Here is a 57,300-nt window from a genome sequence, read left to right as displayed (position 1 = left end):
CACAGCGGGCCCTGCAGGCCTACGCCGACCCCTGGCTCGGCCACACGACGCTGAACGGCGTCGGCCAGCTCGTCGCCGAGGTCTCCCCCTACTCGGCCGACCTCGACTGGGGCGACGTCAACGAGCCGGAGGAACTCGCCTCGGTGATCGGCGACCTCGGCAGGGCCGTGGCCCGCATGCACTCCGTCGCCGACGACGAGTCCAGCCACGACCTGGTCGACTTCTCGACCGAGGACGCGATCGTGAACGTGATCGGTGCCGACGCCGCCGGGTTCACCCGTGTGCTCGTCGACTTCGCCCACGCCTACGGCGCGCGGGCCAGGGCCGACCACCAGCTGTTCGTCGACCTGTTCCGCAACGGCCGCCTGCCCGGCCTGTGAGCGTGTTCCGCCGTTCCCGCGGCCCGGGGGCGGCGGAACACGCTGGATCAGGCGTCCCCCGCCAGCACCTCGGCCGCGGCCTGGCCGCACACCTTGGAGGAGCCGTGGGTGGCGATGTGGACGGCGCCGAGGTCGGAGCGTCCCGGCAGGCCCATCTCGACCACGACGGCGTCGGAGCGCGCTGCCAGCAGGTGCTGCAGGGCGTCCATCTGCCAGGGGTGACGGTGGGCGTCGCGGACGACGGCGACCAGCGGCCGGTCGGTGGCGGCGGCCAGCACCCCCTCTACCGCGCTCCCGGTCGCCCCGGAGGCGTCCAGGCGCGTCACCGTGGTGCCGGGCAGCAGCTTGCCGAGCGGCTCACCGACACCCCAGGGCGTGTCCTTCTCGATGGCCAGGTTCATCTCGGGGGCCAGTTCGAGCACGTGGGGCGGGGCGGCCAGGGGAAGGGAGGCGCTCGCCGAGCGGCGGGTGATCCGCAGCGCCCGCCTGGCCGCCTCAAGGCCGATGGAGACGTCTCCCGGACGCGAGGGCGCGGGGTCCTGCCGCCTGGGGGCCGAGGCCGCCCACAGGGCCAGTTCGCACACCCGCCGTGCGGCGTCGGCCAGCCTCTCCTCGGGAAGCCTGCCCTCGATCACCGCGTCCACGATGGCGTCGCGGACGTCGATGGCGGTCTGCTCGTCGGAGTTCTGGCCGCCGATGCAGATCGCGTCCGCGCCTCCGGCGATGGCCAGCGCCGAGGCGCCGCCGATGCCGTACGGGCCCGAGACGGCGGTCATCTCGATGCCGTCGGTGATGATGACGCCCTCGAAGCCGAGTTCGACACGGAGCAGGTCGTGCAGCACCTTGCCGCTGAGCGTCGCGGGCACGCCCGGGTCGAGAGCGGAGACCAGCAGGTGGGCCGTCATGACCGTGCGCACGCCCTCGGCGATCGCCGCGCGGAAGGGCCGCAGCGCGACCTCGCGCAGTTCCTCGGCGGTCGCCGTGACCAGCGGGACGCTGTGGTGGGAGTCGACCGAGGTGTCCCCGTGCCCGGGGAAGTGCTTGGCGCAGGCGGCGACGCCCGCCGACTGCAGGCCCCGGATCCAGGCCGCGGTGTGCCGGGAGACCAGGTCGGGGTCCGCGCCGAAGGAGCGCAGGCCGATGACCGGGTTGTCGGGGTTGGAGTTGACGTCGGCCGAGGGTGCGAAGTTGAGGTTGACGCCGGTCAGCGCCAGATCGCGGCCGAGGTCGGCGGCGAGTTCCTCGGTGAGCGCGACGTCGTCGACGACTCCGAGGGCGAAGCTGCCGGGGCGCGTGCTCCCTGCCGCCGCCTCAAGCCGGGTCACCTCTCCCGACTCCTCGTCGATGCCCACGAGAACCTGCGGGTTCTCCGCGCGCAGCGCCGCGGTGAGGTCGGCGACCTGGGAGGGGGTGGCGATGTTCCTGGAGAAGAGCACCACCCCGGTCAGGCCCTCGCTCAGGCGTCTGCGGACCCAGTCGGGCGGTGACTTGCCCTCGAATCCCGGGAGAACAACCGTGTCCGCCAGACGAAGCAGCTCTTGGCCGCGCTTCATGCACCCTCCTCGCCTCATGGCCGGCCGGCATCTCATGCCGAGGACACGCGGACACCATGTTGTGTTCACAGGCGTGGGAGGAAGCGCTCCCATCGGCCTTGCGCGCAAATCTAATAGGAAACTTTCTTTATCGCTAGGGGGCTGACCATGGGCCTTCCGTCAAGATCCTGCGATCCGGAGTGACACCTGGTACCCGGGAACGCTCCAGGGGCGGCAGGGGGAACGGTCACCGGAAGCCACGGGACGTGCCGGGTGCGTCACCATGGGCGATCTTTGAGCGAAACCATCCGTGTGGCGCGCGCCAGCGAAGCCGGATCCGTCACGAGCCCCCTCCGGAGACCGGACGCGCTCCAAGAAAGAGGAGGCATGTCCAGAGAAGTGACGTTTATGAGTTTTGTCGGTAAGGGAAGGCTTTCCCCTCCCCTTACGGAAAACCGAAACCCACCCCGCGCCCACCCGGGCACGAGCCGTACGGCTCGGCGCCGGAGAGCGGCCCCGCCACACCGTTCCGGACAGGCGCCCGGCACGGGGCGAATGCCGCGATGAGCTGGTTCGTTCGCGCGAACAAGCGATTACGCAAAGACTCATAATGGAGGACGTGAACACGAGAAAGAACTCCGGCGCCACGACCACCTCCGTCAGACGCCAGGGTGCGACCAGGCGCGCGGCCTCATCCGGCTCCGCCTCGGAGCGCCGCGAACACCTCGTGAAACTCGCCGCCGACCTCTTCGCCCGCAAGGGATTCCAGGCGACAACCGTCCGCGAGATCGCGGAGGAGGCCGGCATCCTGTCCGGCAGCCTCTACCACCACTTCGACTCCAAGGAGACGATCGTCGACGAGGTGCTGACCACCTTCCTCGACGACCTCGTCGGCCGCTACCGCACAGTGCTCGACCGGCGGGAGGACCCCCGCACGACCCTGTCGGAGATGGTCCGCGTCGCCTTCGGCACGCTCGAACCGCACCGCGCGGCGATCACCGTCATGCAGAACGACTGGAACTACCTGCGCTCCCTGCCCGGCGACCGCTTCGACTACCTGGTCAGGACCGAGGAGGAGGTCGAGCGCATGTGGGTCGAGCAGATCAGGCGCGGCCAGGCCGCCGGGCAGCTCCGCGGGGACATCGACCCCAAGCTCACCTACCGCATGGTCCGCGACAGCATCTGGGTCACGGTCCGCTGGTTCAGGCCGGGGGGACGCCTGAACACCGCGGGACTCGCCGACCACTACATCACGGTCCTCCTCGACGGCCTGACGACCGGCGAGCGGGCCTGAGCCGGACGGCTACTTCTTGATCCGGTAGGAGTCGCCGTAGACCTTCCACGACAACGGCGTGTTCAGGTCGAGGTTGCCCTTCCTGAGGAAGACCCGCTGCGCGGTGTCCACCCTGCTGGTGTCCTCGTGGGCCGACTCGGCCTTCATGGCGACCTTGCGGGCGTCGAGGAAGGCGTTGAGGTAGGCGGTCTCGTCACCGCCCTGCGACGGCGGCTTGGCCTTCTTCAGCGCGTTCCTGCGGATCGCCCCGAAGCTGAGCGAGTCGTCGCCGCCGCCGTGCATGACGATGGCGTCGTAATAGACGAACTGGCCGAGGGCGCGCAGGCCGTCCTTCTTGGCCTGCCGTACGGCGGGGCGGAAGTAGAGCCGGTCGCGTTCGTGGTTCTGCGCCTTCCTGAAGGCCCTGTCCTTCGCCGCGCGGGCCCAGGCCTTGGTGAAGCCGGGGTCGAGGCCCTTGTGCGAGTCGGTGCCGTTGACCCGTCGCAGGGCGGGGAGGTACTTGGCCAGCGGGTTGTGCGGTTTGTACCGGGTGTAGAGCTTGACCAGGTCCAGCATGTCCCCGGTGCCCGAGCAGAAGCCGACGATGCCCGCCGTGTAGCCGCGGTCGTCGTCGATGTCCTCGATGTACTTGTACTGTGCCCGCCAGTTGAGGGAGGAGTTCTCCGCGCTGGAGACCAGCTTCATCGCGATCTCCTTCTTGGCCGGGTCGTCGAGCCCCGGTGCCGAAGCCGAGGCCGAGACTCCGGAGGTCACCGTGGAACGTGCCGGGGCGGCGTGCGCGGCCTGGCCCGGGGCGAGCGGGACGGCGGCCCCGGCAGCCACCACGGGCGCCAGGAACAGCCCGAGAAGACGTCGACGCCCGCCGAGGCGGGCGGAGGAGGTCACAGACAGGGTGTCGGTTGCCCGATATGTCGTCAGTGTCACTCCAACAGTTAACCCAATCTCCGCGAACGGCAAAATCCGATCTACTTGAACGCCCCCGCGGTCAGCCCCCTGCGGATCTGTCCCTGAAGGAGCGCGTGGACGACGATCATCGGGATGATCGCCATACCGAGCGCGGCGAACAGCGCGCCCCAGTCGGCGTCGTAGCCCGCCGTGGTCGAGATGTCGGCGATGCCCTGCGTGAGCAGCCAGCTGTCCCGGTCGGAGGGCAGCAGCACGAGGGGAAGCTGGTACTGGTTCCACTGGCCGAGCACGTTGAAGACCGTCACGCTGACGACACCGGGCCTGGCCATCGGAAGCATGATCTGGAAGAACACCCGCGTGTGCGAGGCGCCGTCCACGAAGGCGGCCTCCGCGACCGTCTCCGGCAGGGTCCCGAAGAAGGCGGTCAGGAAGAACACCGTGAACGGCAGGGAGAAGGCGATGTAGACGAGGATCAGCCCGCCGTGGGTGTTCAGGCCGATGAACGGGCCGACCAGCGGCAGCGCCCCGGTGTTCCTGACGACGAAGAACAGCGGGGTCAGCACCAGGTAAACCGGCAGGGCCAGTCCCGCGACGAACAGCGCGTGCACGATCCGGCTGCCGCGGAAGCGGTAGCGGGCCAGCACGTAGGCCGCCATCGCGCCGAACAGCATGGTGCCCGCCGTACCGCACGCCACGACGACGACGCTGTTGAGCATGTAGCGGCCCACGTGCGCCTGCTGCCAGGCGCGCGCCCAGTTGTCGAGGCGGATCGTGGCCGGCGGCGACCAGGCGTCGCCGAAGATCTCCCGCTCGCTCTTCACCGAGGCCAGAAAGGTCCACGCGATCGGCACCGTGACCAGGAGCGTCCACCAGAGCAGGACGGCGTGCGAGAGGAGCGCCGTGAGGCGGGCGCGGGCCGCGCTCACCGGAACTCGATCCGCTCGCGCCGGGTCAGCCGCAGGACCAGCACCGCGAACCCGGTGGTGAGCGCGAACAGCACCACACCCATCGCACAGGCGTAACCGAACCTGGAGTAGTGGAAGGCGTTGCGGTAGACCTCCGCCGCCATCACCGTCGTGGAGTGGTCGGGACCGCCCTGCTCGGCCGTCATCACCCACACGACGGCGAAGACGTCGAGCGCGGCGACGCCGAGATAGACCCAGCCCGCCTGGACCGTGTCCCGCAGCAGGGGAAGGGTGATCCGCAGGAACAGCCGTCCGCCCCTGGCGCCGTCGATGGCCGCGGCCTCGAACAGCTCGCGCGGGATGGAGACGATGGCCGCGGAGAAGAGCACGACGTAGAACCCGACCGCCTGCCAGACCAGCACGAACAGCACGGCCCACAGCGCCAGGCGGGTCTCCGCCAGCGGCCCGACCGGCTCGAACCCCAGGGCGGTCAGCGGGCCGTTGAGCATCCCACTCCTGTCCGGCCTGAGGATCTGCCGGAACAGGACGGCGACCAGGACGACGGCCAGCACCTGCGGGAAGAAGAAGACCACCCGGTAGAACCCCGCTCCCCTGACCGCTCCCCCGCCCGTGCGCCCGGCCGCCCCGTCACCGGTCAGCAGCCAGGCGAACAGCAGGGCGAGCCCGATCGTCAGCGGCGGCACCAGCGCCAGCAGCAGCAGGTTGTGGCCGGCGGCCCGCAGGAAGACCTCGTCGCCGAGGAGCCTGCGGAAGTTGTCCGCCCCCACGAAGCGCGGGACGGCGTTGACCCCGCGCCAGTCGGTGAGCGCGATGACGAGGGCCTGCGCGCAGGGGGAGAGCACGTAGACCGTGTACAGCGTGACCGGGACGGCGAGGAACCCGGCGACGAACCGTCTCCTGTGCTGGTTCATCGGCGGCTACCTCGTGAACTTCCGCACCGAGGGGTCGGCTCTGAGCACGTCGGCCTTGCGCTGGGCCCGCTCGGCCCACCGGTCGGCGCTGATCGCCCCGCTCATCAGCTGCCCCGAGGCCGCGGCGACCTCGTCGTGCAGTTCGGAGTACCACCTGCGGAACATGAAGGTGACGACGTTGCCGCCGGCGGCGGCGAGGGCGGCGCGGGCGCTCTCCAGGCCGGGTTTGAGCCTGAGACCGTCGGCCGCCCCCCTGACGACGGTGAGCGTCGAGACGGCCTCGGTGAACCTCCCCGCCGCCCGCCGGGAGAGCATGGCCCGCAGGTATTCGAGCCCGGCCCCGGGGTTGGCCGAGCGCGCGGGCACGATGTACTCCTCACCCGGCTGGGCGTGCAGCGTGCCGTACGGCATGGCGTCCGAGGGGCCGAAGTCGGGCAGCGGGAACATCGCGTAGCCGAAGCCGTCCGGGGCTGAGCCGCGTTGCTCGTTCTCCAGCCAGGAACCGCAGGGCAGCATGGCGACCAGCCCGCGGTTCTGCGCGATCTGGGTCTGGACGTGGTCGAGGCCCGCGGTGCCCTCAAGGAGGTGCCTGGCCCCGATCTCCGCGAACGCCGCGGCGGCCCGCCGTACGGGCTCGGCCTGCCAGGCGCCCTCGGCGAGGTTGTCGATGTCGGTCAGCACCCGCCTGCCGCCGATCTTCGCCGCGAGGGTGAGGATGGGCTCGTAGATGTACTGGGGGTGGGTGCCCGCGTAGGTGAACGGCGCCATCCCCGAACGCCTGATCTCCTCGCAGAGGTCGAGGAAACGCGCCCACGTCCTGGGCGGTCGCCACCCCCTGGCCTCGAAGAGCGGCCGCGAGTACCAGATGCCCCAGACGGTGTTGGTGTAGTTCATGACGTACGGCCTGCCGCCGTAGCCGCCCAGCTCGATCGCCATGGGATCGACGGTCTCGCGCACCGTGACGGAGGGGTCGTCCCAGCTGGGCGCGTCGTACAACGGTGTCAGGTCGGTGAGCTGGCCGTCCTGGACCAGGGCACCCAGGTCCATGGCCCCGGCCCCGGAGTCGTCCACGACCTCGGGCGGGTCCCCTCCGACGAAACGCGGCTGGAGGGTCCTGGAGATCTCCTTGGTCGCGTTGTGGCTGATCCTGAGGCGGGGGAAGCGGGCGGCGACCAGCGGTTCGTGAATGGTCCTGGCGTAGTCGTCGCCGAGCCCCCCGTCGAAGATCCAGATCTCCAGGGGACCGTCCTCGACGAGACGGGGCGCGCCCGCGGTGGACGTCGGAGGCGCGCCGCCGACGGGGAAGGCGCAGGAGGACAGGGCCAGCGGGCCGAGCCCGGCCAGGGCGCCGCGCAGCAGCTCGCGCCGGGACACGCCCCGCCACCCGGTTCGCCGCCCGGCTCGCCACCCGGAAGGGAGAGAGGGGGAGTTCACGATCACCCTTTCATGACGTACGGTGACCGTCACGCTACCCTCCGCCCCCGACGGGAACAACGACGCACCTATTGGGTAGTTGTACTATCCGGCTATGCGGATTTCCCAGCTCAGCGCCGAGACGGGCGTGCCCATCCCCACGATCAAGTACTACCTGCGGGAAGGTCTGCTCCCCTCCGGCGAGCAGACCTCGGCGACCAGGGCCGAGTACGGCGAGGCCCACGTGCGCAGGCTGCGGCTGATCCGCGCGCTGCTTGAGGTCGGGCGGCTGCCGATCGCCTCCATCGCCAAGGTGCTGGCCGCGGTCGACGACGAGGAACTGAGCATGCACCGTGTGCTGGGCACCGCCCACTACGCCATCGCCCCCGCGCCCGCGCCCCGGCCCGACGGTGAGGAGTGGCGCCGCGCCCGCGCCGAGGCCGACCGGCTGATCTCCGGCCTCGGCTGGCGGACGGAGCCCTGGGCCCCGGCGCTCGACGAGCTGGCCCAGGCCCTGTACGCCCTGGCCCGGCTCGGCATGCCGATGGACGAGGAGGCCCTGCGTCCCTACGCGCGGGCCGCGGAGACGCTGGTCGAGCACGAGTTCGGCGTCCTCCCCCTGGACGGGCCCCGTGAGACGGCGGTCGAGACCCTGGTCATCGGCACCGTCATGCACGGCCGGGTCCTCGACGTGCTGCGCCGCCTGGCCCACGAGTCCGCCTCGGCCCGTTTCTTCGGGATAGAGCCCGGCGACGACGGTGACAAGGCTCACACGACCCCGTGACGATCTCCGTTTCCGCAGCTCAGACCCTGTTTTCACGGGAATGTGAACACCGTGCCGGGCGAACCGGACCTGAGTAACATCCCGTTCACATAAGGGCAACAGATGCGAAATCGCGACTTGCGAGTCTTTGGGGCAGCAGACCCCTCCCCTAGCAAGGACTCCGGCGATGACCTTCAAGGCTGAGTACATCTGGATCGACGGCACCGAGCCGACCGCCAAGCTCCGTTCGAAGACAAGGATCCTCGCCGACGGCGCCGAGCTGCCGCTGTGGGGCTTCGACGGGTCCAGCACCAACCAGGCCGACGGCGGCGCCTCCGACCTCGTGCTCAAGCCGGTGTTCACCTGCCCCGACCCGATCCGCGGCGGCGACAACGTGCTGGTCCTGTGCGAGGTCCTCACCATCGACATGAACCCGCACGCCAGCAACACCCGCGCCGCCCTCGTCGAGGTGGCCGAGCGGTTCGCCGAGCAGGAGTCCTGGTTCGGCATCGAGCAGGAGTACACCTTCTTCAAGGAGGGCCGTCCGCTCGGCTTCCCGATCGGCGGCTTCCCCGCCCCGCAGGGCGGCTACTACTGCGGCGTCGGCGCCGACGAGGTCTTCGGCCGCGACGTCGTGGAGAAGCACCTCGACCTGTGCCTTGAGGCCGGTCTGGCGATCTCCGGCATCAACGCCGAGGTCATGCCCGGCCAGTGGGAGTTCCAGGTCGGCCCGGCGGGCCCGATCGAGGTCGCCGACCAGCTCTGGATCGCCCGGTGGCTGCTCTACCGCGTCGCCGAGGACTTCAACATCGCCGCCACGCTCGACGCCAAGCCGGTGAAGGGCGACTGGAACGGCGCGGGCGCGCACACCAACTTCTCGACCAAGGCGATGCGGGAGGGCTACGACCCGATCATCACCGCCTGCGACGCCCTCGCGGCGAACGCCCTGGAGCACGTCAAGCACTACGGCGCGGGCATCGAGGAGCGCCTCACCGGCCACCACGAGACCGCCCCCTGGAACGAGTTCAGCTACGGCGTCTCCGACCGCGGCGCCTCCGTGCGCATCCCGTGGCAGGTCGAGGTGGAGAAGAAGGGCTACATCGAGGACCGTCGCCCCAACGCCAACGTCGACCCGTATCTGGTGACCCGTCTCATCGTCAGCACCTGCTGCTCCGCCCTTGAGAAGGCCGGCCAGGTCTGACAGGCACGTCCGCGCGGGGCCGCGTCCACCCGGAAGGGGCGGGCGCGGCCCTTCCGCGTTCCCAGGACATGGCCCGCCGTGTTCCAGCGTGCGGAACGTTTTCTGAATCCCGATGAAGCTGGTCGCCGGTCCGGCCTTCACCGGCACGATTGGAAAAAGCGCTGGTCAGCGGCAACTTTTTCCGCACTCCATTGGAAAACACTCCAAAACGATTAATTTCGTACTAAATAATGTTCGTTACGACAACGCCCAACAGGCATGGCGAGCCGTACCATAACTCCGATGCGGGACGTCGTGGAGCAGTTGCAGCGCCTGGGCATGTCCGGTTACGAGGCCAAGGCCTATGTGACGTTGGTCGTCGCCGGGCAACCCCTCAACGGTTACGAGGTGGCCAAGCGCTCCGGCGTGCCACGAAGCACCGTCTACGAGACGCTGGGCAAGCTGGTGTCCAAGGGCGCGGCCTACGAGCTGCGCGGCCCCGAGGAGGCGGTCGGCTACCTGCCGCTGCCGCCCAGGTCCCTGCTCGAACGCATGCGCAGAGAGTTCGACGACTCGATCGAGTCGCTCCAGTCCTCACTGCCCACGATCGTCGCGCCTCCCGGGGCGCACATCATCCACAACCTCAAGGGCACCGAGGCCGTCCTCGCGCGGGCGGAGGACGTGGTCGCCGCCGCGCGCACCGACCTGTTCCTGTCGATCTGGCCGGAGGAGATGAAGCAGCTCTCCCCGCTGGTCGGACGGGCGGCCGAGCGCGGGGTCGAGGTGTCGGTCGTGCACTTCGGCCCGGCCGAGACCCAGGTCGGCTACCTGTACGAGCACCGCTTCCCGGTGCCCGACTCGGTGGCCGACAACCTGGGCTGCGGCCTGCTGGTGGTCGTCGGCGACGGCCGCGAGGTCCTGATCGGCGGGTTCGTGAACGGCTCGGCCTGGGGCGTCTACACCGAGGACCCGGCCGTCGTCCTGATGGCGGTCGAGTACATCAAGCACGACATCGCCCTGCAGATCATCGCCGACCGGATCGGGCACGGCACGCTGACCGACTTCTGGAGCAGCGATCCGGAGCTGATGCGGCTGCGTGCCGCCCACGGCCACCCCGCGGCCCTGCTGCGCGCCGTGGGCATGCCCGACCACTGAGACCGCGATGGCCGGGCACCACAGAGGGATATGACATTCTTCGGAGGAAGATGTCACGCTTCGGGGGAAGGCTGGTCATGGACAAACCGGTCATCGTAACTGTCGATGACGATCCGGGCGTCTCGCGGGCCGTCGCACGCGACCTCAGACGCCGGTACGGCCAGTCCTACCGGGTCGTCAGGGCCGACAGCGCCACACAGGGCATGGACAGCGTGCGCGAGATGCGGCTGCGCGGCGACGACGTCGCGGCCATCCTCGCCGACTACCGGATGCCCCAGATGAACGGCGTCGAGTTCCTCGAACAGGCCATGGACCTGTACCCGTACGCCCGCCGGGTGCTGCTCACCGCGTACGCCGACACCGACGCCGCGATCCAGGCGATCAACGTGGTCGACCTCGACCACTACCTGCTCAAGCCGTGGGACCCGCCCGAGGAGAAGTTCTACCCGGTGCTCGACTCGCTGCTCGACGCCTGGCAGCGCGCCGAGCGGCGCGACTCCGACGAGCTGCGGGTGGTCGGGGCCCGCTGGTCGGCCAGGTCCTACGAGGTCCGCGACTTCCTGGCCCGCAACCAGGTCCCCTACCGCTGGCTGCTGGCCGACTCCCCCGAGGGTGTCCAGCTCCTGACCGCGGCGGGCGAGCGGACCGGGGAGGAGGACGCGGCCCACGAGGTCAGCCCGGCCAGGCTGCCGCTGGTCGTCACCGGCGAGGGCGCCAAGCTCGTCGCCCCGGACACCTCGACGCTGGCCTCCGCCGTCGGCCTGTCCACCGCCCCCGCGACCGACTTCTACGACCTGATCGTCATCGGCGGCGGTCCCGGCGGCCTCGGCGCCGCGGTCTACGGGGCCTCGGAGGGGCTGCGCACGGTGATGGTCGAGCAGCACGCCTCCGGCGGGCAGGCGGGCCAGAGCTCCCGCATCGAGAACTACCTCGGCTTCCCCGACGGCGTCTCCGGCGCCCAGCTCGCCGACCGCGCCCGCCGCCAGGCCCTGAAGTTCGGCGCCGAACTGCTCACCGCCCGTACGGTCACCAGCCTGGAGGTCCGGGGACAGGCCAAGGTCGTCGGGTTCGCCGACGGCGGCAGCATCGCGGCGCACACCGTGATCCTGGCCACCGGCGTCTCCTACCGCAGGCTGAGCGCCCCCGGTCTCGACGACTTCGTCGGCAGGGGCGTCTACTACGGTGCCGCGGTGACCGAGGCCCCCGAGTGCCGCGACCGCGAGGTCTACGTCGTCGGCGCCGCCAACTCCGCCGGGCAGGGCGCGGTCTACCTGTCCGGATACGCCTGCAAGGTCCACCTGGTCGTCAGGGGCGAGGGGCTGGAGAAGTCCATGTCGCACTACCTGATCGAGCAGATCTCCCAGATCCCGAACATCGAGGTGCACACCGAGACCGAGGTCGTCGGCGCCGGGGGCGACGACCACCTGGAACGGCTCACGCTCAAGGGCCCCGAGGGCGAGCGCACGGCCGAGGCCGAGTGGCTGTTCGTCTTCATCGGCGCCGAGCCGTTCACCGACTGGCTGGGCGACACGGTCGAACGCGACCGCAGGGGCTTCGTCCTCACCGGCCCCGACCTGACCGCCGCGGAGAACCGGCCGCGCAACTGGCCGCTGCGGCGGGAGCCGTACCACCTGGAGACCAACGTGCCCGGGGTGTTCGCCGCCGGGGACGTCAGGGCGGACTCGATCAAGCGGGTCGCCTCCGCGGTCGGCGAGGGGGCCATGGCCGTCGCGCTGGTGCACCGCTACCTGGAGAAGACGTGACGGAGGCCGCATGATCGACATCGACGTGCTCCGCGGGCTGTTCCTGTTCGAGAAGCTCGACGAGGAGAAGCTGCGGTGGCTGGCCTCGCACGGCGAGGAGCGTGAGTTCGGCGCGGGCGGGACGATCATCCGGCAGGGCGAGCCCGCCGAGCACTTCGTCGTCCTCATCGACGGCGAGATCGTCATGTCCACCGAGACCCCGGCCGGTGTGGTGACCATGACCCCCACCTCCCAGGTCGGGGTCTACGCCGGGGCGACCTCGGCCTACCTGGGCGAGCGCGCCCCGGAGACCTACGCCCACTCGCTGCGCGCCACCAAGCCCTCCCGGCTGTTCGTCCTGCCCGCCAGGAAGTACGGGAAGATGGTCGCCGAGTGGTTCCCGATGGCCGTCCACCTGCTCGACGGGGTGCGTCTGGGCGGTCTGGCCCAGCGCGAGCTCATCGACAGACGGCAGCGGCTGACCGCGCTCGGCACCATCACCGCCGGGCTCACCCACGAGCTCAACAATCCGGCCGCCGCGGCCGTGCGCGCGGTCGGCGAGCTGCGGGAGAAGATCAAGTCGGCGCGGCGGGAACTGGCCGACCTCACCGAGGCGGGCATCCCGCCCGAGCGGCTGCGCGCGCTGGTCGACCTGCAGGAGGGCTGCGCGGAGAGCGTCGGGAACGTGCCCGCCCTCACCCCGCTTGAGACCTCCGACGCCGAGGACGAACTCGGCGACGCCCTGGAGGCCGCCGGGGTCGAGGACGCCTGGGAGATCGCGGCGCCACTGGTGAGCGCCGGGTTCGGCCAGGAGGGTCTGGAGAAGGTCAGGGCCAAGATAGGGGAGGAGCACCTGGCTGGCGCGGTGCGCTGGCTGGCGGAGGCCGTCGAGATCTCCCAGATGCTCGACGAGGTGACCGACGCGACCGAGCGGATCTCGACGCTGCTCGCCTCCGCCAAGCAGTACTCCCAGATGGACCGCGCGCCGTACCAGCGGGTCGACCTGCGGGAACTGCTGGACAGCACGCTCACCATGTTCCGCGGCAAGATCCCGCCGGGAATCACCGTGGCCACCGACTACGACCCGGAGCTGCCACCGCTGCCAGGCTACGCCGGAGAGCTCAACCAGGTGTGGACCAACCTGGTCCACAACGCGCTCGACGCCATGGCGGGCGAGGGGACCCTCACCGTCCGCACCCGCCTCGAACACGGCACGACCGCCCTCATCGAGATCTGCGACACCGGGCCCGGCGTGCCCGAACACCTGCGCGACCGGATCTTCGAGCCGTTCTTCACCACCAAGGCCGTCGGGGAGGGCACCGGACTCGGCCTGGACATCTCCTACCGCATCGTCGCCGGACGCCACGGCGGCGACCTGCGCGTGGAGTCGGTGCCCGGCGACACCCGCTTCCAGGTACGGCTGCCGCTGACCGAGGTCCTCTCCCCCTGAGCACCAGGAGAGGGGTGCCCCGGTCTCAGCCGTACACGCCCGTCATCGTGTCCATCAGGCGGGCGAGCACGCGTTCGCCCGAGACCCGCACGCCGTCGTGCTCCCACTCGCTGGTAACCCAGGTCCGCACCTCACCGACCTCGGCGGCCGTCCGCATGGACAGGCCCTCGTCGACGTACATGTCGTTGTAGTAGACGGCCGCGGCGACCGGGACCCGGTTGGCGGCCAGCCGTACGGGGTCGTACAGGTGGGGCCAGGAGTCGTCGGCGGCGAGGATCTCCACCGCGCCCCTGAAGGGACGCAGGGCCGCGATCTCCTCGAACATCCAGGGGTAGATCATCTCCCCGGTCGGCAGCAGGGGCCGGGCGTCCTCGGCGAACTCGGCGGGCAGCAGCCGGTGCGCGGCCCACGCGGTCGCCGCCCCCTGGGCGTAGATCGACTCGTGCATGACCGCGTAGAGGGGGTTGCCGACGAACCCGGTGGCCATCATGACCTCGTAGCGGAACAGGTCGGACAGCTCCCGCCCGGTCCACGCCTCGTCCAGGAGCCAGTGCAGGTACTCGGCGCCGTCGCTCATCCCCAGGCACATGCCCAGGCTCTGCAGACGGCGCACGGTCAGCACGTCCCCGTCGGGAAGCCTGACCTCCTCCTCGCGCAGCCGGTCGGCGACGGCGTCCAGCCTGGCCGAGTCCCCGGGATAGCGGGCGAAGAAGCGTTCGACCTTGGCGCGGACCCGGGGGTAGGTGAGGGAGTAGACCTCCGCCGCGTCCGCCGCGAGCCCCGGCAGCCCACCGCACACGTAACACGCCGCCAGCCCCTCGGGCGCCCTGGAGAGGTAGGTCAGCGTGATGAACCCGCCGTAACTCTGCCCAAGGGTCTCCCACGGCCGGTCACCGGCCAGCTCCCGCCGGATCAGCTCGGCGTCGGCGACGATCGCGTCGGCGCGGAAGTGCCGCAGCCTGGCGGCCACCTCGGCGTCGGTCCCGGTCAGCGTCGCGGCGGTCATCGGGGTGCTGCGGCCCGTCCCCCGCTGGTCGAGCAGGAGGACCCGGTGGGTGCGCAGCGCGCGTGCCAGCCAGCCGTCCGCCGCGTGCGGCCGGGGTGACTTGCCGCCGGGACCGCCCTGGAGGAAGACCAGCCACGGCAGGTCGTCCCCCCGCCTGGCCGGGTCGACCGCCTCGCGGGCGAAGACCTCGATCGTCTCCCCGCCGGGATCGGCGTGGTCGAGAGGCACGGTGAACACATGGTCGGTGAGCGCCACCCCGGGCAGGCGGACTGTGCCTCTTTGCGGCGCCTCAGGCACCGCGGGCTTGGGCGCTCTCAAGTCGGTGTCTGCGCCTCTTAGCGGCGCCTCCGGCACCGCGGGCTTGGGCGCCTCGGGTCGGTGTCTTCCCTCGTCGCTCATCCGCTGCGCTCCTTCGCTCCTCAGTCCAGACACCGACGCGCCCAAGCCGAAACCCTTCACACACGGCGCCGAAGCGTCAGACCGTGTTTCTTCCCGACGCCTGACGGTGGCACGGACTTGGCAGCCCTGAACCGACGGCTTCCCTGCACGATGCCTTCGACATCGGCGCGTCCGAACCATACCTCCTCGCGTTGTCTCTGACAGCACGCCGAAGGGCAGACGAATACTGGACGAAAGCTGCCATACTCCACCGCGTGGACTTTCTCGTGCTGGGGAACCTGACGATCACGCACCAGGGGCAGTCCACCGCCCCCACCGCCGCCAAGGATCGTGCCTTCCTCGGTGAACTGCTCGCCCACCCCGGCGAGACCGTCTCGACCGAGCACCTCGCCAACGCGCTGTGGCCCGACCGGCTGCCCGCCGACCCGGCCAACGCGGTCCAGGTCCGGGCCTCCCGGCTACGTGCCCTGCTTCGCTCCCTCACCGGACCCGTGGAGACGGAACCCGTCCTGTACAGCAGGGCGGGCGGCTACGGGCTCAACCTCGGCGAGACCGGCACCGACCTGGCGCGGATGCAGCGGGCGCTGTCCCTGGCCGGTGAAGAGCGCGACCCGGAGGCGGCGGCGAAGACCCTGCGGGAGGGGCTCGACCTGTGGCGCGGGGAGCCGTTCAGCGACGTCCCGCAGACACCGTGCGTCCTGGAACGAGCGGCGCACGCGCAGGAACTGCGGCTGTCCGCCATGGAGCTCTACGCCGAGCTGACGTTCTCCGGGGAGGCCGCCCTGGGGACCCTGGTCGCCGAACTGGCCGAACTGACGAGCCGTAACCCGCTGCGCGAGACGCTGCACCACCGGCTGATGCGCGCCCTGCACGCGACCGGGCGGTCGGCCGAGGCGCTCACGCTCTACGAACGGCTGCGCAGGACCCTCCGCGACGAGCTCGGCACCGACCCCGGCCCCGAGTTGCGCGACCTGCACCGGGAGATCCTGGCCTCCGGCTCCGACGGCACGGAGACCGTGGAACCCCGTCCTGAGCCTGCCGAGACCGGGTCCGCGACCGACCCGGCGCCGCCCGCGAAGCCTGTGGAGGCCGTGGACCCCGCGCCCCCGGCGGGGTCCACGATCCCGGCGGTCCTGGCGGACGGGTCCTGGGGGTGGTCCTTCAAGGAGACGGTTCCCTGGGGGGTGCTTCTCAGGAGACGGTTCTCCGGAAAACGGGCGCGGCTGACGGCCGTCGTGGCCGTGGTCGTCTGCCTGCTCCTCGGAGCGGCCCTGTGGCTGTGGCTGCCGCGCCCCGAGGAACTGCCCCCCGAGACCCATCTGGTCCGGCCCATCCCCGGCGACCGGTCACGGCTCGCCAAGGACGTGACCTACCCCGACGGCAGCACGGTCCGGGTCGGTGAGACGTTCGTCAAGACCTGGCAGATCGACAACATCGGCACGGTCCCGTGGCGGGACCGCTACCTGTACCGGCAGTGGCCGTGGGACGGCGAGGACCTGTGCCAGACCGAGCACAGGAGTGTGCGCATCCCCGACACGGAGCCCGGCGAGTCCGCGCTGGTGAGCGTCGAGGTGCGGGCCCCCAAGGAACCGGCCCGGTGCAAGGTCTACTGGAAGATGGTCGACGTGGACGGCAACCAGTACATGCCCCACCTCAGCGGCATCTTCTTCGACGTCACGGTGGTGCCCTGACCTGGGCCTTCACTCGGCCCGTGCCCGCCGTACAGGAAACGTGCAGGGCCGCCCGGCAGGCTGACCGCGGTGGTGTCGCCCTCGGCTGAAGGGGGGCGCGTCCGCCGTATCTCTTCTCCGGCCACGAGAGGGCGCGGGGGCCCACGGGGGCGTGGCCGGGAGAAGAGGTACGGCGGGCGTACCGGTGCGCGGCGCGACACGAGATGCTGGCGATCATGCCTGAGTTCTACGACGTGATCTTCGAACGACGGGACGTGCGCGGTGAGTTCACCGGCAAGGACGTGCCCGAGGAGGTCCTGCTACGGATCCTGGGGGCCGCTCACGCCGCGCCCAGCGTCGGCCTCTCCCAGCCCTGGGACTTCATCGTGGTCCGCGACCGGGGGATCCGCGAGGCCTTCGCCGGCCATGTCCAGCGGGAGCGCGCCGTCTTCGCGGCCACCCTCGACGCCGAGCGGGCCGCGACGTTCGCCACGATCAAGGTGGACGGGGTGCGCGAGTCGACGCTCTCCGTCGTCGTCACCTACGACCCGGCGCGCGGGGCCCCGGCCGTCCTCGGCCGCCACTCGATCGCGGACGCCGGGCTCTACTCGGTGTGCCTGGCGATCCAGAACCTCTGGCTCGCGGCCACCGCGGAGGACCTGGGGGTCGGCTGGGTGTCCTTCTACCGGGAGGAGTTCGTCAGCGACCTGCTCGGCATCCCGGAGGGGGTCCGCCCGGTGGCCTGGCTCTGCCTGGGACCGGTGACGCACCGGGAGCGCGTGCCCGACCTCGAACGCAAGGGGTGGCGCGGACGCGTCCCCCTGGCCGACCTCCTCCATCGGGACGGCTGGCGGGGACGCTGAGCCGTACAAAACGTCTGTCAACCGTCGTCCCTGTTACGGCACACCTGGGACACGAAGCCCTACGGCGGGCATCCAGGACATATGGCCGCGACCATCGAGCCCGGTGACCCGGGCGACTCCGTCCCCGCCCACCTGCGGCTCGCGGGCATCCTCCGTGCGCGGATAACGAGCGGTGAGCTCCAGCTCGACCGCCCGCTCCCCTCGGAGGAGAGCCTCCAGCGGAGCTACGGCCTCGATCCGGGCAGCGTACGGCGCGCGATCCAGGTCCTGTCCGACGAGGGCCTCGTCTACACCGTGGAGGGCGGGGGCGCCTACGTGTCCTCCCGCGCGGAGGAGACCGGCGGGGGCTGAGGGTCCCGGGTCGCTCCCGGGCGTTGTTAGGCTCAACGCCCGGCGGGTTTTCCGCGCTCACATGCGTTTTCACAGGAGTGGACGATGGCGGTTCACGGATGGTGCCATCCTCGGTTCTCGCGGGTGCGCGAGGTGTTCCGCCAGAATTTCGCCGGTGACGGGGAGCTCGGCGCGGCCTTCTCCGTCTTCCTTGACGACAGGCCTGTCGTGGACCTGTGGGGTGGTGTGGCCGACCGCCGTGACGGGCGTCCCTGGGAGCGTGGCACCCCCACGCTGGTCTACTCGTGCACCAAGGCGGTGACCGCGACGGCGGTGCTGCTGCTGGCCGAGCGCGGTCTGCTGGACGTCACGGCACCGGTCGCCGAGGTGTGGCCCGAGTTCGCCCGCGCGGGCAAGGAGCGTGTCACCGTCGAGCACCTGCTCACCCACCAGGCGGGGCTGCCGGTGATCGAGGAGCCGGTGCCGGTCGAGGAGTTCGAGGACCAGGAGGCCATCGCCGACCGGCTGGCCGGGCAGGCGCCGTTGTGGGAGCCGGGGACCGGGCACGGCTACCACGCGCTGACCTACGGTTTCCTGCTGGGCGAGGTGATCCGCCGGGTCTCCGGAAAACGGGCGGGTGAGTTCGTGGCCGCCGAGATCGCCGACCCGCTGGGGCTCGAACTCTGGCTCGGCGCGCCGGACGACGTGGCGGCGCGGGCGGCCCGGCTGTCCGGCGGGCTGCGTCTCGGGGCCTCGGCACCGGCGACTTCGGAAAAGCCTGCGACACCCGGGAAACCTGCGACACCCGGGGAACCGGCGGCTTCGGGAACCCCGGCGGCGCCCGGGAACGTGACAAACCCCGGCGCCGACGCCGGGGAGGCGCTCGGCAGGGCCATGCGGGACGGCGAGAGCCTGACCGGCCGCGCCATGGGCAACCCGCAGGTCACCAAGCTGCGCGGCGGCGCCAACCACCCGGTCGTCCTGCGCGCGGGCTGGCCCGCGATCGGGGTCGTCGCCACCGCCCTCGGCCTGGCCGGGTTCTACCGTCATCTGGTCGCCGGGCGGATCCTGCGCCCGGAGACCCTGCGGGACGCCGTCAGGCCCCGGGTCTCCGGCCCCGACCGGGTGCTGCTCCTCGACAGCTCCTTCGGCCTCGGCTACATGCGGCCCGCACAGGCCTTCCAGGTCCCCGAGCAGGGGATGCGGACCGCCTTCGGCCACACCGGCATGGGCGGTTTCCTCAGCCTCGGCGACGTGGAGCACGGCCTGGGCATGGCGTACACGATGAACAGGATGACCGACGCCGTCGCCGACAGCCCTCGTGCCCACCGGCTCGCCGAGGCCGTCTACGCGTCTCTTTAGACCGGTCTCCCACATAGCGATTTCCTTACGAAATTCGCGAACCGTGACAACCGACGGCAGGGGTGAGACCGTCGAACAAGCGACGGCGCTCGGAGGGGGACTCCATTGGTTCCGGGATACCACGAGGTTCGAGACCTCGGCGCGGGAGGCGGCGGCCGGGTGGTGCTGGCCACCTACACCGCGACCGGCGCCTACGTGGCGATCAAGTATCTGAACACGGCCCTGCGGGGCGACCACAGGTTCCTGGCGCGCTTCCGCGAGGAGGCGCGCGTCATGGTCGAGCTGTACGACCCGAACGTGGTCCAGTTCTACGAGTACTACGAGGACACCCGCGACGCCGCGATCGTCATGGAGCTGGTCGACGGCGTCTCCCTCAGGAGGATCCTGGCCGAGCACGGCACCACCAGCCCCGAGGCGGCGCTCGTCGTGCTCAAGGGCTCGCTGCTCGGACTGGCGTTCGCGCACTCCTCCGGGATCGTGCACCGCGACTACAAGCCCGAGAACGTGCTGATCCAGGCGGACGGCGCCAGCAAGCTGACGGACTTCGGCATCGCCGCCCGCACCGGGGCCTCCGACGCGCCCCAGGGCACCCCGCCGTACATGGCCCCCGAGCAGTGGGCCGGGCATCCGGCCACCCCGGCGAGCGACGTCTACGCGGCCACCTGCGTGCTCTTCGAGTGCCTCACGGGGCATCGGCCCTACCGTGCGGAGAACGGGGCCGCGCTGATGCACCAGCACCAGCGGGCGCCGATCCCGATCGAGGCCGTGCCGAGTTCGGTGCGGGGCCTGGTCGCGCGGGGCATGGCGAAGAATCCGGCGGACCGGCCCGCGACGGCGGAGGCGTTCGTCCTCGAACTCGAAGCCGCCGCGACCGCCGCGTACGGACCGGAGTGGGAGCAGCGGGGGCGGCGGCACCTGGCAGAGCTGGCCACCCTGCTGGCGCTGTCGTTCCCGCTGGCCAGGCCGGCCCAGCGGGCGAGCACCTCGCTGGCGAGCACCGTGCTCGGCAGGGGCGGCGGCAGGCGCCGTCCCCGTCTCGGCCCCAGGCTGCTCGCCGGGGTCGTCGTGATCACCGTCGCGGTCACCGTCGGGCTGGTCGCCTCGGGGCGGTCGGCCGACAGGCTCTCGGCGAACTCGATCTTCACTCCGCCCGCGCATGTGCCCGGGGCCGGGAAGACCCCGCCGGACGGCGCGGGCGGCTCTCCCCCGCCGGAACCGGCCCGGCCTCCCGTCAAACGGCCGCACACCGGAACGGAACGGACCTCGGCCAGGTCGGAGAGCACGCCCCCGAAGGCCCACCCGACGCCGCGCAGGACCCCGACGTCGTCCCCGAGCGCGCGGCCGACCCCGATCACCGACCCGTCGCGGACGCCGTCCCCCACCCCGACCTCCAGCCCAGGGGTCGACGACCTCGCGATCACCCGGTTCGACGCGGGCGGGGCGACGCTCAGCCTGCGCTCCTCGACCCCGGCCTCCGTCGTGCTGACCGTCTCCTTCGCCCAGGGTGAGGAACGTGACGACCTGACGAAGGTGGCCACACGGAGTTTCACCCTCAGGGGCAACGGCGTCCACTCCCAGCCCGTTCCCTACGCCTTCACCGCCCCCGCCTGCGAGCAGACCCTCTACCGCAGGGTCACGGCCTCGACCTCGCCCCGGTTCTCCGGCGGGGAGCTGAGCCGTACGGTCGAGGTCAGGGGCGGCCCGTGCCCGGCCCCCGAGGTGCGCAACGCGGAGATCACCTCCTGGGACGGCGAGACGGCCGTCGTCAAGGTCCGTGCGGGCGGTCCGGGCAGGGTACGGCTCACCGCGTCCTTCACCCGCAAGGACGACGAGGGCGGCGTCAGCACGCTGGACACCGTGACCAGGACCCTGTCCGGGGAGACCGGCTACTCCGTCGAACTTCCCGCTCCCCCGGCCGAGGTGCCGTGCGGCGGGCGGGCCGTGCTCGGGGTCACGGTCACCACGGACCGTCCCGCGGGCAACGGCGCCCAGTACGCCCAGACGGTGGTCGAGGGTGAGGAGTGCGCGCCTCCCGCCGTCACGATCACCTCCTTCGACGGCACCTCCGTCAGTTTCCGGGTGCGCGCCTCCGGCACCTCCCCGGTGACCGTACGGCTGGCCTTCACCCAGCAGGTCCCCGGCGCCGACGGCGGGACGACCGGCAGCGCCAAGACGATCGAGTTGTCCGGCCGCACCGACTACACGCGCACGGTGGCCGGCGAGTTCGCCACGCTGCCCGAGTGCGGGCAGTACGCCCGGCGGACCGTGACGATCACCACGGTGCCCGCGGGTGAGAGCCGTTCGAGCCAGGCCCGGGTCGACCTGCCGCCCTGCGAGCAGGAGCCCGGCCCCTCCGACCCCTCGGAGGCGCCGCAGGACGTCCCCTCCGTTCCCGGGGAGCCGGGATGACCTCTCCCCTGGAGGCCGGTGTGAGCAGGCTCGGCAACGTGCTGGTCCCCGTCGAGGACATGGACGGGGCGATCGCCTTCTACTCGGGTGCGCTCGGTCTCGCGGTGCGTTTCCGTGACGGCGACCGGTTCGCCGCTCTCGACGGGGGCGGCGTCACGGTCGCGCTGGTCGGGGCGGCCGAGCGGGTCGCGGGCGACGTCACCGCGCCCTCCTACCGGGTGGCGGACGTGGCGCTGGCCGTACGGGAGCTGACCGGGGCGGGCGCCGAGGTCGTCCAGGAGCCCGAGAGGGGGCCGCACGAGGTCAGGGCGGTGCTCCGCGACCCCTCCGGCAACGTCCTGGTGCTCTACGCCCCGCTCTGACCCGCCCGCCACGGTTCGACGTCCAGTACGGCCTTGCCCGCGACCTGGCGTCCGAGCAGGGCCTCGGCGGCCTCCGCGAGGCGCTCCCAGGTGTCTCGCAGGCCGATCTCGGCGGAGAGCCTGCCCTCGGCGGCCAGGCCGAGCAGGGTGGCCAGGTCGGGACCGAAGGCCGTGGCGTCGCCGAACGTGCTGATCGTCCTCGACCGGCCGAGGAAGAACAGTGAGCCCGGCGCGAACACGGCGGGTTCTCCCGAGGCCCAGCCGATGCTCTGGAGGTCGCCTCCGGGGGCCAGCAACGGCCAGGCGGCGACCAGTTGCGCCCCGCCGACGTTGTCCAGGATCAGGTCGAAGGAGCCGTCGATCCCGTCGAGGCCGACGACCACCTCGCGGGCGCCCAGTCCGGCCAGCCCCTCCCCGCGTGCCGCGGAGCCGACGGAGGCCACGACGTGTGCCCCGCCCAGCGCGGCCAGTTGCACCGCGAACCGGCCGATCCCTCCCGCCGCCCCGGTGACCAGGACCCTGCGGCCCAGGATCGGGCGGGTCCGCAGTGCCCGCAGCGCGGTGACCCCCGCCATCGGCAGCGCCGCGGCGTGGGCCAGGTCGACGACGTCGGGGACCTCGGCGACCGCGTCGGTGTCCACCGCGACGCGCTGCGCCCAGGCGCCAGGCCCGAAGGCGACGACGCGGGTGCCCTCCGCGGGCCCGCTGCCGTCCGCGGAGGCGCGTGCCACGACGCCCGAGGCGTCGTAGCCGGACACCGTTCCCGGGGGAAGACTCCCGGCGAAGGCCACCTCGCCCCGGTTGAGTGAGATGTGCCGCACGTCGATCAGGACCTGGCCGGGACGTGGTTCGGGGTCGGCGACCTCGGCGATCCGCAGCGCGGCCCGTGCCCGGGGGTCGGTGACGACGGCGCGAACGGTCATGGGACTTCCCTCCGTGGGGATCACTGCAGCGGACCGTCGGTCCGCTTACCTGGACGCTAGAATATTCGGACCATCGGTCCGCTTGTCAACGGGAGAGCCCATGGCCGAGCAGCGTCAGGAGCGCGCCGACGCCGCACGCAACCGGAGAGCCGTCCTGCGGGCGGCCGAACGGCTGGTGGCCGAGCACGGCGGCGACCACGTCTCCCTCGACCGGGTCGCGGCCGAGGCGGGGGTCGGCAAGGGGACCGTCTTCCGCAGGTTCGGCAGCCGAACCGGCCTGCTGCGCGCCCTCCTTGAGGAGCGCTCGCTCGCGCTGCGTGAGGCGATCGTGGACGGCCCCCCGCCCCTGGGGCCGGGCGCGCCCGCGCGGGAGCGCCTGACGGCCTTCCTCGACGGGCTCTGCGGGATCGCCGAGGCCAACGCCGCCCTGCTGACCGCGCACGAGCAGGCGTGCGCCGACGCCAAGTACACCGAGCCGAGCTACCTGTTCTGGCACGGCCACATCGCGACCCTGGTGGCCGAGGCGCGCCCCGGCCTCGACGCGGACTTCGCGGGTTTCCTCGCCCACGCCCTGCTCGCCGTGTTCGACGGTGAACTGGTCCGGCGGACGGCGTCGCCCGAGGAGCCCCGGCGCTTCACCCGGTCCGTCACCGAACTGGCCCTCGCCCTGCTCGACGCCCCCGCCCCACCGCGGATTTCGTGATTCGCCAGATCTTTTTTGGCTGGGCGTTTACAGTGGAAAAATCATGAAAATGCCTTTGACGTCGGCTTTTGCCGTCCGGTGCACCATAGCTCGTTCCGGAGCGGGTCCCGGACCGTCTTGACCTTCCCTTTAAGGGAGGTAACCTCCCTCGTCACGGAAGACAACTGGCCAATGGTGCCGCCACACGTGTCTCGGCCGCCTCGCCGGTCGGTCCCGTGACGCACCATCGCTCGACCCCCGTCTTCCGGCGGCCAGGTCGCGAGGGCGGCGCGACCATGCTTCGACGGCCGTCGGAGGATGACCGGAAACTTCCAGATGACACCTGAGACGTACAAGTTCATCGAACTGCTGGAGAGCCAGCTCGGGTACTCCGAGCGGGGCAGCGGCTACACCAAGTTCGGCGATTGGTACAACACCGTCGAGTTCGACGCCGACTACAGCACGGCCCCCTGGTGCGACATGTACCTGTCCTGGGCGGCCAAGAAGCTCGGCTACGAAGACTGGGTGGGGCAGTTCGCCTACACCGTCCACCACGCCAAGTGGTTCCGCCAGCAGGACGCCTGGGGCACCGTCCCCAAGCCCGGCGCCCTCGTCTTCTTCGACTGGAGCGGCGGCAAGAAGCTCGACGGCATCGACCACGTCGGGATCGTCACCCGGGTCGAGGGCAAGAAGATCCACACCATCGAGGGCAACATCGACGGCGGCGTCGCCAAACGCAAGGTGCGCGACACCGACAAGGTCGTCGGATACGGATACCCCGAGAAGATCAAGGCCCGTCTGGACGAGGAGGCCGCCCAGCAGCAGGAGATCGTCACGGCGTCCCCCCGCCCGGACAACTCCGTCGCCCTCACCCGTAACCCCGACCTGCTGTCGCAGGCCCCGCCCGCCACGGTGCGGGAGAACCTGCCGCCCTCCCCACCGGTCAGGACCGGCCCCAAGCACGCCAAGCCGGAGACCGGGGCCCACGCGAAGGACCCCTCAGCGGCACAGGCGAAACCCCAGCCTCCCGCCAAGCAGACCGCGAAGACCGCGCCGCCCGCCACCACGCAGGCCGCGGGCCGTACCGGAAAGCACGCCAAGCCCGCGACCGCGGACACCAACGCGATCGCCGCCGCCCCCGCCGCCACGAGCCTGCGCCTGCCCTCGGAGGCCCCCCAGCTCGGCACCCCCGCGATCCTCGCGCCGGTCCTGCTGACCGCCGTCGCACTCATCGCCCACGCCAAGACCAGGCAGCTGAAGACACGCCCAGCGCTCGCCATGGCCGGTGCCGGGAGTACGGCCGGCACCGGCCGGGCGCCCGGCCGCCGTCGCGCCCCGGGACGCCGCCGCGTCACCCGCGCCGTGCCCGTCACGGCCCTCGCCACAGCACCTGCCGCGGTACCCACCGTGGCGCCCACTGTGGCACCCACTGCGGCACCCGCCGTGATGGCCACCACGGCGCCTGTCACGGCGGCCGTTCCCGTGCCTGCCCCTGTGTCGGCCACGGTTCCCGCCGGGCTGTCCGCCACGGCGCCCGCCGTCGCGGAGACCACGTTCAGGTCCGCCCAGACGACGGGGTTCCCCTCGGTCACCGCTCCGCCCGCGCGTGTCGAGGAGCCGGAGGTCCCCGACCTCCCCGGCGGCGGACGGCACACGCGGCCCCACACCGATCCGCTCCGCGCCGCGGAGCCGGGCACGGTCCGCCGCTACGACGGCCCCCGCCTGCCCTACCAGGGGAGGCGCCGCCTGCGCGAGCACCCGGTCACCGAGTCCTCCACCCTGTCGCCCGGTTTCGCGCAGGACGCCCCGCTGCGGGGCAGGCGGCACCGCAGGCCCGAGACCCCGGTCAGCACGACCATGCGGTCCACACGGCCGACCCGGCCCGTGCACGCCCGTCCCGCGACCACCCCGGCCGCCGTCCAGGACGGGCCGGTTCCCGTACTGACGGCGCCGCTCCCCGCTGACGACCCGGCCCTGCGCCGTCCCTACCAGGGGCGGCGCAGGGCCAGGGTCACCGTCTGAGGGAGGCGTCAGCGTCGCTCGGGCGGGCGCCGCTGCCCCATGCTGCGGCGCAGTTCCTCAAGTTCCGCCTCAAGCCCGGCGATGCGGGTGTTCGCCCCCGGCCCCTGCCCCTGTGCCCGAGGAGCCTGAGCCTGAGGGGCCTGGGGACCCTGAGCCTGGGGGCCCTGGATCTGGGGCGGCGCGCCGTACTGCTGGGCATGGGGGCGGACCGAGCGGGTCTCCTCAGAGCCGGGCGGCAACGGGTAGGGCGGCCGCTGCTGGTAGGCCTGCGCCCCCGCGGAAGGCCCTCCGAGCGCTCCCCCGGGTGCCCCGCCGTACGGCTGGCCGTACCCCGGTCCCTGCGGCGAGTGACCGGGCTGGGCACCGTAGGACACGGGCGGGAACGAGGTGGGCGGCGTCTTCACCCGGCGCCTGCCCTTACCGGCCATGGCCACCAGGGCGCCGACCACCAGCAGGGCGACCGCCCCGCCGCCGCCCCACAGCACCCACGGCAGGATCGGTGAGGAGCTCTCGTCCTTGCCCGCGGTGATGGCCTGCTGGGAGTCGGTGATGTACTTGGCCACGTAGGGGTGGTTCGGCTGCAGCGCCTGGACCTCACGGAACTTCGGCAGCGCCTCGGAGTAGTGGTTGGCGAAGAACAGGTCGAGCGCCTCGTTGTAGGCCTTCGTCGTGGCCGACTCTGCGGGCTTGATGTTCTTCTCGTTGAGCTTCTCCTTGACGATGCTGACCGGCAGCACGAAGCTCTCGCCCTCGGTCGAGCCGCCGTCCTGCTGGATGAGACCGCCGACCAGGATGCCGATGACCTTGCCGTCCCTGCTGAACACCGGCCCGCCCGAGTTTCCCGGGTAGGACGGGGCCTGCGTCTGGATGTACGGCACGCCCTCCGGGGTCTGCCTGCTGGCGTTGTAGGGGCCCTCGGTGAAGGCCGGGTCGAGCTTGGACTCGACGTTGAAGATCGAGGTCTGCGTCACCGTGCCGGGGAACCCGCTGATGTAGAGCGTGTCACCGACCCGGACGTCGGAGTCCTGACCGAGCGGAACGGTCGGCAGGTTGTTCTGCCCGTTGGCCTTGAGGATCGCCACGTCCTTGCCCGGGTAGACCGTGCCCTTGGCGACCAGTTCGATGGGGACCGACTTGGCCGTCTTGTCCACCCCGCCGCCGGGCAGGCTCTGCAACAACGAGAGCGAGCTCTGGACGTTGCGGATCTTGATGTTGTCCGCGTTCCAGACCTGGAAGATCTTGGAGGCGGTCCTGACGATCTCGTCGTCCGAGGCGACGTCGCCGAGATCGGCGATCAGGTCGGCGGCGTCCTTCTTGTTGACCTCGGTGAGCGCCTGCTCCGCGAAGGTCTGCGCCAGCTCGGTCTCCTCCTGGCCGACGCAGTGCGCCGCGGTCACCATGTAACCGTCGGGGGTCACCCACCAGCCGGTGCACAGGCCGCCCGCGCTCGCCTCGACGACGCGCTCCGGCGTGCCCGGCGAGAAGTAACGCCCCGGCTCCTTGGCCATCTGCTGGACGACCCACCGGTAGATGCTGTTCTCGTCCGCCGAGATCTTGCCCGACTGGACGGCGGAGATGCCCTGCTGGGTCAGCTGCTTGATCGCGTCCAGGTTGGCGACCGGCGTCGGCACGGCCACCTCCGCGGTGTAGGACACCGAGGTCAGCTGCACGGCGGGATGTGTCCTCGCCGCGAGCCACGTTCCCACGGGAACGTCCAGTTCCTTCGGCTTGGCCATGGCGGCGCCCGGCAGGGCCAGCACCCCGGCCATGGCCAGTCCGGCGACGGCGCTGAGTCTTCGCCACATTTTCTTACTCTCCCCAAACTCGCTTCCCAGGCGAGAGCATGGCCCGCCGCACTTGGGGGGCACTTGGAAGCGACTGGGACATTCGTTAACAGCTGCCCATATGTCGTGACACGAGTGGCGATAGAGGACCGTGACCATCCGCTAGCCTGGCGGAGTGCTGGAACAGATCACGGCCACCCGATACGTGACTCCGCTGCGCGAGGGCGGGTCGCTTCCCGGCGTGGTCGAGGCGGACGATCTCGGGACCTACGTCGTGAAGTTCCGGGGCGCGGGGCAGGGCCGCAGGGTGCTCGTCGCGGAGATCATCGCCGCCGGGCTGGCCCGCCGCCTCGGCTTCCGCACCCCCGACCTGAAGGTGATCGACGTCGATCCGCAGCTCGGCGTGCGGGAGCCCGACGAGGAGATCCAGGACCTGCTGCGGGCCAGCGCCGGGCTCAACCTGGCGGTCGACTTCCTGCCCGCGGCCCTCGGCTTCGAGCCGCTCACCTGGCCGCCCGACCCCGGCTTCGCCTCCCGGCTGCTCTGGTTCGACGCCCTGATCCACAACGTGGACCGCAGCTGGCGCAACCCGAACCTCCTCGTCTGGCACGGCGACACCTGGTTGATCGACCACGGCGCCGCCCTGTGGTTCCACCACAACTGGCCGGCCGCCGACCCGGAGCGCCCCTTCGACGGCTCCGACCACGTGCTCGCCCCCCACGCGACCCTCCTCCCTGAGGTCGACGCCGAGCTGAGCGAGACGATCACCAGGGACCTCCTCGACGGAGTCGTCGACGAGGTCCCCGACGAGTGGCTTGAGGACGAACCCGGCTTCGACGGGGCCGAGGCCGTACGGCAGGCCTATGTGGAGCATCTGCTGGCCAGGGCGCAGGCCCCCAGGCGGTGGCTCCCCCAGGAGCTTCCCCAGGGGGCTCCCGGGGCACGGCAGGGCGGCAAGACCGGCTCGGTGGGCGCGTTCTGGAAGGACAACCGGTGAGAGACGTCTACGAGTACGCCGTGATCCGGGTCGTCCCCCGCGTCGAACGCGGCGAACTGATCAACGCCGGGGTGCTGCTGTACTGCCAGCCGCGCGACTACCTGTGCGCCGGGATCGAGCTTGACGAGGCCAGGCTGCGGGCCCTCGACGCGAACGCCGACGTCGAGGGCGTACGACACGCTCTGGGCGCCTACCGGCGTTCCTGCCTCGGCGAGGAGGGTCCGCTGACGGGCGAGTCGCTCGGCAGCCGGTTCCGCTGGCTGACCGCCCCGCGAAGCACGATCGTGCAGACGGGCCCGGTGCACGCGGGTCTCACCGCCGACCCCGGCGCCGAACTGGAACACCTGCTGACCAGGCTCGTCCGGGCCCTGTGAACCCGCTCCTCAGAAGAGGACGGACATGAAGGTGCCGACCTCGCGGAACCCCGCCCTGCGGTAGGCCGCCCTCGCAGGGGCGTTGTAGTCGTTGACGTACAGCGAGACCACCGGCGCGAAGCATTCGAGGGAGTGCTTGAGCACCGAGGCCATCCCGGCGACCGCGTGGCCCCTGCCCCTCAACTCGGGGTGGACCCAGACCCCCTGGATCTGGCACGCCTGGGGGGTCACGGCGCCGATCTCGGCCTTGAAGACGACCCGGCCGTCGTCGATCCTGGCGTAGGACCTGCCGATCCGGATCAGCTCGGCGACCCGTGACCGGTAGAGCGCGCCCCCGTCGCCCACCTCGGGCGAGATGCCGACCTCCTCGGTGAACATCGCGACGCAGGCGGGCAGCAGGATCTCGAACTCCTCCGGCCTGACCCGCCTGACCAGGGGGTCGGCCGGGACCGGGGACGGCTCGGTCGCCTCCATCACCGGCTGGGTCCACCGGATCGCGCGGGCCGCCCCCCAGTACGGTTCGAGCCGCTCCCAGAGCGGCTCGACCGCGTCGGACGGGCCGACGATCGAGGAGCAGCGGCGCCCCTGCTTGCGGGCACGCTCGGCGAAGGCGTGCACGGCCTCGGCGCCGGCGTTGACCGGGACCAGGTTGGCTCCCGCGTAACAGAGCGAGGTGAGGCCGCCGCGCGGGCCGAACCCCCACATCTGGCCGCCGAGCCTGGCCGGGCTGAGACCGACGGCACGAACCCTGGAGGCGACGAAAACGTTGGAGACGGGGTCGGCGTCCAGGATCGCCAGCACCTCGTCACGATCGTTGTCGTCGAGCACGCGCGACGCCATTGTGCGCAGCATCACGCGCCCAGCCTACGCGACCCCCACGATTTTGGCAGGAACCAACACAGAGCCTGTCATCTACCCTGGGTGGCCTGTGTTGTCACCCGGCCGCGGCCGGTGCCTGCGAGGTCGCGGCGCATCGGGCGTCCGGTCCTCGCGCCGCCCGCCTGGCCGGGCCGAAGAGCGTCCCGTCCCTGAGGTAGGCCGCCAGCCTGCGGTCCACACACTGGTTGCCGCTGAAGGTGGCCCCGTGGTTTCCCCCGGCCACGGCCAGCATCCTGGAGCGCCCGAACACCGCCCGCATGCGCAGCGCCCCCCGGTACGGCGTCGCGGCGTCGCGCTCCGCCTGAACGATCATGATGGGCGGCAGCCCGGCGTTGTCCTTGAGCGTCACCGGGGTGCCCCCGCGCTCGGGCCAGAACACGCACGGCGCGTTGTACCAGGCGTTCGACCAGGTCAGGAAGGGGGCCTTGGCGTGCGTCCTGGACATGTCGGCGCGCCACTTGCTCCACTGGCCGGGCCAGGCGGCGTCATGGCACTGCACCCCCAGGTAGACGGCGTAGCCGTTCTCGTCCTCGGCGTCGTTCTCGGCGTACCTGTGGTAGGCGGCGAGCAGCGGGGCGTCGTCCCCCTTCTTGACGTAGGTGGAGAAGGCCTTGGCCAGCTGAGGCCAGACGAGGTCGGAGTAGCCGCCGAGGGTGTAGATGTCGTCGAGTTCACTCGGTCCGACCACCCCGCCCGCCGGGCGGACACGCAGCCGGTTGCGCATGGCGTACCAGGCGAAGGAGACCATCCTGGTCGTCCGGCCGAGCCGGTAGACGTCGTTGTGACGGGCCGTCCAGCGCAGGAAGTCCCGGTGGCGCCGGTTGAAGGCGACGTCCTGGGCGAGGTTGGAGCCGTACCAGATGCCCTTCGGGTCGACCACGCTGTCCATGACCATCCGGCTCACCCTGCCGGGGAAGAGGGTGGCGTAGACCGCGCCGAGATAGGTGCCGTACGAGTAGCCCAGATAGCTGATCTTCTCCTCGCCCAGCGCCTTCCTGATCTCGTCCATGTCCCTGGCGCTGTTCTCCGTGCTCAGGTGCGGCAGCATCCAGTCCCACCGGCTCTGGCAGGCCTCGGCGTACCGGCGGGCCCTGCCGAGCAGCACCGCCTCCTGTTCGGCGTTGCCGGGAACGTTGTCCGGACGGGGCGGGGCGTAGTACTCGGCGGGATCGACGCACCGTAGCGCGGGTTCGCTGTGGCCGACCCCCCGCGGGTCGAACCCGATCACGTCGAACCGTCCGGCGAGGTCCGGGGGAAGCTGGGCGGCGACCCGCCTGGCCAGGCTGAGGCCGGAGGCCCCCGGCCCTCCCGGGTTGACCAGCAACGCCCCCAGATGGTTCCGCGAGTCCCCGCCCCTGACCCGGTTCAGCGCCAGGCTGATGGTCCGGTCAGGATCGGCGTAGTCGAGCGGGACCCTCAGGGAGGCGCACTCGACCGCCACACCCGCCTGTTCACCGGTCCCTGAGGAGGCGTCCGCGTCCGACGAGGCCTTGCCCGGTGTTTCGCAGGGCCCCCAGACCAGATCGTCCCGTTCCTGCGCCGCCGCCTCCTGCGGTAGCCCGGCCATGGCGGCGAACACCGCGAAGCCCACGGCGACCCCGACAACCCTTTTCACGAATTCCCCCTACTCGTACGGCAGAGGCGATGGTCTCCCAGCCGGTGACCCGGCCACGGGCGGTACGACGAGATCCTTGCCATCCCGTGACCGTCACGTTGCCGTCCGGGAGCCCTGGCTAGCATCCATCACATGACGGAGCGATATGCGATCTTGAGCGGTTCCACCTTCGAGGAGGAGATCGGTTACGCGCGCGCGGTGGTCGACGGCGACCGGGTCCACGTGTCCGGGACGACCGGGTTCGACTACGCGACGATGACGATCTCGGATGACGTGGTCGAGCAGGCCGAGCAGTGCCTGCGCAACATCGAGAGCGCGCTGACCCAGGCGGGCTGTTCGTTCGCCGACGTCGTGCGCGTGCGCTACATGCTGCCCGACCGCGCGGACTTCGAGCTGTGCTGGCCCGCCCTGCGCCGCCGTTTCGGCGAGGTACGGCCCGCGGCGACGATGATCGTCTGCGGCCTGTCCGATCCGCGGATGAGGATAGAGATCGAGGTGGACGCGCGACGCCCCTGAACACCTGGCCGGTCCGGGAGACGCCGTGGGGCGGCCCCGCGCGCCCGCGCGGAACCGCCCCACGAGACAACCCGCCCGCGAACCTACTCCTCCCGGTGGACCTGGCCCTGCAGGCGCCCGAGACCCGGGGCCCTCAGGGCGAGGTTGGCCTCGCCCACGCCGTCCCGTTCACAGGTGGGACGGTCGAGCAGGACCGAGAAGCCGAAGGTGGTCCAGGTGATGCCGGGCCGGTCCGGGTTGAACCGGTGGCGCCGCGACCCGGAGGAGCGCCCGTCGAGGACGACCTCGACCCGGTCGTCCTGGAAGGAGACGATCGCCTCGACCGTCTCGTCACTGAGCTCGGCACGGAGGTTTCCCCGGTAGACGGCGTGGCCGCCGTCGATCCACTCGCCTAGCTCGCGACCGCAGTCGTCGGCCCCCGCCACGGTGGTGTGGACGGGGGTACTCGACACGGCGGCCGAGGCGGAGGAGGCGGGCACGAGACCGGCCAGACCCGTCAGAGCCGCCAGGGCCAGGGTCGCCGCGCGGGCAGAGGTGCGGAACATGCGCTTCCTTTCAACGGAGGACGACGCCTTGCCTCCCCGTCGCGGAACGTGACGACGAGTGAGGACCGCAACCAAATCAAGCCCAGCGACCAAGGGTAGTCAATGGCGACTCTGAGTTATGGCCCCAGGTTGTTCGCCCGACACATTCGCCCCGTTCGCCCCAGAGATCAGGAGATCTCACCTTTTCCACCGGCCGTCCGGTCACCCTCCGGAGCCACCCAGGGGCTTGGCCATGACGATCTCCCTGCTCCTGCCGTCGTCGAGCAGGTCGCCGAGTTCCCCGGTGTCCTTGAAGCCGTGGCCCCGGTAGAGCGCGATGGCCGCGTCGTTGTCCGGCATCACACACAGGCGCAGGGTCGCGGTGCTCCGCAGCGCCGCCCACCGCTCGATCTCCTGGATCAGGTGGCCCGCGACCCCCCGGCCCCGGGCCTGGGGGCTGACCCACATCGAGATCAGCTCGACCGTGTCCGCGCCGCCGGCGGGGACACCGCTGGCCATTCCGGCGAGCACTCCGTCGAGGACCGCGACCACGTTGTGCGAACCGGGTATCTCAAGGCGGCCCCGCCAGCGGTCCTCGCGGTCGCCGTCCCCCTGCCAGTCGGCCAGTCTCGCCCCGAAGGCGGCCGGCGCCTCGGCGAGGGCCGCCAGCCTCAGCTCCCGCCACAGCGGCCAGTCGTCCGAGTTCAGGACACGTACTTCGATCATGACGTGAACCCTGCCCTGTCCGGGCAGGGACGGCAACGGATTAACGGACGACGACCTCGGGGCCGGGGGCGTCCTCGTCGTCGAAGTCGATCTCCACACCCATCTCCTCGGCAAGCCGCAGGGCCTCCTCGATGAGGGTCTCCACGATCTGCGACTCGGGGACGGTCTTGATGACCTTGCCCTTGACGAAGATCTGGCCCTTGCCGTTGCCCGAGGCGACCCCCAGGTCGGCCTCCCGCGCCTCGCCGGGACCGTTGACCACGCAGCCCATCACCGCGACCCGCAGCGGGACCTTCAGGCCGGTCAGGCCCGCCTGGACCTGCTCGGCCAGGGTGTAGACGTCGACCTGGGCGCGTCCGCACGAGGGGCAGGAGACGATCTCCAGACCGCGCTCGCGGAGGTTCAGCGACTCCAGGATCGCGGCGCCGACCTTGACCTCCTCGACCGGAGGGGCCGACAGCGAGACCCGGATCGTGTCGCCGATGCCCTCGGCCAGCAGGGCGCCGAAGGCCACGGCCGACTTGATCGTGCCCTGGAAGGCGGGCCCCGCCTCGGTGACGCCCAGGTGGAGGGGGTAGTCGCAGCGCTGCGCGAGGAGCCGGTACGCCTGCACCATCACGACCGGGTCGTTGTGCTTGACCGAGATCTTGATGTCCTGGAAACCGTGCTCCTCGAACAGCGAGCACTCCCACAGCGCCGACTCGACCAGCGCCTCCGGGGTGGCCTTGCCGTACTTCTGCAGCAGCCTGGGGTCCAGGGAGCCGGCGTTGACGCCGATCCTGATCGGCACGCCGTGGTCGGCGGCGGCCCTGGCGATCTCACCGACCTTGTCGTCAAACTTCTTGATGTTGCCCGGGTTGACCCGGACCGCCGCGCAGCCCGCCTCGATCGCGGCGAAGACGTACTTCGGCTGGAAGTGGATGTCGGCGATGACCGGGATCTGGGATTTCCTGGCGATGATCGGCAGCGCGTCGGCGTCGTCCTGGGACGGCACGGCGACCCTGACGATCTGGCAGCCGGACGCGGTCAGCTCGGCGATCTGCTGGAGCGTCGCGTTGACGTCCGCGGTGAGCGTGGTGGTCATCGACTGCACGCTGACCGGCGCGTCACCGCCGACAGGAACGGAACCAACCATGATCTGACGGGATTTGCGTCGCTCGGCGATCGGCCTGGTCCTCACGGACGGGATCCCGAGAGCAACAGAAGTCATTTTCAGCCCTTGGTGAGTCGGGGACATCTCCAGTCTAGGCAGTAGCCGTGAGCTCCCGTGCCCGAATCCGTGCCCATTCGTCAGCGTCCAGCACCTCTGCGACCGTCTCCGCCGAGGTCACGGCGTGTTCGGAGACGACCGCGGCCACGGTGTCCACGATGCCGGTGAACGGCAGCCGCCCGGTGAGGAAGGCCTCGACGCAGACCTCGTTGGCGGCGTTGTAGACGGCCGGGGCCGTACCCCCCGCGGAGCCGACGTGACGGGCCAGCGCGACGGCGGGGAACGCCTCGTCGTCGAGGGGCTCGAAGGTCCAGGTGTGGGCCCTGGTCCAGTCGACCGGAGGAGCCGCGGCCTGGACCCGTTCCGGCCAGCCGAGGGCCAGCGCGATCGGCAGCCGCATGTCGGGCGGGCTGGCCTGGGCGACGACCGAGCCGTCGACGAACTCGACCATCGAGTGCACGACCGACTGCGGGTGGACCACCACCTCGATCCGGTCGAAGCCGATGTCGAAGAGCAGATGGGCCTCGATGACCTCAAGGCCCTTGTTGACGAGTGTGGCGGAGTTCACCGTGACGACGGGCCCCATCGACCAGGTCGGATGCGCCAGGGCCTGCTCCGGGGTCACCCCGGTGAGCTGCTCCCTCGGCCTGCCGCGGAAGGGGCCGCCGCTGGCGGTGACGACCAGCCGCCGTACGGCGGAGGCGTCCGGCCCCTGCGGACCCGCGGCCCACAGGCACTGGGCCAGGGCGGAGTGCTCGGAGTCGACCGGCAGCAGTCTCCCGGGTTTGGCCAGCTTCTTGACCAGGGGACCGCCGATGATCAGCGACTCCTTGTTGGCCAGGGCGAGCACCCGGCCCGCCTCAAGCGCGGCCAGCGTCGAGGTCAGTCCGAGCGCCCCGGTGACGCCGTTGAGGACCACGTCGGACGGCCAGGCCGCCGCCTCGGCGACCCCCTCTGGCCCGGCCAGGACCGTGGGGCTCACCCCGTGCCCGGCCAGTGCCCGCCGCAGCTCGGGCAGGGCGGCCGGATCGGCGACGGCCACCACGTCGGGCCCGAACTCGGCCGCCTGGCGGGCCAGCAGGTCGACCCTGCCACCCCCCGCGGCCAGGGCCACGACCCGGAACCGGGCGGGATTGCGGGCGATGACGTCGAGGGCCTGGGTCCCGATCGAGCCGGTAGAGCCGAGCAGGGCGACCGAACGCGTGGTGTCTGGCTGCACGGGCCCATTCTCCCGGATGGCCCCTCCCGGTCGGACCGCCGCCGAGGGTACGCAGAGCGCCGACAACCCTCGACTTTCACCGAAAGTAGCAACAAGAACACATCTGGTAGTGCAAACTCGGCCCATGACTTCGAGCCTCCCCCTGCTCCTGGGTGCCGTGCTCGTCGCCGGGCTGCTCGGCGCCCCCGCGACCGGCACGACGGCCCCCGAACACCGGCAGACCTCGCACGGACTGGCCGAACACCTCGCACAGCCGGCGACCCCGGGTGGAGACGACACCGGCGTCGCCGGGCACACGGGCGCGGGAAACTCCGCCGAGCAGCGCCGTGTGCTCGCCTACTGGACGCCCCGCCGGATGGCCGCCGCCGCCCCCATCGGCCTGCTCGGGCCGGTGACCGGCGTGCTCGGCGCGGTCACCGGCCTGCTCGGGCTGAAGGCCTCCTTCGAGACACCCGGCACGAGACCCTCCGTCGTGAGACTCGCCGCGAGACCCGGCGGAAGGTCCGCCGTGCAGTCCGTCAAGGCCCCGCCGGGCGCGACCCGCACCCGGTACGGCGCGCGGGTCGGCGGTGCCCGCTGGGGCGCGGGCGGGCAGGTCGCCCGTACGACGGGGCGCGTGTTCATGACCCTCGGCGGGACCGACTTCGTGTGCTCGGCGAGTTCGGTCAGGAGCGCCAACGCGGACCTGGTCGTCACCGCGGGCCACTGCGTCAAGAACGGCACGGGCGCGTGGGCGGACAACTGGGTCTTCGTGCCCGGCTACGACCGGGGGCGACGGCCGTACGGGCAGTTCACGGCCCGGCGCATGTTCGTGACGGGCGCGTGGGCGCGGGGTGGTGACGACAGCCACGACATCGGCATGGTCGCGGTCAACCCGCGGGGCGGCCGGCACCTGGCCGAGGTCGTCGGCGTCCAGGACATCGCCTTCGACACCGCCAGGGGCCGTCAGACCCACGGTTTCGGCTTCCCCGCCGACCTGCCCTACGACGGCGAGAACCTGGTCTTCTGCGCGGGGACGGTCCGTGACGACCCGCACGGCCAGACCAGCGACCAGGGCCTGCGCTGCGACATGACCGCCGGGTCGAGCGGCGGCCCCTGGCTGAGCGGCTTCGACCCCGTGACCGGGCACGGCACGGTCACCTCGGTGAGCAGCTTCAAGTACAGCGACGACCGCGGCACGATGTACGGCCCCTACTTCGGTGAGACCGCCAGACGGCTCTACGCCGTCGCCCAGAGATCATGAGGGTACGGCCCGCGCCCCAGGGTGCGGGCCGTACCTCTCTGGGGCCTACAGGGAGAGCCCGGTCAGGACCATGACCTTCTCGTAGGTGAAGTCGGCGATGGCGGAGCGGATGCCCTCGCGGCCGACGCCGGACTCCTTGATGCCGCCGTAGGGCATCTGGTCGGCGCGGTAGGACGGAACGTCCCCGATGACCACGCCGCCCACCTCAAGCTCGCGGTTGGCGCGGAAGGCGACGTCCAGGTTGCGGGTGAACACCCCGGCCTGCAGACCGTACTTGGAGTCGTTGACCGTGGCGAACGCCTCGTCCACGCCGGAGACCGACTGGACGATCATCACCGGGCCGAAGACCTCCTCGCAGGAGACCTTGGCGTCGTGCGGGACGTCGGCGAGCACGGTCGGGGCGACGGTCGCGCCCTCGCGGGTGCCGCCCGCCAGCAGCCGGGCACCGGCCGCGACGGCCTCCTTGACCCACTGCTCGACGCGCTCCGCGGCCTCGACCGAGACCAGCGGCCCGACCTGGGTCCGGTCGTCGGCGGGGTCGCCGACGACCAGGGCCTCGACCGCGGGCACCAGCCTGGCCAGGAAGTCCTCACGCACGGACTCCTCGACGATCACACGCTGGACGGCGATGCAGCTCTGCCCGGCCTGGTAGTTGGAGAACAGCGCGACCCTCGAAGCCGCCCAGTCGAGGTCGGCGTCGGCGAGCACGACCGCGGCGGCGTTGCCGCCGAGTTCCAGGGTGACGTGCTTGCGCGGCACCTGGTCCATGATCGCGTAACCGACGGGGCCGGAGCCGGTGAAGGAGACCACCGGCAGGCGCGGGTCCTCGACCAGCGCGCCCGCGCGGTCGTTGGGCACCGGCAGCACGGAGAACATGCCCTCGGGCAGGTCGGTCTCGGCCAGGATCTCGCCGAGTACCAGGGCGGAGAGCGGGGTCGCGGGGGCGGGCTTGACGATGACCGGCGCGCCGACCGCGATGGCGGGGGCGACCTTGTGGGCCACCAGGTTGAGCGGGAAGTTGAACGGCGTGATCGCCAGGACCGGGCCGTGCGGGACGCGCGATATGTAGGCGAGACGGCCCGCGGAGCCGGCCTCGGTGTCCAGGCGCATGACCTCGCCGCTGAGCCTGCGGGTCTCCTCGGCCGCGAACCTGAAGGTGGAGATCGCGCGGTTGACCTCGCCACGGGCCCAGAAGATCGGCTTGCCGTTCTCCTCCATGATCAGCCGGGCGAGCTCCTCGGCGCGCTCGGCCAGGCGGCGCGAGACGTGGGCGAGGGCGTCGGCCCGCACATGGATGGGGAGCGCGGCGGCCTGCCCGCGCACGGCCACCGCCGCTGCGACGGCCTCCTCGACCTGGTCGGCCGTCGGCACTGAGCAGAGGCCGACGACACGGCCGTCGTGTGAGTTGGTCACGGTGAGCTCGGCGTCCCCGGTGGCGGGACGGCCGGCGAGCCAGAAGGGGCGCACGTCCATGCTCAGACGGTATGCCAACCGCCACGACGGGGCGTTACTCCAGGGCGTACAAGACGGTCAGCGCGATGCGCCGTTCCGTATGTCCTCTTCTCTCTTGGGGGCTGTAACGAAACCGGCCCGCTTTATGGATATTCCTATATGACGACGGTTTGAACGATCTTCGCTCTGGCTAAGTCACGGTTGCAACTCCCTCACAGCGGAAGGGCGTGGCCGCATGACCTCTCCGGCGCCGCGCGGGCTGCAGGGTGCCTATCACCTCGGCGAACGAGCGGGCCAGGACGAGCTTCGCGGACGGCTCCTCGACGTGGCCAGTCAGCTTCTCGTCACCGTCGGCCCGGAAAGCCTGTCGATGCGCCGCATCGCCACCGAGGCCGGGTGCTCGACGACGGTCGTCTACACCATGTTCGGCAGCAAGGAAGGGCTGGCCGAGGCGCTCTACCTTGAGGGGTTCGAGCGGTTCAGACGGCGCCTTGAGGCCGTGCCTCCGCGCAGGAACGCCCTTGAGCACCTCACCGCGCTCGGTCCCGCCTACCGGGAGGCCGCCCTGGCCGAGCCCGGTTACTACGCCCTGATGTTCGAGCGGGCCATCCCCGGTTTCGTGCCGAGTGAGCGGGCCAGGACCCTGGCCAGGGCCGCGCTCAACATCCTCGACCGGGTGATCGCGGACTGCATCTCCGCCGGATACATCATCCCGACCCAGCCCAGGAGGATCGCCGACGCCCTGTGGGCCGCCGCGCAGGGCGCCATCAGCCTGGAGCGGTCGGGTCACCTGCGGGACGGCGAGACCTACAACGCGGTCACCTACGCCACCATCTCCCGTTATCTGACCGAGAAGCCGTGACCTGCGGAGGACGTGGTCATCCCGCCGTGGTCAGCGCGACCCAGAGCTCCGCGCGGGCGCCGGGGTCGTCGAGGTCGCGGCCGAGAAGCTCGGCGACACGGCGCATACGGTAACGCAGGGTGTGCCGGTGCACGCCGAGCCGTTGCGCGGCGGCGTCCCAGTGGCCGTTGCAGGCCAGGTAGGCGCGCAGGGACTCCAGCAGGTCGGCGCGCGAGCCGTACTCGCGCAGGGGGGCGAGCAGCGCGGCGGAGAACGCCTCGGCCGCCTCGGCGTCCAGCAGGGACAGCAGACCCTGGCCCGCCAGGTCGGCGAAGCGCGTCACACGCTCGGTGCCGCGACCGGCCGCGGCCAGTGCCCGGTCCGCCTGGCCGAGTCCGGCGCGCAGGTCGTCGAGACCGACCGGGGCGCCGAGACCGACCTCGCCGTACTCGGCGAGTGCCTGGGCCACCTCGTCCGCGAGGCCCTCGGGGGCGAGGACGACCACCCGCTCCGCGTCCGGCGCGGCGAAGACTCCGGTGGGTGCCCCGGCGAAGCCCGCCGCGACGGCGTCGAGCACCGCCTCCCGGTCGCCGCGGACGGCCAGCACGACCAGCCGGTCCACGGGCAACGTCTCCCCCAGCAGGCCCAGGACCTCCCGCCCTGCCTCGGTCTGCCCGGCCAGCAGCAACCTCAGCACGGCCGCGCGGATCCTGCGCTCGGCGGCCAGATGTTCCCTGCCGTGCTCGATGGCCAGCGTCAGCAGCGACCCGGCGGCGTTGACCACGGTGTGCGCGACCGGTGTGAACGGCCGCTCCGCGCCGACCGCGAAGAACCCCCTGACCCGGCGGGCGCCGAGTGGTTGCACGACGATGTGCTCGGCCGGGGTGGACAGCGCCAGGCTCGCCGGGGCGCCGCGTCCCGCGGGTTTCCTGAGCCGCTCCAGTTCGGGCAGCAGCCTGGTGACGTGGGAGGCGTCCCTGCCCGTCGCGTGCCGTACGGCCCCCGCCTCGTCGAGCAGCGCGGCCCAGCCGCCCAGTTCGTGGGCCAGGCGGTCGATCACCGCGGCGGCCCCCTCCGGGCGGAGCGCGGCGCGGGTCAGGCGTCCCTGGGCGGCGAAGGCGCGGCTGATCTCCTCGTACTGCTCGGCGGCGATCAGGTCGCTGACCAGCTTGCTGATGGCCACGAACGGGGTGTCGCGGGGCACCTCGATCAGCGGCAGGCCCGCCAGCGCCGCGGCCTCGACCAGCCCGGCGGGGATCTCCTCGTGCCCGAGGCCGACGCCGAAGCCGAGACCGGTGACGTTCCTGGCCACGAGCCTGCCGACGTAGGGGGCCGCGTCCGCCTCGTGCAGGCGCATACCGGTGGTCAGCACCAGTTCGCCGCCCTCAAGGAAGGGGGTGGGGTCCTCAAGCTCGCTGACCGCGACCCAGCGGACCTGACTGTCGAGCGCGTCGTGCCCGGCCAGCACGGCGAGTTTGAGCGGCAGACGCCGCACGACGGTGCGGAGCGTCGGTGCCACGATCACCCCCGGATTTGTACGTTACGGCAAGAGTGCCGTCGGTAATTTTGCCATAGTGCATCATCCGCATCCCGGTACGCGCGACATACCGTCACAGCATGAGCACCGTCACCCAGGGCGGCCCCTCGCTTCCTCAGGAGCGCCGGGTCGTCACCGAGATTCCCGGCCCCAAATCCCGCGAGCTGTTCGCGCGCAAGCAGGCCGCCGTTCCTCCGGGCATCGGCACCACGCTGCCCGTCTTCGTGACGCAGGCCGGGGGCGGTGTGGTCGTCGACGCCGACGGCAACTCACTGATCGACTTCGGCTCCGGCATCGCGGTGACCAGCGTGGGCAACTCCGCCCCGCGCGTGGTCGAGCGGGTGACCAGGCAGGTCGCGGACTTCACGCACACCTGTTTCATGGTCACTCCCTACGAGTCCTACGTCCGGGTCTGCGAGAGGCTCAACGAGCTGACCCCGGGTGACCACGAGAAGCGCACCTTCCTGCTCAACAGCGGCGCCGAGGCCGTGGAGAACGCGGTCAAGGTGGCGCGGCACGCCACGGGGCGCCAGGCGGTCGTCGTCTTCGACCACGGCTACCACGGCCGCACGCTGCTGACGATGACGCTGACGGCCAAGAGCATGCCGTACAAGCACGGGTTCGGGCCGTTCGCCCCTGAGGTCTACCGGATGCCGCTGGCCTACCCCTTCCGCTGGCCGACCGGCCCGGAGAACTGCGCCGAGGAGGCCGCGGCCCAGGCGATCGACCAGATCGGCAAGCAGATCGGCGCGCAGAACGTGGCCGCCGTGGTGATCGAGCCGATCGCGGGCGAGGGCGGCTTCATCGAGCCGGCCAAGGGCTTCCTGCCCAGGATCGCGGAGTTCTGCCGGGAGAACGGCATCGTCTTCATCGCCGACGAGGTCCAGACCGGTTTCGCGCGCACCGGCCACCTGTTCGCCTGTGAGGACGAGGGCGTCGTCCCCGACATCATCGTCACCGCCAAGGGCATCGCGGGCGGCCTGCCCCTGTCGGCCGTCACCGGCAGGGCCGAGCTGCTCGACAAGGTCCACGTCGGCGGTCTCGGCGGCACCTACGGCGGCAACCCGCTGGCCTGTGAGGCGGCGCTGGGTGTGATCGAGACCATCGAGGCCGAGGACCTGACCGGCAGGGCCCGTCACATCGGCGAGGTCATGCTCCCCCGGCTGCGGGCCGTGGCGGAGCGCAACCCGGTGATCGGTGACGTGCGCGGCCGGGGCGCCATGATCGCGATCGAGCTGGTCGTCCCCGGCACCAAGGAGCCGCACCCGACGGCGGCCGGCGAGATCGCCGCCAGGTGCCACGCGGAGGGGCTGCTCGTGCTGACCGCCGGCACCTACGGCAACGTTCTGAGATTCCTTCCGCCGCTGGTCATGCCCGACCACCTGCTCGAAGAGGGGCTGACGATCCTGGAGAAGATCATCAGCGAGATCTAACGGTTTGGATCACCGCAAAAGGGGCACCCGGCTTAAGACTGGGTGCCCCTTTTATTGCGTTATGGAAGGCGCACAGGGAGTGATTTAACCACCGCTTGACACTTACCACACTGATCACGGACGGAAACGGCGTTATAACGGTTCCGGTATAAGACTTCGCGATCAAGACGGGAGACGTGATGGACTGGCGGCATACCAGGGCGGCACGGATCACGGCGACGTTCGACCCGGAGGGCCTCACCCGGGCTCAGTGCGAGGGCGACGCCTGTGTTACCTGCCACAAGAGATGGCCCCGGCCAAGGATCAGGATCGGCAGGCTGCCCAACGACTCCCCGCTGTTCGCCTGTGACGAGTGCGCCGAGGCACTGGTCCAGGAGACCGAGGAGAACATCTACCACCTGCCCCGCCGCGCGGCCTTCTTCTGAGGCTCGCCTCCGCGCCGTCTCAGGCGGACAGCAGCGCCCCGTGCGTCTGCTCCCGCATCCTCCACGGCGAGCCGTAGTCATCGAGCAGGTCCAGGAACGGCACCGCGTCGAACGCCTCGGGCCCCAGCACCCCCGAGCCCGCCCAGACCCCGCTCGCCAGCAGTTCGAGCGCGACCACCGGGTGCAGCGCCGTCTGCCACACCACGGCCTGGCAGCCGTACTCCCGCATCGACCACGCGTTGTCCACCACGTGGTACAGGTAGACCTCCCTGGGCGCGCCGTCCTTGCCGACGCCCTTCACCCAGGTGCCCGCGCACGTCTTGCCGCGCATCCGCTCGCCGAGCGTCGCCGGATCGGGCAGGGCCGCGGCGACCACGTCCCTCGGTGAGGCCTCGACACCGCCGACCCGGATCTTGCCCGCGTTGTCCAGGCCGAGCTTGCGCAGGGTCTTCAGGACGCCGATGAACTCCTCGCCGAGACCGTACTTGAACGTCACCCGCCCGGCGTCGATCCAGCGCGGCACGAGCAGGACCTCCTCGTGCTCGACGTTGACGCACTCGACGGGGCCGATCCCCTCGGGGAAGTCGAACACCTCGGGTTCGCTGAACGGCTCGGTGGTGTGCCAGGCGCCGTCCTCCCAGACCACCGGGGGGTTCAGGCACTCCTCGATGGTCGTCCAGATGGAGAAGGTCGGCGCGAAGTCGTAGCCCTCGACCACCAGGTTCGACCCGTCGCGGACACCGATCTCCTCGATGCTCTCGAAGAGGTGCTCGGCCGCGTAGCGCGCGAACACGTCGGCCAGCCCCGGTTCGACCCCCATGCCGACCAGCGCGAGGCGACCTCTGTCCCGCCACCGCCCGGTCAGAGCGAACTGCTCGTCACCGAGCTTCACCCCCGGCAGCTCGTACGGTCTGCCCGGGTGGGGGCGGGACAGCGACATCGCCATGTCCAGGTAGTCCGCCCCCGCGTTGAGCGCGGCCCTGAACAGCGGCATGGTGAAACGCGGATCGACGGCGTTGAGGAGCACGTCGCAGCGGTGCCCGGCCAGGGCGGCCTCGACCGCCTCCTGGTCGGAGGCGTCCAGCGTGATCGCGCTGAACCGCGGGTCACCGGCTCTGGCCACCGCGGCGGTGGCCCGGCTCTGTTGAGAGTCGGCCACCACGATGTGTTCGAAGAAATCTCGGCGCGCCGCGATGGGGACGACGGCCGAGCCGACCCCGCCCGCTCCCACAAGAAGGATTCTCATGGCGGGATCCTATCCACTGACTGGTCAACCAGTCGATATTCGGGACGTGATTTCACCACCGGATTCGTCGCGGGTGACGGACGCCCCCACGGAAACCGTGGCCGCCTCACACATGGACGGAGGGGGCGTCCCGTTCAGCCGCGGGCGGTGGCCACCCCGCTCACTTCACCAGGTCCTTCCACCTTTTTTCCCATTCGGTGTAGTCAGTGCATTCCCCACCCGAACCACCGCAGTCCTTCGTCGGACGCGTGGCGAAGAGGACATGCCCGAGCTCGCGGTCGTCACGCGCGTGGTAGGCGTCGCACAGCCTCCGGACCTCGCCGTCGCAGGCCTTGACGTTGGCGGGCGCCAGCCCCGTCCAGGCGGCGGCCGAGTGCTGCGTGTCCGCGGAGCCGACCCAGTTGAGCCACTTGTAGGCGCAGTTGGGGCTGGTGGCGCCGGTCCCGACCATCCAGGCGTCGGCCCACCCGGTCACCGGCCCCTTCTCCCGCTCGACCGTCCTGCCCGCGCGCTCGAAGAGATCCAGGTGGTACGGCAGCGCCTGGGCCACGTGTGCCTCCCCCGTCGAGAAGGCCTGGATCACCTCCAGGGTGCTTGTCCAGTACACCCGGCGGGGCCCGTCGTGCTCGGCCAGCAGCCCGACGGCGGCGTCGAGCTGGGCGGGGGTGAGCTGGTAGGGGTCCTTGACCCCCAGCTCCGGCCTGGTCCGCCTGAGTGCCAGGGCGGCGTCGGCGATGCTCAGCGGGGTGTCCCTGACGGCCGACTGCTCCGTCCGGTAGACCGCGTCCGGCCCGTCGGGGGCGCCGGGCTCGCGTATGACCTGGTTGGTCCCCCACAGATAGGGGACTCCGTAGACCTTGCCGCTCGCGTCCCGGGTGGCGGGCAGTTCACGCAGCCGCCGGGGGATGTCCTTGTAGGACCGCAGGAGCGTGGTGTCCAGCGGCCTGACCGCGCCGTCCGCGATCAGCCTGCCGGCCAGGTCGGGGGAGGCCGAGATCACGTCGTAGGAGGCCGAACGGACCTTCTCCGCCATCTCCTCGCCGGAGTGGACCCGGTCGAGCCTGCTGACCCTGCAGCCGGTGAGCTTCTCGAAGGGCGAGAGCCAGTCGGCGCTCGCGGTCGCGCCGCCGTACTCGACGTGGCCCTGGTAGGTGAGCACCTGCAGGGTGCCCTCCCCCTTGCCGATCGACGCCGAAGGCTTCGGGCTCGGTGTCGGTGTCGGGGACCGCGTGTCCTGAACGGCCGCCCGCCGGGCGAGCGCGCCGGGGGCCGTCGCGACCGGGAGACAGACCGTCAGGGCCACAACACCGGCCAGTGCGCCGAGACGTGTACGCCGGAACCTGTCCCCGCTCACGCAGCTCCCCCTACGACTCGATCTGTCCGGAGCCTATCGGCCGCCCGCGGAGCCCCGTCCACATACGGAGCGGCCCCACGGGAGATCTTCCCGCGGGGCCGTCCCGTCACCGCCCGCGCGGCTACCGGTTGGTCGGGAATCCGAGGTTGACCCCACCGTGGCTCGGGTCGAGCCAGCGGGAGGTGACGACCTTGCCCCGGGTGTAGAAGTGCACGCCCTCCGTGCCGTGGACGTGGCTGTCGCCGAACAGTGACGCCTTCCAGCCGCCGAAGCTGTAGAAGGCCATCGGCACCGGGATCGGCACGTTGATGCCGACCATGCCGACCTCGACCTCGTTCTGGAAGCGCCTGGCCGCGCCGCCGTCGTTGGTGAAGACGGCGGTGCCGTTGCCGTACTCACCGCTGTTGATCAGGCCGAGCCCCTCCTCGTAGGAGGAGACGCGCACGATCGACAGCACCGGCCCGAAGATCTCCTCGCGATGGACGCGGGAGTCGGCCGGGACGTGGTCCAGGACCGTCGGGCCGAGCCAGAAACCGGGGGTCTCCTCGGCCGTCGTGCCACCGCGCACCGGGGTCAGGCGGCCGTCCACGACGAGCTTGGCCCCCTCTGACACCCCCAGGTCGAGGTAGGAGACCACCTTGTCGCGGTGTGCCCCGGTGACCAGCGGTCCCATCTCGGAGGCCGGGTCGTCGCCGGGGCCGACGGTCAGCGCCGAGACTCGGGAGACGATCTTGTCGACCAGCTCGTCCCCGATCGGGTCGACGGCGAGCACGACGGAGATCGCCATGCACCGCTCCCCCGCGGAGCCGAAGCCCGCCGAGACCGCCGCGTCGGCGACGAGGTCGAGGTCGGCATCGGGCAGCACGAGCATGTGGTTCTTCGCGCCACCGAGCGCCTGTACCCGCTTGCCCGCCGCGCTGCCGGTCTCGTAGACGTAACGGGCGACCGGGGTCGAGCCGACGAACGAGACGGCCCGCACGTCGGGGTGCTCAAGCAGCCGGTCGACCGCGACCTTGTCACCCTGGAGCACGGTGAAGACACCGTCGGGCAGCCCCGCCTCCTTCCAGAGCCCGGCCAGCAGCAGGGAGGCGGACGGGTCCCGCTCCGAGGGCTTCAGGATGAAGGCGTTGCCCGCCGCGATCGCGATCGGGAACATCCACATCGGCACCATGGCCGGGAAGTTGAACGGGGTGATGCCCGCGACGACGCCCAGCGGCTGACGGATCGAGTAGGAGTCGACCCGGGTCGAGACGCCCTCGGAGAAGCCGCCCTTGAGCAGGTGCGGGATGCCGCAGGCGAACTCGACGACCTCGATGCCCCTGGCGACCTCGCCCAGCGCGTCGGAGTGGACCTTGCCGTGCTCGGCCGAGATGAGCCGGGCCAGCTCGTCACGGTTGGCGTTCAGGAGCTCACGGAAGCGGAAGAGCACCTGTGAGCGCTTGACCAGCGAGGAGTCCCTCCATGCGGGGTAGGCGGCCACGGCCGAGGCGACGGCCGCGTCCACCTCCTCCGTCGAGGCCAGGTGGACGTGCCCGGCCACCCGGCCGGTCGCCGGGTCGAAGATCTCCGACGTACGGCCCGCCTCGGGAACCTCGGTGAGGGCGCCGTCGATCCAGTGGGTGATGTTCTTCACGACGTGACCTCGGCGTTGACGGTTTCGAGCGCGTTGACGATGATCCCGAGGCCCTCGGCGGCCTCGTCCTGGGTCAGGGTGAGCGGCGGGGCCATCCGCAGCACGTTGCCGTACAGGCCGCCCTTGCCCGCCAGCAGGCCCGCCTTCTTCGTCTCCTCCATGAACTTGGCCGCGATCGCGGGAGAGGGTGCCCCGGTCGCCGGGTCGACCAGTTCGACGGCGAACATCAGGCCCTTGCCCCGCACGTCACCGACGATCGGCAGACGCGGCGCGGCCTGCCTGAGCCCGTCGATGATCAGAGCGCCGGTCCTGGCGGCGTTGGCCTGCAGGTCGTGGTCGAGCACGTAGTCGAGGGTGGCGTTGGCGGCGGCCATGGAGATCGGGTTGCCGCCGAAGGTGGCGAGGCCGGCCGCGTGCGGGCCGTCCATCAGGTCACCCCGCGCCACGACGCCGCCGACCGCGAAGCCGTTGCCGAGCCCCTTGGCGAAGGTCATCATGTCCGGCGTGACGCCGTGGTTCTGGATGCCGAAGAACGCCGAACCGGTACGGCCCCAGCCGGTCTGCACCTCGTCGGAGATGAACAGGACGCCCTCGGCGTCGAGGACCTCCTTGTAGGCGGCGAACAGCCCGTCGGGCGCCATGCTGAAGCCGCCGACCCCCTGGATCGGCTCGGCGATCAGCGCGGCCACGTCGCCTCCGACGGAGGTGGCGAGCACGTGGCGCAGATCGTCCACGCAGGCGGCGATGTAGTCGGCGTCGGACAGGCCGCGGAACTGGGTCAGGTGCCGGTCGGCGCCGTGCAGGAAGTGCACGTTCAGCGGCGACAGGGAGTTGTTCTTCCAGGAGCGGTTGCTCGTCACGCTGATCGCCCCGAAGGAGCGGCCGTGGTAGCTCTGCCGCATGGCCAGGACCTGGTCGGACCGGCGGGCGTAGGTCGCCAACAGCAGCGCGGTCTCGTTGGCCTCGGTGCCCGAGTTGGTGAAGAAGACCTTGGCGTTCTCGATGCCGGAGAGCCGGGCGATCTTCTCGGCGAGCTCGACCTGGCCGCGGAGCAGATAGACCGTGGAGGTGTGCACCACGCCGGTCGCGAGCTGACGTTCCACGGCCTCGCGCACCTCGGGCACGTCGTAGCCGATCATGTTGGTCAGGATGCCCGCGAAGAAGTCCAGATAGCTCTTACCGGAGGCGTCGACGACCCGGTTGCCCTTGCCGCCGACGATCTCGATGGGCTCGTTGTAGTAGAGGGCCAACCAGTGGGGCATTACCGCGCGGTGGCGTGCAAAAAGGTCCGACATACAACGAGTATGTCGGGTTACCCCACCTGCTCAAACCACCAGACTGTCGGGATATGACCGGCAAAGCCATCATGTTGTTAGAACGCCATTCCAGTCCTACCTCCGAGTTCCTGTACGGCTTGCGCCCTGCGACGGTTGGCGCAAGCCGTACAGGATGCCGGGCGGAGCACCCCCCAGGTTCCCCGCCCGGGCTTCTCGGAGGAGGCGGCCCCGGCCAGACCGGGACGCCGTGAGTCGCCTGAGCCACGAAGGCCCCGAACGCCACGGGCCCTCGCACCGGCACGCCCGGACGTTCGCCAGACGCGGGCTGTGCCGGCCATGTCCACCTCCACGGGCTCGGGCGACTCATGAACCATCGTCGCCCATATTTCCCACTTAAGCAATCTGAAATACATGAATTTTTGGCACCCTTCCGTGACATCCCCCTCACCCTCGGATGCCCGCCCTCGGCGCTCGCACATTGTGCGATAAATCGAACACCGTATTATCAGCCGTATGCTTAGGGATGTGGAACAGCCCCTGTCCTCGGTGTGGACCCGTGAGAAGCGTCCTTCGAAGAGCCCGACGCTGAGCCGGGCGCAGATCGTGCGCGCGGCCATGGAGATCCTCGACGCCGAGGGGATGGAGGCGCTGAGCATGCGCCGCCTGGGCACCAAACTCGGGGCGGGGGCCACGAGCATCTACTGGCACGTGGCCAACAAGGACGACCTTCTCGAACTCGTCCTCGACGAGGTCTTCAGCGAGGTCCCGCCGTTCGACCCGGAGACGAGCGGCTGGCGCGACGCGGCCTCGGCCTTCGCCTACGGTGTGCGCCAGGCGCTCTTCGCCCACCCCTGGTCCGCGGTGCTCATCGGAACCATGCCCAGCATCGGCCCCAACGCCATGCGCCTGTCCGACGGGCTGATGCGCACCTTCGCCAAGGCGGGGTTCACCGGCATGGGCCTGGACCACGCCGCCTCGACGATGATGGCCTACGTGCTGGGCACGACCCTGCCGGAGATCGCCTGGCGGTCCGCCACCAGGCGATCCGGGCTGAACGAGCAGGACCTGGTCAAGGCGATGACGGACATCGTGACCCGTGCCGCGAACGACTATCCCGAACTGGCCGCCCGCTACTCCGAGTACGCCGACCTCGACCAGCAGGCCCTCCGCGCCGTCAACTTCGACTTCGGGCTCACCTGCTTCCTCGACGGCCTCGAAGCGCGCCTCAAGCAGCGATGAGGGGGCTCACGGCGACATCCACTGCTGGATGCGGGTGAGCAGCTCCTGCGCGTCGACGGGTTTGGTGACGTAGTCGCTCGCCCCCGCCGACAGTGTCTTCTCCCGGTCGCCCTGCATGGCCTTGGCTGTGACCGCGATGATCGGCAGGTCCGCGAAGCGCGGCATCTTGCGGATGGCCGCGGTGGCCGCGTAACCATCCATCTCCGGCATCATGATGTCCATCAGGACCAGGTCGACGTCCTCGTTGCACGACAGCATCTCGATGCCCTTGCGGCCGTTCTCCGCGTACAGCACCCGCATGCCGTGCAGTTCCAGGATGTTGGTCAGCGCGAAGACGTTGCGCACGTCGTCATCGACCACCAGCACCTTCTTGTCGGCCAGTACGGCGTCCGCCTCCCGGAGCGCGTGGGGCCGCTCGTCCAGGTCAGGCCGTACCAGTGGCAGAACCGCGCCGCGCGCCTGGGCCGACAGGTGCAACGTGATGCGCTCGCGCAGTTCGTCGAGACTCGGCAGGAGCTCCAGAGGCTGGGGATTCGAACGACCCTTGAGAAGGTCCTCCTGCGGCCGGGTGAGCGTGCGGGTGTGGTGGGCGAGCACGGGCAGCTCACGCAGCACCGGGTCCTCCTCAAGCCCGCGCAGGAACTCCGCCGCCCCGTCCTGCCACATCCCGAGGTCGAGCACGATGCAGTGATGGTCGTCCCGCCTCAGGGCCTCGACCGCGGTGACGGGGTCGTTGGCCGTGGCCACCCTGACCGGCCCGTGCGTCTCGTCCAGGTCGGCCGCGACGCTCTCGGCGAGCTGGGACAGCAGCCCGCCCCGGCGTGACTCGACGACGAGCAGGCGGCGCCCCTCCCCACCGGCCTGTTCCTCCCCCGGCAGGACGACCGCCCTCGCCACGGGCCCGGCGGCCGGAACGTCACGGCCGCGGGGGGCGACGTCCGCGACCGGCAGCCGGAGGCTGAAGGTGCTGCCCTGCCCCAGGACGCTGACCGCCCTGATCTCGCCCTTGAACAGGGCCGCGATCTCACGGCTGATGGACAGTCCCAGACCGGTGCCGCCGTATCTGCGACTGGTGGTCCCGTCGGCCTGCTGGAAGGCGTCGAAGATCTGGGAGAGGTTCTCCTCGGCGATGCCGATCCCGGTGTCCACGACGTGGAAGGCGAGCACCTCCTGGCCCGGGACCCCCAGCAGGTCGGTCTCCTCGATCAGCTCGATGCGCAGCCCGACCGAACCCCTCTCGGTGAACTTCACCGCGTTCGACAGCAGGTTGCGCACCACCTGGCGCAGCCGCTGCTCGTCCATGAGCAGCTCTCCGGGCACGTCCGGGGCGATGGTGACGTCGAACCTGAGACCCTTCTCCGTGGTCAGCGGTCTGAAGGTGGCCTCGACGTAGTCGAGCAGGCGCCGTAGCGGCAGCGGCTCGACGCTGACGTTCATCTTGCCGGCCTCGATCTTGGACAGGTCGAGGATGTCGTTGATCAGCTGCAGCAGGTCGGTGCCTGCCGAGTGGATGACGTTGGCGTACTCCACCTGCTTGGCGGTGAGGTTGCGGGCCGGGTTCTGGGCCAGCAGCTGGGCCAGGATCAGCAGCGAGTTGAGCGGGGTGCGCAGTTCGTGGCTCATGTTCGCCAGGAACTCGCTCTTGTACTTGGAGGCCAGGGCGAGCTGCTTGGCGCGTTCCTCAAGCTCCTGGCGGGCCTGCTCGATCTCCCTGTTCTTCGTCTCGATGTCGCGGTTCTGCCGGGCGAGCAGCTCGGCCTTCTCCTCAAGCTCGGCGTTGGAACGCTGGAGTTCCTCCTGCCCCATCTGCAGTTCCGTGGCCAGGCGCTGTGACTCGGCGAGCAGGGAGTCGGTCCGGGCGTTGGCGACGATGGTGTTGACGTTGACGCCGATGGTGCCGACCAGCTGTTCGAGGAAGGCCCGGTGCACCGGGGTGAACCTGTTCAGGCTGGCCAGCTCGATCACCCCGAGCACCTGATCCTCGACGATGATCGGCAGGATGATGAGGTTGACCGGCCCTGCCGCCCCCAGGCTTGAGGAGATCGTGAGATAGCCGTCGGCGATGTCCTCGACCAGGATGGGGCGTTTGGCCAGGGCCGCCTGCCCCACCAGCGACTCCCCGAAGCCGTAGCGGCGGCTGGTGTCCCGATGACCGTAGCCGCCGACGACCCGCAGCTCCGAGCGGCCACCCGCCTCCTCGGCGAGCAGGAACGTGCCATGCTGCGCGCGGACCAGCGGGGCCAGCTCGTTCATCACCAGTTCGGCCACGACGGCGAGATCACGATGACCCTGCATGAGACCGGAGATGTGGGCCAGGTTGGACTTGAGCCAGTCCTGCTCCTGGTTGGCCAGGGTGGTCTCCCGCAGGGACTTCACCATGGAGTTGATGTTGTCCTTGAGCTCGGCCACCTCCCCCGAGGCGTCCACGGTGATGGAACGGGTCAGATCGCCCGAGGTCACGGCGCTGGTCACCTCGGCGATCGCACGGACCTGACGGGTGAGGTTGCCCGCGAGCTCGTTGACGTTCTCGGTCAGCCGCTTCCAGGTGCCCGAGACACCCTCGACCTCCGCCTGGCCGCCGAGCCGTCCCTCGCTGCCGACCTCACGGGCCACCCGCGTGACCTCCGCGGCGAACGACGACAGCTGGTCCACCATCGTGTTGATGGTGTCCTTCAGCTCCAGGATCTCCCCTCTGGCGTCGACCCGGATCTTCTGCGACAGGTTGCCCTTGGCGACCGCGGTGGTGACCTCGGCGATGCTGCGCACCTGCGCGGTGAGGTTGTCGGCCATGACGTTGACCGACTCGGTGAGCGCCTTCCAGGTGCCGGAGACTCCCTTGACGTCCGCCTGGCCGCCGAGCCGCCCCTCCGTGCCGACCTCACGGGCCACCCGCGTCACCTCGTCGGCGAACGACGACAGCTGGTCCACCATCGTGTTGATGGTGTCCTTCAGCTCCAGGATCTCCCCCCGCGCGGAGACCGTGATCTTCTGCGACAGGTCACCCCTGGCCACCGCGGTCGCCACCTGGGAGATGTTCCGTACCTGGTCGGTGAGGTTGCCCGCCATGTAGTTCACCGAGTCGGTCAGGTCGCGCCAGGTGCCGGAGACGCCCTTGACGTCCGCCTGGCCGCCGAGCCGCCCCTCGGTACCCACCTCACGGGCCACCCGCGTCACCTCGTCGGCGAAGGAGGACAGCTGGTCCACCATCGTGTTGATGGTGTTCTTCAGCTCCAGGATCTCCCCCCGCGCGGAGACCGTGATCTTCTGCGACAGATCACCCCTGGCCACCGCCGTGGTGACCTGCGCGATGCTGCGCACCTGGTCGGTGAGGTTGCCCGCCATGAAGTTCACCGAGTCGGTCAGGTCACGCCAGGTCCCCGCGACGCCGGTCACCTCCGCCTGCCCGCCGAGCCGCCCCTCCGTGCCGACCTCACGGGCCACCCTCGTCACCTCGTCGGCGAACGACGACAGCTGGTCCACCATCGTGTTCAGGGTGTTCTTCAGCTCCAGGATCTCGCCTCGGACGTCCACCGTGATCTTCTGCGAGAGGTCACCGGTGGCCACGGCGGTGGCGACCTGGGCGATGTCACGGACCTGGTCGGTCAGGTTGCCCGCCATGGCGTTGACCGAGTCGGTGAGGTCCTTCCAGGTGCCGGAGACGCCGGGCACCTCGGCCTGCCCGCCCAGCTGGCCCTCCGTGCCGACCTCACGGGCCACCCGCGTCACCTCGGAGGTGAACAGGGAGAGCTGGTCCACCATCCCGTTGAAGACGGTGGCGATCTCCTTGAGCAGACCGTCGCCCTCGTCGGGCAACCGGGTGCCGAAGTCACCGTCCCGTACGGCGGTGAGCCCCGCCAGAAGCTGACGCAGATCGAGCTCCTCCACACCGGCGGCCTGTGTGGAACCACGTCTCGTTCCGTCCGTAGTCTCAACCATGTTCACCACCGCGTTCGTTCGGCCGAGAAAAGGTCAAGTCATCCTAAGGCCAGTGGACGGGGAGGCCGGGCGGTTGATGATTAGGCGGGAAATCCGCCTGAACGCAGAGAAAGGTCCACTCAAAGAGGGAGTTGACCTTTCAGGCTGTAAAGCAGGCGGCATTCTAACTTACAGGCTGATCGGATACTCTCAACGAGTGCTCCCAACCATCGCCGACGTTCTCGCCCTGGACACCGTCCGCCGGGGCAACCCACGGGTGGTCGCGGGAGCCGACCGGCTCGGCACCCGGGTCCGCTGGGTCCACGTCGGCGAGGTCACCGACATCGCCCACCTGCTGCGCGGCGGAGAACTCGTTCTCACCACCGGCATCGCGCTGCCCGACGACCAGGAGGGCCTGACGGCCTACGTCGCCGAGCTGGCCGCCGTCGGCGCGTCCGGCCTGATCGTCGAACTGGGCCGCAAGTTCATCAGGGAGCTGCCCCGATCGGTGATCAACGCCGCGGAGAAGCACGGCCTGCCCCTGGTCACTCTCGCCCGTGAGACCCCCTTCGTGCAGATCACCGAGTCGGTGCACGCCAGGATCATCGACATCCAGCTTGAGGAGCTGCGCGCCTCAGAGCAGCTCCACGAGGTGTTCACCGAGCTGTCGGTCGAGGGCGCCTCCCCGGCGGAGGTCCTCAGCCAGGTCGCACGCCTCTCCGGGCGCCCCGTGCTGCTGGAGAACCTCGCCCACCAGGTGCTCGCCTGTGAGACGGCGGGCCGCGACACCGGGACGCTGCTGGCCAGCTGGGAGACCCGCTCACGGGCGGTCGCCCCCGAGGGCAGGACCGCCTACGACTCCTCCTCCGGCTGGCTGGTCACCACGGTCGGCGCGCGCGGCCAGGACTGGGGCCGCCTGATCCTGCTCTGCGAGGGCATCCCAGGACCGCGTGACGTCGTGCTCGCCGAGCGCGCCGCGACCACCCTCGCCCTGGGTCGCCTGCTGGAACGCCATCAGGAGTCCCTTGAGCGCCAGGCCCACGGCACGATCATCACCGGCATCCTGACCCACTCCTACGCCGACCCGGAGGAGGCCGCCGCCCGCGCCAGGGCGGTCGGCGTGCCGCTCACCGGACGCAAGCTGATCAGCGTGGTGCTACGCCTGTGTGATCCACAGGACGACTCCCTCGAAGGGCAGGAGCGGCTCGTGAGGCTCGACGAGCTGGCCGAGGCCGCCGCCTCCGCCTGCCGCGACGCCCGCCTCCCCGCCCTTGTCGGCGCCCTGGACCAGGACCGCGTCGGTGTCCTGCTCCCCCTGCCCCCGCGGACCCTCGCCGAGCCCTCGCTGACCGCACTCGCCGACCGCCTGCGAATGACCTTCGCCACACCCTTCGTCCTGGCCGCCGGATCCGTGGTCGACTCGCTCCGCGACGTACGGCGCAGCTTCCTCGAAGCCGAGCAGGTCGCGGACGTGGCCGTCAGACAACCCGACGGACGCCCCTTCTACCGGCTGCCGGACCTGCGGCTACGTGGCCTTCTGCACCTGCTCCGGGACGACGCCCGCCTGCAGACCTTCGCCGAACGCGAGCTCGGCTCCCTGCTGGCCCACGACGCCCAGCGCGGCGGCGACCTGACCGGAATCCTGCGCGTCTACCTGGCCGCGGGCCGCAACAAGGCCGTCGCCGCGCAGAAGGCCCACCTGTCGAGGCCCGCCTTCTACGACCGGCTCCGTAGGCTGGAACGTGTTCTCGACATCGACCTGGACGATGTCGAGTCCTGTCTCTCCCTCCACGTGGCGCTTCTGGCGCTGGAGTCGTTCCGGAGAGACAACCCCCGCACCTGAAAGGCCCCCATGCCCGAGATCCTCGTCCCCGAGGCCGCCGACCTTGCCCGCATGGTCGGCGCCGCAGGCGTCTTCGCCGTCCCCGCCGGAGACGTACGGCTGTCGCCCGACGAGCTGGACCCCGCCCAGATCCTCGCGGGCTCGCCCCAGGTCTCCTCCGTGGAGCTCTGGTCGTCGCCCGACGGCTCGCAGAGCCGGGGAATCTGGGAGATAACCCCCGGAACCGTGACCGACGTGGAGAACGACGAGATCTTCGTGGTCCTGGCCGGCCGCGCGACCCTCGAAGTCGAGAACGGCACCAGCATCGAACTCACCCCGGGCTCGGTCTGCCTGCTCTCCGCAGGGACCAAAACGACCTGGATCGTCCACGAGACCCTTCGCAAGGTGTATCACTCCGTGTCCTGAGTCCCAGCTACGGGCCGTATGGAAAGTGGATTTCCATACGGCCCATTCGCTTGGCGCAGGTCCCTCGCGTAACAGAGGGTCTGAGAGGCTTCGCCCGCAAAGACACCGTGTGGGAAAGAACACTTTCTCAATACGTTTAGCGTGTTTCGCCCACCCCGGTAGGTAGATCTTCGGCACGATGGTACGCCGCAGTCTGATCACCAACGGGGAGAGATATTCATGTCACGACGTCTCGTCGTCGGGCTTTCCGCCATCACACTCGTAGCGACAGCGATGCCCGCCCAGGCGGGACAGGCGACCCTGCCCTTCCCCTCCTCGGCGTTCCCGCTCGGCGAACGAGTGGCCCCGGTGACGAAGCAACGCAACGTGGCTCCCGGAGTCGACCTTTTCACCGTAAGGCACGGCACATCCACCCAGGGCTGGACCGTGGCCGTGCTGATGCCCAACGGGCACGAGGACGGCAGTCTGGCCACCGCCCAGGCGAAGGCCTCCGAGGTCGAGTCCGCCGGATTCACCCCGGAGGTCCAGAAGGTCGTCCAACCCGCCGCCGCTGACGCCCCCTCCGTGGAACGCTATCTGGTCCGCGTCGGGCAGTGGCCGTTCAAGAAGCGCGCCGAGGCGGACAAGGTGGTCAAGGAACTCAAGGGATTCGACATCAAGGCCAAGGCCGACTACCTCGGTGACGACGGCCTGGAGACGACCGGCCCCTGGAACCTGCGTGTGCTGACGATCGACCCCAGAACCTTCCGGGGATCGTTCAAAACGAGCATCGGCAAGTCCATCGCCAAGCGCGAGACCACCAGTTCGATGGGCAAGCTCGTCGGTGCCATCGCCGGCGTCAACGGCGGCTTCTTCAACATCCACACGGTCAAGGAGATCAAGGGAGATCCGATGGGGATCTCCGTGGTCGGCGGCAAACTCCTCAGCGAGGCCGTGGAAGGCCGGACCGGACTGATCCTGAACGGCAGGAAGGTCAAGATCACCGAGTTGAGGTCGGCTGTCACAGCCACTTCATCCGACGGGGAGAAGACCGCGATCCAGGGAGTCAACCGGGCGCCGGCCGCCGACGAACTCGTCCTCTACACCGAGGAGTTCGGCACCAAGACCGCGGCCGACGGCGGCACCGAGGCCGTGATCGACCCCCAGGGAAGGGTCGTCTCGGCCCGTCAGGCGGGTGGCGTCGTCCCGCGCGGTTTCTCCGTACTGCACGGCACCGGCCTCATGTCCGACTGGCTGCTCGAACACGCCGCGGAGACCGCGACGGTGAAGGTGGACACCAAGGTCATCGATCTGCGGACCCGGCGGGCCGTTCCCCTCACCCCCGAGACATACGTCATGGCGGGCGGCGTAGGCCTGGTCAAGAACGGCCGAATCCACATCACCGCTCTCGCCGACGGGCAGGCCTCCCTCAACATGATGCTCCGCCGTCACCCTCGGACGATGGCGGGCGTCACCAAGAACGGCGGACTGATCCTGGCCACCATCGACGGCCGCATCCCGGGCGTCACCGTGGGAGCGTCGATGGTCGAGGCCGCTCAGTTGATGCGCTGGCTGGGCGCCAAGCAGGCCATCAACCTCGACGGAGGCGGATCGAGCGCGATGGTGGTCCGTGGGAAGGTCGTCAACCAGCCCTCGGACGGTGCCGAACGTCCGGTCGGCGACGGCCTGTTCGTCACCCCCTGAACCTGTTTGACTTCAACGCCCTGGTCGCTCCGACCAGGGCGTTTTCGTTTCCGCTACGGGAAGCACTCCTCCAAGTACCGGAGCACACCCCGTACGGCGCCGCCCAACCCTCCCACCGCCCACCCTCGAAACCCAGAAAGGGGCGGTCCCCGGCGCCCCTCAAACACCCCCGCACTCCCAGGCCAGGCACAAACTCCCGGGCCGGGCACAAACAAAAAAAGGGGCAGCCGCCGGCCACCCCGCACCCCAG

47 protein-coding genes (1 of these 47 only partly in view) are annotated in these 57,300 nt (G+C 70.6%); 26 read left to right on the top strand and 21 right to left on the bottom strand.

Annotation, left to right across the window (positions count from 1 at the left end; translation table 11 throughout):
• Positions 1-380, top strand: partial view of a DUF2252 domain-containing protein gene (locus ACIBVQ_RS00235; RefSeq protein WP_352008432.1) — the final stretch only. It extends 922 nt beyond the left edge of the window; only the last 380 of its 1,302 coding nucleotides appear in the window; its start codon lies off the left edge, out of view; the stop codon is at positions 378-380.
• Between the two features lie 47 nt (positions 381-427).
• Here the strand turns inward: ACIBVQ_RS00235 and ACIBVQ_RS00230 are convergent, their stop codons facing one another.
• On the bottom strand, positions 428-1,933 hold the full coding sequence (locus ACIBVQ_RS00230; RefSeq protein WP_352008431.1) for a glycoside hydrolase family 3 N-terminal domain-containing protein: 1,506 nt from the start codon (positions 1,931-1,933) through the stop codon (positions 428-430).
• A gap of 589 nt (positions 1,934-2,522) precedes the next feature.
• Here ACIBVQ_RS00230 and ACIBVQ_RS00225 point away from each other — a divergent pair.
• The gene (locus ACIBVQ_RS00225) at positions 2,523-3,206 is read left to right on the top strand and encodes a TetR/AcrR family transcriptional regulator (protein ID WP_386190096.1); all 684 of its coding nucleotides are present in this window, start codon (positions 2,523-2,525) and stop codon (positions 3,204-3,206) included.
• Between the two features lie 9 nt (positions 3,207-3,215).
• On the opposite strand, the gene ACIBVQ_RS00220 is transcribed toward ACIBVQ_RS00225, so the two are convergent.
• The 4 genes from ACIBVQ_RS00220 to ngcE form a co-directional block, all read right to left on the bottom strand.
• Positions 3,216-4,091, bottom strand: a complete 876-nt coding sequence (locus tag ACIBVQ_RS00220) for a chitosanase (RefSeq protein WP_386190095.1) — start codon at positions 4,089-4,091, stop codon at positions 3,216-3,218.
• Positions 4,092-4,171: 80 nt separating this feature from the next.
• Positions 4,172-5,038 (bottom strand): carbohydrate ABC transporter permease, encoded by an 867-nt coding sequence (locus ACIBVQ_RS00215; protein WP_352008428.1) that lies wholly within the window; start codon positions 5,036-5,038, stop codon positions 4,172-4,174.
• Entirely contained in the window at positions 5,035-5,949 is a 915-nt protein-coding gene (locus tag ACIBVQ_RS00210; protein ID WP_352008427.1) for a sugar ABC transporter permease, read from the bottom strand. Before ACIBVQ_RS00210 ends, ACIBVQ_RS00215 begins: the two co-directional genes overlap by 4 nt.
• Before the next feature lie 6 nt (positions 5,950-5,955).
• Entirely contained in the window at positions 5,956-7,323 is a 1,368-nt protein-coding gene (ngcE, locus tag ACIBVQ_RS00205; RefSeq protein ID WP_399174693.1) for an N-acetylglucosamine/diacetylchitobiose ABC transporter substrate-binding protein, read from the bottom strand.
• Between the two features lie 154 nt (positions 7,324-7,477).
• Between ngcE and ACIBVQ_RS00200 the strand changes: the two genes are divergently transcribed.
• From ACIBVQ_RS00200 to ACIBVQ_RS00180, 5 genes are all read left to right on the top strand, one after another.
• Entirely contained in the window at positions 7,478-8,146 is a 669-nt protein-coding gene (locus ACIBVQ_RS00200; protein ID WP_352008425.1) for a MerR family transcriptional regulator, read from the top strand.
• 166 nt (positions 8,147-8,312) lie between these two features.
• Positions 8,313-9,326: a glutamine synthetase gene (gene glnII / locus ACIBVQ_RS00195; protein ID WP_399174690.1), complete on the top strand. Its 1,014-nt coding sequence runs from the start codon at positions 8,313-8,315 to the stop codon at positions 9,324-9,326.
• Positions 9,327-9,608: 282 nt separating this feature from the next.
• Complete coding sequence (locus ACIBVQ_RS00190; RefSeq protein ID WP_352008423.1) at positions 9,609-10,460, top strand: helix-turn-helix domain-containing protein; 852 nt, start codon at positions 9,609-9,611, stop codon at positions 10,458-10,460.
• A 77-nt stretch (positions 10,461-10,537) separates the two neighbouring features.
• Positions 10,538-12,223, top strand: a complete 1,686-nt coding sequence (locus tag ACIBVQ_RS00185; RefSeq protein WP_399174688.1) for an FAD-dependent oxidoreductase — start codon at positions 10,538-10,540, stop codon at positions 12,221-12,223.
• 10 nt (positions 12,224-12,233) lie between these two features.
• Entirely contained in the window at positions 12,234-13,652 is a 1,419-nt protein-coding gene (locus tag ACIBVQ_RS00180) for an ATP-binding protein (protein ID WP_399174686.1), read from the top strand.
• Positions 13,653-13,677: 25 nt separating this feature from the next.
• Here ACIBVQ_RS00180 and ACIBVQ_RS00175 read toward each other — a convergent pair whose 3' ends face one another.
• Positions 13,678-14,913 (bottom strand): alpha/beta fold hydrolase, encoded by a 1,236-nt coding sequence (locus ACIBVQ_RS00175; protein ID WP_399174684.1) that lies wholly within the window; start codon positions 14,911-14,913, stop codon positions 13,678-13,680.
• Positions 14,914-15,311: 398 nt separating this feature from the next.
• Between ACIBVQ_RS00175 and ACIBVQ_RS00170 the strand changes: the two genes are divergently transcribed.
• The 6 genes from ACIBVQ_RS00170 to ACIBVQ_RS00145 all read left to right on the top strand — a co-directional run bounded on the left by ACIBVQ_RS00170 (position 15,312) and on the right by ACIBVQ_RS00145 (position 22,053).
• Positions 15,312-16,748: a BTAD domain-containing putative transcriptional regulator gene (locus ACIBVQ_RS00170; RefSeq protein ID WP_399174682.1), complete on the top strand. Its 1,437-nt coding sequence runs from the start codon at positions 15,312-15,314 to the stop codon at positions 16,746-16,748.
• 215 nt (positions 16,749-16,963) lie between these two features.
• Complete coding sequence (gene bluB / locus ACIBVQ_RS00165) at positions 16,964-17,590, top strand: 5,6-dimethylbenzimidazole synthase (RefSeq protein ID WP_399174680.1); 627 nt, start codon at positions 16,964-16,966, stop codon at positions 17,588-17,590.
• 81 nt (positions 17,591-17,671) lie between these two features.
• Positions 17,672-17,941: a GntR family transcriptional regulator gene (locus ACIBVQ_RS00160; RefSeq protein ID WP_352008417.1), complete on the top strand. Its 270-nt coding sequence runs from the start codon at positions 17,672-17,674 to the stop codon at positions 17,939-17,941.
• Positions 17,942-18,025: 84 nt separating this feature from the next.
• Positions 18,026-19,282: a serine hydrolase domain-containing protein gene (locus ACIBVQ_RS00155; protein WP_399174678.1), complete on the top strand. Its 1,257-nt coding sequence runs from the start codon at positions 18,026-18,028 to the stop codon at positions 19,280-19,282.
• 105 nt (positions 19,283-19,387) lie between these two features.
• Positions 19,388-21,691 carry a serine/threonine-protein kinase gene (locus ACIBVQ_RS00150; protein WP_399174676.1) on the top strand — a complete coding sequence of 768 codons (2,304 nt, stop codon included), beginning with the start codon at positions 19,388-19,390 and terminating at the stop codon, positions 21,689-21,691.
• The gene (locus tag ACIBVQ_RS00145; RefSeq protein ID WP_362783605.1) at positions 21,688-22,053 is read left to right on the top strand and encodes a VOC family protein; all 366 of its coding nucleotides are present in this window, start codon (positions 21,688-21,690) and stop codon (positions 22,051-22,053) included. The genes ACIBVQ_RS00150 and ACIBVQ_RS00145 overlap by 4 nt, the downstream gene beginning before the upstream one ends.
• Here the strand turns inward: ACIBVQ_RS00145 and ACIBVQ_RS00140 are convergent.
• Complete coding sequence (locus ACIBVQ_RS00140) at positions 22,038-22,976, bottom strand: zinc-binding dehydrogenase (RefSeq protein WP_399174674.1); 939 nt, start codon at positions 22,974-22,976, stop codon at positions 22,038-22,040. The genes ACIBVQ_RS00145 and ACIBVQ_RS00140 overlap by 16 nt on opposite strands.
• Before the next feature lie 100 nt (positions 22,977-23,076).
• Between ACIBVQ_RS00140 and ACIBVQ_RS00135 the strand changes: the two genes are divergently transcribed.
• Positions 23,077-23,679, top strand: a complete 603-nt coding sequence (locus tag ACIBVQ_RS00135) for a TetR/AcrR family transcriptional regulator (protein ID WP_399174672.1) — start codon at positions 23,077-23,079, stop codon at positions 23,677-23,679.
• Between the two features lie 315 nt (positions 23,680-23,994).
• On the top strand, positions 23,995-25,680 hold the full coding sequence (locus tag ACIBVQ_RS00130) for a CHAP domain-containing protein (RefSeq protein WP_399174670.1): 1,686 nt from the start codon (positions 23,995-23,997) through the stop codon (positions 25,678-25,680).
• 8 nt (positions 25,681-25,688) lie between these two features.
• Here ACIBVQ_RS00130 and ACIBVQ_RS00125 read toward each other — a convergent pair whose 3' ends face one another.
• Positions 25,689-27,485, bottom strand: a complete 1,797-nt coding sequence (locus tag ACIBVQ_RS00125; RefSeq protein WP_399174668.1) for a trypsin-like peptidase domain-containing protein — start codon at positions 27,483-27,485, stop codon at positions 25,689-25,691.
• A gap of 154 nt (positions 27,486-27,639) precedes the next feature.
• Between ACIBVQ_RS00125 and ACIBVQ_RS00120 the strand changes: the two genes are divergently transcribed.
• Together ACIBVQ_RS00120 and ACIBVQ_RS00115 are read left to right on the top strand one after the other, a co-directional pair.
• Positions 27,640-28,461, top strand: coding sequence for a HipA family kinase (locus tag ACIBVQ_RS00120; RefSeq protein ID WP_352008409.1), 822 nt, complete (start codon positions 27,640-27,642; stop codon positions 28,459-28,461).
• On the top strand, positions 28,458-28,835 hold the full coding sequence (locus tag ACIBVQ_RS00115) for a DUF3037 domain-containing protein (protein WP_352008408.1): 378 nt from the start codon (positions 28,458-28,460) through the stop codon (positions 28,833-28,835). Before ACIBVQ_RS00120 ends, ACIBVQ_RS00115 begins: the two co-directional genes overlap by 4 nt.
• A gap of 9 nt (positions 28,836-28,844) precedes the next feature.
• Here ACIBVQ_RS00115 and ACIBVQ_RS00110 read toward each other — a convergent pair whose 3' ends face one another.
• Positions 28,845-29,687 carry a DUF4081 domain-containing protein gene (locus ACIBVQ_RS00110; protein ID WP_352009434.1) on the bottom strand — a complete coding sequence of 281 codons (843 nt, stop codon included), beginning with the start codon at positions 29,685-29,687 and terminating at the stop codon, positions 28,845-28,847.
• Positions 29,688-29,769: 82 nt separating this feature from the next.
• Positions 29,770-31,329: an alpha/beta hydrolase gene (locus ACIBVQ_RS00105; RefSeq protein ID WP_399174665.1), complete on the bottom strand. Its 1,560-nt coding sequence runs from the start codon at positions 31,327-31,329 to the stop codon at positions 29,770-29,772.
• 132 nt (positions 31,330-31,461) lie between these two features.
• Between ACIBVQ_RS00105 and ACIBVQ_RS00100 the strand changes: the two genes are divergently transcribed.
• Positions 31,462-31,845, top strand: a complete 384-nt coding sequence (locus tag ACIBVQ_RS00100; RefSeq protein WP_352008406.1) for a RidA family protein — start codon at positions 31,462-31,464, stop codon at positions 31,843-31,845.
• Between the two features lie 83 nt (positions 31,846-31,928).
• Here ACIBVQ_RS00100 and ACIBVQ_RS00095 read toward each other — a convergent pair whose 3' ends face one another.
• The 4 genes from ACIBVQ_RS00095 to dxr all read right to left on the bottom strand — a co-directional run bounded on the left by ACIBVQ_RS00095 (position 31,929) and on the right by dxr (position 35,524).
• The gene (locus ACIBVQ_RS00095) at positions 31,929-32,390 is read right to left on the bottom strand and encodes a hypothetical protein (protein ID WP_352008405.1); all 462 of its coding nucleotides are present in this window, start codon (positions 32,388-32,390) and stop codon (positions 31,929-31,931) included.
• A 201-nt stretch (positions 32,391-32,591) separates the two neighbouring features.
• Positions 32,592-33,095 (bottom strand): GNAT family N-acetyltransferase, encoded by a 504-nt coding sequence (locus ACIBVQ_RS00090; protein WP_399174662.1) that lies wholly within the window; start codon positions 33,093-33,095, stop codon positions 32,592-32,594.
• A gap of 40 nt (positions 33,096-33,135) precedes the next feature.
• Positions 33,136-34,305 carry a flavodoxin-dependent (E)-4-hydroxy-3-methylbut-2-enyl-diphosphate synthase gene (gene ispG / locus ACIBVQ_RS00085; protein ID WP_352008403.1) on the bottom strand — a complete coding sequence of 390 codons (1,170 nt, stop codon included), beginning with the start codon at positions 34,303-34,305 and terminating at the stop codon, positions 33,136-33,138.
• Positions 34,306-34,339: 34 nt separating this feature from the next.
• Complete coding sequence (gene dxr, locus ACIBVQ_RS00080; RefSeq protein ID WP_399174660.1) at positions 34,340-35,524, bottom strand: 1-deoxy-D-xylulose-5-phosphate reductoisomerase; 1,185 nt, start codon at positions 35,522-35,524, stop codon at positions 34,340-34,342.
• A 124-nt stretch (positions 35,525-35,648) separates the two neighbouring features.
• On the opposite strand from dxr, the gene ACIBVQ_RS00075 reads away from it, so the two are divergent.
• Positions 35,649-36,767, top strand: coding sequence for a trypsin-like serine peptidase (locus tag ACIBVQ_RS00075; RefSeq protein WP_399174658.1), 1,119 nt, complete (start codon positions 35,649-35,651; stop codon positions 36,765-36,767).
• A gap of 45 nt (positions 36,768-36,812) precedes the next feature.
• Here ACIBVQ_RS00075 and ACIBVQ_RS00070 read toward each other — a convergent pair whose 3' ends face one another.
• Positions 36,813-38,240, bottom strand: coding sequence for an aldehyde dehydrogenase family protein (locus ACIBVQ_RS00070; RefSeq protein WP_352008400.1), 1,428 nt, complete (start codon positions 38,238-38,240; stop codon positions 36,813-36,815).
• Between the two features lie 214 nt (positions 38,241-38,454).
• Here ACIBVQ_RS00070 and ACIBVQ_RS00065 point away from each other — a divergent pair, with 214 nt between their 5' ends.
• Positions 38,455-39,081 (top strand): TetR/AcrR family transcriptional regulator, encoded by a 627-nt coding sequence (locus ACIBVQ_RS00065; protein ID WP_352008399.1) that lies wholly within the window; start codon positions 38,455-38,457, stop codon positions 39,079-39,081.
• A gap of 16 nt (positions 39,082-39,097) precedes the next feature.
• On the opposite strand, the gene ACIBVQ_RS00060 is transcribed toward ACIBVQ_RS00065, so the two are convergent.
• On the bottom strand, positions 39,098-40,579 hold the full coding sequence (locus ACIBVQ_RS00060; protein WP_399175805.1) for a PucR family transcriptional regulator: 1,482 nt from the start codon (positions 40,577-40,579) through the stop codon (positions 39,098-39,100).
• Positions 40,580-40,677: 98 nt separating this feature from the next.
• Here ACIBVQ_RS00060 and gabT point away from each other — a divergent pair, with 98 nt between their 5' ends.
• Together gabT and ACIBVQ_RS00050 are read left to right on the top strand one after the other, a co-directional pair.
• Positions 40,678-42,030, top strand: a complete 1,353-nt coding sequence (gene gabT / locus ACIBVQ_RS00055; protein ID WP_352008397.1) for a 4-aminobutyrate--2-oxoglutarate transaminase — start codon at positions 40,678-40,680, stop codon at positions 42,028-42,030.
• A gap of 179 nt (positions 42,031-42,209) precedes the next feature.
• Positions 42,210-42,455, top strand: a complete 246-nt coding sequence (locus ACIBVQ_RS00050) for a hypothetical protein (RefSeq protein ID WP_352008396.1) — start codon at positions 42,210-42,212, stop codon at positions 42,453-42,455.
• A gap of 19 nt (positions 42,456-42,474) precedes the next feature.
• On the opposite strand, the gene ACIBVQ_RS00045 is transcribed toward ACIBVQ_RS00050, so the two are convergent.
• The 4 genes from ACIBVQ_RS00045 to ACIBVQ_RS00030 all read right to left on the bottom strand — a co-directional run bounded on the left by ACIBVQ_RS00045 (position 42,475) and on the right by ACIBVQ_RS00030 (position 47,983).
• Positions 42,475-43,701, bottom strand: a complete 1,227-nt coding sequence (locus ACIBVQ_RS00045; RefSeq protein WP_362783638.1) for a saccharopine dehydrogenase C-terminal domain-containing protein — start codon at positions 43,699-43,701, stop codon at positions 42,475-42,477.
• 160 nt (positions 43,702-43,861) lie between these two features.
• Complete coding sequence (locus ACIBVQ_RS00040) at positions 43,862-45,055, bottom strand: extracellular solute-binding protein (protein WP_399174655.1); 1,194 nt, start codon at positions 45,053-45,055, stop codon at positions 43,862-43,864.
• 121 nt (positions 45,056-45,176) lie between these two features.
• Positions 45,177-46,688, bottom strand: coding sequence for a CoA-acylating methylmalonate-semialdehyde dehydrogenase (locus tag ACIBVQ_RS00035; protein WP_352008393.1), 1,512 nt, complete (start codon positions 46,686-46,688; stop codon positions 45,177-45,179).
• The gene (locus ACIBVQ_RS00030) at positions 46,685-47,983 is read right to left on the bottom strand and encodes an aspartate aminotransferase family protein (protein WP_399174653.1); all 1,299 of its coding nucleotides are present in this window, start codon (positions 47,981-47,983) and stop codon (positions 46,685-46,687) included. Before ACIBVQ_RS00030 ends, ACIBVQ_RS00035 begins: the two co-directional genes overlap by 4 nt.
• Before the next feature lie 507 nt (positions 47,984-48,490).
• Here ACIBVQ_RS00030 and ACIBVQ_RS00025 point away from each other — a divergent pair.
• A complete protein-coding gene (locus ACIBVQ_RS00025; protein ID WP_352008391.1) occupies positions 48,491-49,204 on the top strand; it encodes a TetR/AcrR family transcriptional regulator C-terminal domain-containing protein in 714 nt (237 codons plus the stop codon).
• 6 nt (positions 49,205-49,210) lie between these two features.
• On the opposite strand, the gene ACIBVQ_RS00020 is transcribed toward ACIBVQ_RS00025, so the two are convergent.
• Positions 49,211-53,140 (bottom strand): HAMP domain-containing protein, encoded by a 3,930-nt coding sequence (locus tag ACIBVQ_RS00020; protein WP_399174650.1) that lies wholly within the window; start codon positions 53,138-53,140, stop codon positions 49,211-49,213.
• A 196-nt stretch (positions 53,141-53,336) separates the two neighbouring features.
• Here ACIBVQ_RS00020 and ACIBVQ_RS00015 point away from each other — a divergent pair, with 196 nt between their 5' ends.
• From ACIBVQ_RS00015 to ACIBVQ_RS00005, 3 genes are all read left to right on the top strand, one after another.
• Complete coding sequence (locus ACIBVQ_RS00015; RefSeq protein WP_352008389.1) at positions 53,337-54,962, top strand: PucR family transcriptional regulator ligand-binding domain-containing protein; 1,626 nt, start codon at positions 53,337-53,339, stop codon at positions 54,960-54,962.
• Positions 54,963-54,971: 9 nt separating this feature from the next.
• Positions 54,972-55,367, top strand: a complete 396-nt coding sequence (locus tag ACIBVQ_RS00010) for a cupin domain-containing protein (RefSeq protein ID WP_352008388.1) — start codon at positions 54,972-54,974, stop codon at positions 55,365-55,367.
• A gap of 219 nt (positions 55,368-55,586) precedes the next feature.
• A complete protein-coding gene (locus ACIBVQ_RS00005) occupies positions 55,587-57,050 on the top strand; it encodes a phosphodiester glycosidase family protein (RefSeq protein ID WP_352008387.1) in 1,464 nt (487 codons plus the stop codon).
• Positions 57,051-57,300 lie beyond the last annotated feature (250 nt).

It is taken from the genome of Streptosporangium sp. NPDC049376, assembly GCF_044466505.1.
Classification (GTDB): domain Bacteria; phylum Actinomycetota; class Actinomycetes; order Streptosporangiales; family Streptosporangiaceae; genus Streptosporangium.
The sequence above is the reverse complement of the archived record's forward strand: the minus strand, read 5'-3'. Positions and strand labels throughout refer to the sequence as shown.

Bases quoted from the DNA above. Each gene is read 5' to 3' on its own strand.
- ACIBVQ_RS00020 (WP_399174650.1), bottom strand. From the start codon at position 53,140: ATGGTTGAGACTACGGACGGAACGAGACGTGGTTCCACACAGGCCGCC.
- gabT (WP_352008397.1), top strand. From the start codon at position 40,678: ATGAGCACCGTCACCCAGGGCGGCCCCTCGCTTCCTCAGGAGCGCCGG.
- ACIBVQ_RS00185 (WP_399174688.1), top strand. From the start codon at position 10,538: ATGGACAAACCGGTCATCGTAACTGTCGATGACGATCCGGGCGTCTCG.
- ACIBVQ_RS00030 (WP_399174653.1), bottom strand. From the start codon at position 47,983: ATGTCGGACCTTTTTGCACGCCACCGCGCGGTAATGCCCCACTGGTTG.
- ACIBVQ_RS00090 (WP_399174662.1), bottom strand. From the start codon at position 33,095: ATGATCGAAGTACGTGTCCTGAACTCGGACGACTGGCCGCTGTGGCGG.
- ACIBVQ_RS00045 (WP_362783638.1), bottom strand. From the start codon at position 43,701: ATGAGAATCCTTCTTGTGGGAGCGGGCGGGGTCGGCTCGGCCGTCGTC.
- ACIBVQ_RS00050 (WP_352008396.1), top strand. From the start codon at position 42,210: ATGGACTGGCGGCATACCAGGGCGGCACGGATCACGGCGACGTTCGAC.
- ACIBVQ_RS00130 (WP_399174670.1), top strand. From the start codon at position 23,995: ATGACACCTGAGACGTACAAGTTCATCGAACTGCTGGAGAGCCAGCTC.
- ACIBVQ_RS00200 (WP_352008425.1), top strand. From the start codon at position 7,478: ATGCGGATTTCCCAGCTCAGCGCCGAGACGGGCGTGCCCATCCCCACG.
- ACIBVQ_RS00005 (WP_352008387.1), top strand. From the start codon at position 55,587: ATGTCACGACGTCTCGTCGTCGGGCTTTCCGCCATCACACTCGTAGCG.
- ACIBVQ_RS00135 (WP_399174672.1), top strand. From the start codon at position 23,077: ATGGCCGAGCAGCGTCAGGAGCGCGCCGACGCCGCACGCAACCGGAGA.
- ACIBVQ_RS00075 (WP_399174658.1), top strand. From the start codon at position 35,649: ATGACTTCGAGCCTCCCCCTGCTCCTGGGTGCCGTGCTCGTCGCCGGG.
- ACIBVQ_RS00145 (WP_362783605.1), top strand. From the start codon at position 21,688: ATGACCTCTCCCCTGGAGGCCGGTGTGAGCAGGCTCGGCAACGTGCTG.
- glnII (WP_399174690.1), top strand. From the start codon at position 8,313: ATGACCTTCAAGGCTGAGTACATCTGGATCGACGGCACCGAGCCGACC.
- ACIBVQ_RS00230 (WP_352008431.1), bottom strand. From the start codon at position 1,933: ATGAAGCGCGGCCAAGAGCTGCTTCGTCTGGCGGACACGGTTGTTCTC.
- ACIBVQ_RS00140 (WP_399174674.1), bottom strand. From the start codon at position 22,976: ATGACCGTTCGCGCCGTCGTCACCGACCCCCGGGCACGGGCCGCGCTG.
- ACIBVQ_RS00160 (WP_352008417.1), top strand. From the start codon at position 17,672: ATGGCCGCGACCATCGAGCCCGGTGACCCGGGCGACTCCGTCCCCGCC.
- ACIBVQ_RS00125 (WP_399174668.1), bottom strand. From the start codon at position 27,485: ATGTGGCGAAGACTCAGCGCCGTCGCCGGACTGGCCATGGCCGGGGTG.
- ACIBVQ_RS00225 (WP_386190096.1), top strand. From the start codon at position 2,523: ATGGAGGACGTGAACACGAGAAAGAACTCCGGCGCCACGACCACCTCC.
- ACIBVQ_RS00110 (WP_352009434.1), bottom strand. From the start codon at position 29,687: ATGCTGCGCACAATGGCGTCGCGCGTGCTCGACGACAACGATCGTGAC.
- ACIBVQ_RS00210 (WP_352008427.1), bottom strand. From the start codon at position 5,949: ATGAACCAGCACAGGAGACGGTTCGTCGCCGGGTTCCTCGCCGTCCCG.
- ACIBVQ_RS00070 (WP_352008400.1), bottom strand. From the start codon at position 38,240: ATGGACGTGCGCCCCTTCTGGCTCGCCGGCCGTCCCGCCACCGGGGAC.
- ACIBVQ_RS00180 (WP_399174686.1), top strand. From the start codon at position 12,234: ATGATCGACATCGACGTGCTCCGCGGGCTGTTCCTGTTCGAGAAGCTC.
- ACIBVQ_RS00100 (WP_352008406.1), top strand. From the start codon at position 31,462: ATGACGGAGCGATATGCGATCTTGAGCGGTTCCACCTTCGAGGAGGAG.
- bluB (WP_399174680.1), top strand. From the start codon at position 16,964: ATGCCTGAGTTCTACGACGTGATCTTCGAACGACGGGACGTGCGCGGT.
- ACIBVQ_RS00095 (WP_352008405.1), bottom strand. From the start codon at position 32,390: ATGTTCCGCACCTCTGCCCGCGCGGCGACCCTGGCCCTGGCGGCTCTG.
- ACIBVQ_RS00155 (WP_399174678.1), top strand. From the start codon at position 18,026: ATGGCGGTTCACGGATGGTGCCATCCTCGGTTCTCGCGGGTGCGCGAG.
- ACIBVQ_RS00065 (WP_352008399.1), top strand. From the start codon at position 38,455: ATGACCTCTCCGGCGCCGCGCGGGCTGCAGGGTGCCTATCACCTCGGC.
- ispG (WP_352008403.1), bottom strand. From the start codon at position 34,305: ATGACTTCTGTTGCTCTCGGGATCCCGTCCGTGAGGACCAGGCCGATC.
- ACIBVQ_RS00010 (WP_352008388.1), top strand. From the start codon at position 54,972: ATGCCCGAGATCCTCGTCCCCGAGGCCGCCGACCTTGCCCGCATGGTC.
- ACIBVQ_RS00190 (WP_352008423.1), top strand. From the start codon at position 9,609: ATGCGGGACGTCGTGGAGCAGTTGCAGCGCCTGGGCATGTCCGGTTAC.